This is a genomic window from Pseudomonas paraglycinae (assembly GCF_021601625.1).
Taxonomy (GTDB): domain Bacteria; phylum Pseudomonadota; class Gammaproteobacteria; order Pseudomonadales; family Pseudomonadaceae; genus Aquipseudomonas; species Aquipseudomonas paraglycinae.
In genome coordinates this window covers 1-57,671 of the sequence record NZ_BQHR01000024.1, presented here as the reverse complement: position 1 = coordinate 57,671, position 57,671 = coordinate 1, and the positions used below count along the sequence as shown (strand labels likewise).

The 57,671-nt window shown below is 62.0% G+C and carries 34 protein-coding genes (1 of these 34 running past the window's edge); 20 read left to right on the top strand and 14 right to left on the bottom strand.

Features of this window, described 5'->3' with window-relative positions; translation table 11 throughout:
- From L6D82_RS26325 to L6D82_RS26310, 4 genes are all read right to left on the bottom strand, one after another.
- A protein-coding gene (locus tag L6D82_RS26325) for an amino acid adenylation domain-containing protein (protein ID WP_236191953.1) crosses the window boundary here: on the bottom strand, positions 1 to 1,979 show its 5' portion. The gene continues 1,411 nt to the left of window position 1, outside the view; the window shows 1,979 of its 3,390 coding nt (coding positions 1-1,979); the start codon lies at positions 1,977 to 1,979; its stop codon lies beyond the left edge, outside the window.
- Positions 1,980 to 1,992: 13 nt separating this feature from the next.
- The gene (locus tag L6D82_RS26320) at positions 1,993 to 2,922 is read right to left on the bottom strand and encodes a diiron oxygenase (protein WP_236191952.1); all 930 of its coding nucleotides are present in this window, start codon (positions 2,920 to 2,922) and stop codon (positions 1,993 to 1,995) included.
- Entirely contained in the window at positions 2,919 to 3,692 is a 774-nt protein-coding gene (locus tag L6D82_RS26315) for a DUF3050 domain-containing protein (protein ID WP_102688632.1), read from the bottom strand. Before L6D82_RS26315 ends, L6D82_RS26320 begins: the two co-directional genes overlap by 4 nt.
- Positions 3,693 to 4,446: 754 nt before the next feature.
- Positions 4,447 to 5,157, bottom strand: a complete 711-nt coding sequence (locus tag L6D82_RS26310) for a GntR family transcriptional regulator (protein ID WP_085748538.1) — start codon at positions 5,155 to 5,157, stop codon at positions 4,447 to 4,449.
- 193 nt (positions 5,158 to 5,350) lie between these two features.
- Between L6D82_RS26310 and lapG the strand changes: the two genes are divergently transcribed.
- Both lapG and lapD read left to right on the top strand, forming a co-directional pair.
- Complete coding sequence (lapG, locus tag L6D82_RS26305; RefSeq protein WP_085748537.1) at positions 5,351 to 6,043, top strand: cysteine protease LapG; 693 nt, start codon at positions 5,351 to 5,353, stop codon at positions 6,041 to 6,043.
- Between the two features lie 14 nt (positions 6,044 to 6,057).
- Entirely contained in the window at positions 6,058 to 8,004 is a 1,947-nt protein-coding gene (lapD, locus tag L6D82_RS26300; protein ID WP_236191951.1) for a cyclic di-GMP receptor LapD, read from the top strand.
- A gap of 135 nt (positions 8,005 to 8,139) precedes the next feature.
- Here lapD and L6D82_RS26295 read toward each other — a convergent pair whose 3' ends face one another.
- Positions 8,140 to 8,478, bottom strand: a complete 339-nt coding sequence (locus L6D82_RS26295) for a tryptophan synthase subunit beta (RefSeq protein ID WP_085613332.1) — start codon at positions 8,476 to 8,478, stop codon at positions 8,140 to 8,142.
- A 147-nt stretch (positions 8,479 to 8,625) separates the two neighbouring features.
- Positions 8,626 to 25,758 (bottom strand): LapA family giant adhesin, encoded by a 17,133-nt coding sequence (locus tag L6D82_RS26290; protein ID WP_236191950.1) that lies wholly within the window; start codon positions 25,756 to 25,758, stop codon positions 8,626 to 8,628.
- A gap of 359 nt (positions 25,759 to 26,117) precedes the next feature.
- Here L6D82_RS26290 and L6D82_RS26285 point away from each other — a divergent pair, with 359 nt between their 5' ends.
- The 15 genes from L6D82_RS26285 to L6D82_RS26215 all read left to right on the top strand — a co-directional run bounded on the left by L6D82_RS26285 (position 26,118) and on the right by L6D82_RS26215 (position 44,929).
- The gene (locus tag L6D82_RS26285; protein WP_102688570.1) at positions 26,118 to 27,470 is read left to right on the top strand and encodes a TolC family outer membrane protein; all 1,353 of its coding nucleotides are present in this window, start codon (positions 26,118 to 26,120) and stop codon (positions 27,468 to 27,470) included.
- A 34-nt stretch (positions 27,471 to 27,504) separates the two neighbouring features.
- Complete coding sequence (locus L6D82_RS26280; protein ID WP_085748533.1) at positions 27,505 to 29,661, top strand: type I secretion system permease/ATPase; 2,157 nt, start codon at positions 27,505 to 27,507, stop codon at positions 29,659 to 29,661.
- Entirely contained in the window at positions 29,651 to 31,018 is a 1,368-nt protein-coding gene (locus L6D82_RS26275; protein WP_011331851.1) for an HlyD family type I secretion periplasmic adaptor subunit, read from the top strand. Before L6D82_RS26280 ends, L6D82_RS26275 begins: the two co-directional genes overlap by 11 nt.
- 287 nt (positions 31,019 to 31,305) lie before the next feature.
- A complete protein-coding gene (locus tag L6D82_RS26270; RefSeq protein WP_102688558.1) occupies positions 31,306 to 32,202 on the top strand; it encodes a TauD/TfdA dioxygenase family protein in 897 nt (298 codons plus the stop codon).
- A gap of 18 nt (positions 32,203 to 32,220) precedes the next feature.
- Complete coding sequence (locus L6D82_RS26265; protein ID WP_102688559.1) at positions 32,221 to 33,246, top strand: ABC transporter substrate-binding protein; 1,026 nt, start codon at positions 32,221 to 32,223, stop codon at positions 33,244 to 33,246.
- A 5-nt stretch (positions 33,247 to 33,251) separates the two neighbouring features.
- The gene (locus tag L6D82_RS26260) at positions 33,252 to 34,112 is read left to right on the top strand and encodes an ABC transporter ATP-binding protein (RefSeq protein ID WP_085748531.1); all 861 of its coding nucleotides are present in this window, start codon (positions 33,252 to 33,254) and stop codon (positions 34,110 to 34,112) included.
- Between the two features lie 20 nt (positions 34,113 to 34,132).
- Complete coding sequence (locus L6D82_RS26255) at positions 34,133 to 34,999, top strand: ABC transporter permease (RefSeq protein ID WP_011331855.1); 867 nt, start codon at positions 34,133 to 34,135, stop codon at positions 34,997 to 34,999.
- 58 nt (positions 35,000 to 35,057) lie between these two features.
- On the top strand, positions 35,058 to 35,975 hold the full coding sequence (locus L6D82_RS26250) for a LysR family transcriptional regulator (protein WP_039773030.1): 918 nt from the start codon (positions 35,058 to 35,060) through the stop codon (positions 35,973 to 35,975).
- 102 nt (positions 35,976 to 36,077) lie between these two features.
- Entirely contained in the window at positions 36,078 to 37,613 is a 1,536-nt protein-coding gene (locus tag L6D82_RS26245; protein ID WP_102717887.1) for an MFS transporter, read from the top strand.
- Positions 37,614 to 37,631: 18 nt separating this feature from the next.
- Positions 37,632 to 38,702, top strand: coding sequence for an HlyD family secretion protein (locus L6D82_RS26240; RefSeq protein WP_236191949.1), 1,071 nt, complete (start codon positions 37,632 to 37,634; stop codon positions 38,700 to 38,702).
- On the top strand, positions 38,699 to 40,150 hold the full coding sequence (locus tag L6D82_RS26235; protein WP_236191948.1) for an efflux transporter outer membrane subunit: 1,452 nt from the start codon (positions 38,699 to 38,701) through the stop codon (positions 40,148 to 40,150). Before L6D82_RS26240 ends, L6D82_RS26235 begins: the two co-directional genes overlap by 4 nt.
- An 83-nt stretch (positions 40,151 to 40,233) precedes the next feature.
- On the top strand, positions 40,234 to 41,013 hold the full coding sequence (locus tag L6D82_RS26230) for an efflux RND transporter periplasmic adaptor subunit (RefSeq protein ID WP_085748527.1): 780 nt from the start codon (positions 40,234 to 40,236) through the stop codon (positions 41,011 to 41,013).
- Positions 41,010 to 42,329, top strand: a complete 1,320-nt coding sequence (locus tag L6D82_RS26225) for an efflux RND transporter periplasmic adaptor subunit (RefSeq protein WP_236191947.1) — start codon at positions 41,010 to 41,012, stop codon at positions 42,327 to 42,329. The genes L6D82_RS26230 and L6D82_RS26225 overlap by 4 nt, the downstream gene beginning before the upstream one ends.
- On the top strand, positions 42,330 to 44,426 hold the full coding sequence (locus L6D82_RS26220) for a site-2 protease family protein (RefSeq protein ID WP_236191946.1): 2,097 nt from the start codon (positions 42,330 to 42,332) through the stop codon (positions 44,424 to 44,426).
- Positions 44,427 to 44,437: 11 nt separating this feature from the next.
- Positions 44,438 to 44,929 (top strand): GNAT family N-acetyltransferase, encoded by a 492-nt coding sequence (locus tag L6D82_RS26215; RefSeq protein ID WP_371921046.1) that lies wholly within the window; start codon positions 44,438 to 44,440, stop codon positions 44,927 to 44,929.
- A gap of 1 nt (position 44,930) precedes the next feature.
- On the opposite strand, the gene L6D82_RS26210 is transcribed toward L6D82_RS26215, so the two are convergent.
- From L6D82_RS26210 to L6D82_RS26175, 8 genes are all read right to left on the bottom strand, one after another.
- A complete protein-coding gene (locus L6D82_RS26210; RefSeq protein WP_102688566.1) occupies positions 44,931 to 47,117 on the bottom strand; it encodes a lipase family protein in 2,187 nt (728 codons plus the stop codon).
- Between the two features lie 12 nt (positions 47,118 to 47,129).
- Positions 47,130 to 47,957, bottom strand: a complete 828-nt coding sequence (locus L6D82_RS26205; protein WP_219733687.1) for a hypothetical protein — start codon at positions 47,955 to 47,957, stop codon at positions 47,130 to 47,132.
- A 12-nt stretch (positions 47,958 to 47,969) separates the two neighbouring features.
- Entirely contained in the window at positions 47,970 to 48,794 is an 825-nt protein-coding gene (locus tag L6D82_RS26200) for a hypothetical protein (RefSeq protein WP_236191945.1), read from the bottom strand.
- A gap of 12 nt (positions 48,795 to 48,806) precedes the next feature.
- Positions 48,807 to 49,580: a hypothetical protein gene (locus tag L6D82_RS26195; RefSeq protein WP_236191944.1), complete on the bottom strand. Its 774-nt coding sequence runs from the start codon at positions 49,578 to 49,580 to the stop codon at positions 48,807 to 48,809.
- Positions 49,577 to 50,425, bottom strand: coding sequence for a DUF4123 domain-containing protein (locus L6D82_RS26190; protein WP_236191943.1), 849 nt, complete (start codon positions 50,423 to 50,425; stop codon positions 49,577 to 49,579). Before L6D82_RS26190 ends, L6D82_RS26195 begins: the two co-directional genes overlap by 4 nt.
- Positions 50,422 to 52,491 carry a type VI secretion system Vgr family protein gene (locus L6D82_RS26185; RefSeq protein WP_236191942.1) on the bottom strand — a complete coding sequence of 690 codons (2,070 nt, stop codon included), beginning with the start codon at positions 52,489 to 52,491 and terminating at the stop codon, positions 50,422 to 50,424. Before L6D82_RS26185 ends, L6D82_RS26190 begins: the two co-directional genes overlap by 4 nt.
- A gap of 160 nt (positions 52,492 to 52,651) precedes the next feature.
- On the bottom strand, positions 52,652 to 52,963 hold the full coding sequence (locus L6D82_RS26180; RefSeq protein WP_011331869.1) for a DUF6916 family protein: 312 nt from the start codon (positions 52,961 to 52,963) through the stop codon (positions 52,652 to 52,654).
- Between the two features lie 56 nt (positions 52,964 to 53,019).
- On the bottom strand, positions 53,020 to 53,607 hold the full coding sequence (locus L6D82_RS26175; protein WP_129973976.1) for a phage tail protein: 588 nt from the start codon (positions 53,605 to 53,607) through the stop codon (positions 53,020 to 53,022).
- A 240-nt stretch (positions 53,608 to 53,847) separates the two neighbouring features.
- On the opposite strand from L6D82_RS26175, the gene L6D82_RS26170 reads away from it, so the two are divergent.
- The 3 genes from L6D82_RS26170 to L6D82_RS26160 form a co-directional block, all read left to right on the top strand.
- On the top strand, positions 53,848 to 55,443 hold the full coding sequence (locus L6D82_RS26170; RefSeq protein WP_236191941.1) for a glycosyltransferase family 39 protein: 1,596 nt from the start codon (positions 53,848 to 53,850) through the stop codon (positions 55,441 to 55,443).
- A 137-nt stretch (positions 55,444 to 55,580) separates the two neighbouring features.
- Positions 55,581 to 56,426 carry a sulfotransferase family protein gene (locus L6D82_RS26165; protein ID WP_011331872.1) on the top strand — a complete coding sequence of 282 codons (846 nt, stop codon included), beginning with the start codon at positions 55,581 to 55,583 and terminating at the stop codon, positions 56,424 to 56,426.
- A gap of 54 nt (positions 56,427 to 56,480) precedes the next feature.
- The coding region (locus L6D82_RS26160; RefSeq protein WP_236191940.1) for a DUF4347 domain-containing protein at positions 56,481 to 57,671 on the top strand (1,191 nt) is incomplete at its 3' end.

The window sequence follows — 57,671 nt, the reverse complement described above, 5'->3', positions numbered from 1 at the left end:
CCGCTGTCCTGCACGCTGACCGGCAGCTCCAGCAAGGCCTTGCGGTCGACTTTGCCATTGGCGGCGAACGGCATGTTCGGCAATTCCGTCCATGCCACCGGTTGCATGTAGTCGGGCAAAAACTGCTGTGCGTGAGCTTTCAACGACTCGCGCGCGGCATCCGATTGCGGCTGGGCGAGGAACGCCAGAATCCGTCGCTGACTGTCGATCACCACGGCGATTTGCCGATACAACTGACTCTCGCGCAGGCAGCGTTCGATCTCCTCCGGCTCGACCCGGAAGCCGCGGATCTTCACCTGATTGTCGCGCCGTCCGCACAGCTCGATGCCATCCTCGCCCCACTTGGCCATGTCGCCGCTGCGGTAGGCGCGCAGACGCTGGCCGTCCGGCAACTCCAGATCCAGATAGCGTTCGGCGGTCTGCTGTGGATTGTTCAGGTAACCCAGGCATACGCCGGGGCCGACGATGAACAATTCGCCCACCGTTTGCTCAGGCACCGGTTGCAGATCGTCATCGAGGATCAGCACCTGACTGTTGGCAATCGGGCCGCCGAGGGTGCGATTGCTGTCGCCCGGTTGCAGTTGTCGCGCGGTGATCAGCACCGTGGCTTCGGTCGGGCCGTAGAGGTTATGCAGCTTGCCTTGGCGCGTCAGCTGCTCGATCACGAACGGCTCACAGACGTCGCCGCCGGTCATGATTTGCGCGACGCTTTGCAGTTGCTCCAGCGGCAGGATGCTCAACAGCGCCGGCGGCAGGAACGCGTGGGTCAGTTGCCGACGTCGAATCAGCGCCACCAGTTGCAGCGGATCACGCCGCTGGTTGTCGTCGGGCACCACCAGTTCCGCGCCTTCGAGCAGGGTCGGGAAGATGTCGATCAGCGACGAGTCGAAGCTCAGCGATGAGAACTGCAACACCCGGCTCTCGGCGCGCAACTGCACATAGTCGGCGTACCACGCGGTGAAGTGCGCGAGGTTCGCCTGACTCAGCAGCACACCTTTCGGATGCCCGGTAGTACCCGAGGTGTAGAGCGCCATGCACGGTGCATCGAGCTCTGGCCGACGACGCATCAACGGTTGCGACAGATCGGCGTCGGTGCGGTCGATGCGACAGACATCCAGCCCCGGCATCGAACCGCTAAGCGGATGTTCGCCGTCGTGTAGCAACAGCACCGCCCCGGCGTTTTCCAGAATGTACTGCTGGCGCTGAAGCGGATGGCTCGGTTCCAGCGGCAGGTACACCGCGCCGCTGCCGAGAATCGCCAGGATCGAAGCAAACAGCGCATCGCATTTCGGCAGGCAAATCCCCACCACCCAGGGTTGCGGCTGTGTCTCGAGCATTGCCTGCAAGCGTTGCTGGATTGCACGGCTGTGATCATGCAACTGGCGATAGCTGATCGACTGCTCGGCAAGGTGCAACGCGGGGCGCTCCGCGTGTTCGATCAGACTCTCTTGCAGCCGCTCGATCACCGGGATCTGCGCTTGTTGCAGCAACTGCGAATTGGCCGTGGCATTGAAGCGATGGACGTAAGCCAGGCTGTCGAGAAATAGCAGATTTTCCACCTGCTCGAAGTCCGGCGCACGGGCCGCTGTCGCGTGCTGGAAATACTCGGCATCGCGGGAAAAACGGCTGACCAGCAGCGCCACTTCGTCCACCACCTGCGCCAGTGTTCGCTGGCGCAACGCCTGACCGTTGCCGGACGGTTCGTCGGCGATGGGCACGCGGCTCAGCAGCGTCGAGTTGCAGAGGCACAGCAGATCGAGCACCGGCAAACCGCCGGCGCCCGTTGCACCGATGCCCAGACGTAAAGTCAGGTGCGCTGTCGCGCCGTGATTTTGCGGCGCAAGACTGCCGTCATCGATCACCAGATCCACCGACGGAGCAGTCTCTGTCAGCAATGAATGACCGTGTTGTTCGAGCTCCTGCGCCAGGTCGGTCAAGACTTGGCTGCGGCCCCTCAGCAAAATATCGAGACGTCTCATGTCAGCCTCCTTGTCAAACCAGGTAGTCGCGCAGGGCGTGCTGCACGCACGGTGTGTCGAGCAGCGAGCTGTTGTGGAAAAACCGCACGATGTTGCCCACCAGCGGGTGGTGGCGATTGATCGGGAAGGCCAGCCCGGCCATCTCGTCTTTCAGGGCGCGGCGGGTGGCATCGTTGACCAGCAAAGCGTCGATCAGGCGCAGGTCGAAGGACTTCTGGATGTCGTTGGTCAGGTAATGGCCGATGAACACCGGCAGGATCTGCGCGATGCAGTCGCGATCCGCATCGCTCGCGGTGTGCCAGTAGATGCGCACCATCCGCGCCCAGAAACTCGAGTGCCGGCCCTCGTCGAGCAAGTGGTCGGCCATCAGGCCCTTGATTGACGGCTTGACCGTGTCGTCCCGGGCGAACGCCGCGACATCGCCAGTCACGGTGTTTTCGGCGATGGCCACGCAGATCAGCTCCACGGCGCTGCGCAGGTGTTCGGGAGCCAGTTCGACGGCGGCCGGAATCGCCCGGCTCAGCTCGATTTCATTCGGCAACTCGATGGGCTCGATGCCGGTCATGGCTACCGTTTGTTGCATGAAATCCATCGCCACCAGCGCGTGGTAATCCTCGTCCACGACCACGGTCATGGCGTCGTAGCGACAGGCGAACGGGAAGGCCACGGCGAAGCGGTTCTTGGCGATGCTTCGCGCGGTCTTGTCGACGATCTCGGTTTCGAAAATCACCACGTCGTTGATGAATTTGTACAGCGTCTGCACCAGGGCGAAATCCCGCTGTTCCGGGCATTCGCGCAGGAAGGTTTCGCTGAGCACCAACGGCTGGCGGCTGAGCGGATAGATCAGCCGCGCGTCATCCTCCAGCACGCGGCGCGGCCGGGTGCGGATGGTCGCGCGGCTTTCCCAGGCGTCGGCGAAAGACTGGTAGTCGGCGGCATTCATTGGGCCACCTCCGCCAGCGGTTCGCGCATGCTCAGGCGCAGGCCGTCCCACAGGGCGATGCGGCTTTCCACGGCGGCGATGGCGCTGGCGTAGACCTCGGCTTCGCGCTGCGGATCGCCATCGACCAAGCGATCCAGCAGTTGCTCGGCGGCCGGGCCGTGGTCTTCGGAGTCGACCTCGATGTGTCGCTCGAGGTAGTAACGGAAGGTCGGCGCCTGTTCGACGCCGATGCCCCAGGCATCGAGCATGCGCTGAAACATGGTCGGGATCACGCTCTCGCGACCGTGCAGGAAGGCGGCGGCAACGCTGTGACCGGGTGCATGCAGCGCGGTGTGCAAAGTGTCGCGGACGAACCGCGCAGCGGCCGGATCGACCTCGACGCTTTGCAGGGCGACGTCGTAACTCACGCCTTCCTGTTGCAGCGTCACGAAGCGCTCCACCGCTGTCGTGTCCGCACCGACTTCGCGCATCGCATCGAGGTACAGTTCGAAGTGACTGTAATGCCCGTGTGGCAGCCGGTCGTCAGATTCTTCCCCGAGTACGATTTCATTGATCAGTCTTGCTGCGTGCGGATCCCGTGGCGGCAACCACGGCAGACGCGTGCAAGTCAGTTCCTGCTGCAGGCGCTTGGTCAGCGACATGAAGTCCCAGACCGCAAATACATGGGACTCCATGAATCGGCGCAATGTCGTCAAAGAATCGATTTCGGAGAAGATCGGATGAACGCTGAGTTCGGCTTTCTTTAGTGTAAGTTGCTCTTTAGTTGGCATGGTTGCGAGACTCTGGCTAATAGGGAAGTAAGGACTGCTCAATCAATCGCTAATAACGTTGAACAAGTTTCTCCAGGCGAACGACAGCCTCATTCGGTTTCGATGAAAGCAGGCAATGTCTGAAGGGCCCAAAACTACAGCGGACGGTCAAGCCGTCGCAATCAAGGCCGTACTGCAAGGTTGTGCCGGGCTTGTCATTTCGGATCCAAACTCGGCGAAGAAAAACTAATACATCGCAAAACAACTTAACAAGTTTATTTTTAATTATTTTTAGTTGGCTGTTTTTGAAGTATGAGTGGGTCTGATAAAACTTATAAGTTAAGTTTTATTTGGGCGTAGTTGCTCCTTTCGGCGTTTAATGGCCAAAATTGAACGACAAGAGTGAATGCCTCACTCGAAGCAACTTTCCAATTGAGTAATTGAATGAATATGAGGGGATGAAGTCGGGCTGTAACGGCGCCGTTTCTTCCTGTTCCCGTGACAAGGCTCCTTCCGTAGGTTCCTGGTGCGGGGACTGCTGCCGGGGCGGCGCGTCCCCGTTCTATATTGGGTTGGCGGTCCAAGGGTGCGCGTAAATCAGCGCCGCGGCTATCGTCGAAAATGACTTCCTTGCGGTGCAAATTCCGGGCTGTTCAAAGCAGGGGGAGGTTAGAGCGCAGGCGTCGATGTGCCACGGCAAATGACCGTAACCGGTGGGGGGATTTGTAAGCGGGTTATTCGCCGGGTGAGTGGAGGCTCACCCGGGAGGGAGAATTCAGCGTGCTGCTTTGCGGCTTTGGCCGGCTGAGCTGGCGAGGTAACGGGTGATCACCTCGACACCGCGATTGAGGTGTTGCTCCAGCAGTGTCACGGCGTGCGGGGTGTCACGCTCTTTCACGGCCTGTAACAACGCGCGGTGATCGTCCTGGGAGAGTTTGCCCAGGCCCATGGCCTCGAGGTTGAAGCGCAGGAAGCGTTCTTCTTCATTCAGGCCGTCTTCCACCAGTCGCAACAGCCGGCCATTGGGCGCCTTGCTGTAGAGCGCCATGTGAAACAGACGGTTGAGCCGGCCGATTTCGGTGTAGTCGTGTTCGTTTTCCAGTTCTTCGATGTAGCCGGCCGCGCGTTCGTGATCGGCCGGGGTCAGCAGCGGGATCGACTGGCGCAGCGCTTCTGACTCCAGCAGGATGCGCAGCTCATAGGTTTGCGTTGCATCGCCCTGAATCAGCGGCGCCACCACGGCGCCCTTGTGGGCAATCACGCTGAGCAGGCCCTGAGCCTCAAGTTGGCGCAAGGCTTCGCGCACCGGCATGCGGCTGACACCGAACAGGTCGGCCAGGTCCTGCTGGCGCACGGCGGTGCCGCAGGGCAGGCGCCCGTCGAGAATCGCGGCTCGCAGGGTTTCTTCGATGACCGAGCGCGCCAGATGCGCGGGAATCGGGCCGTCGACTTTGATGCTGTGGAGTGGCTTGGGCTTCTGGGTCACAACTGCACACCCTATGACTGCGGATTTGGATCCAAAGGACACTAGTGATTGCTCTACAGGTTGTCAAACCGTGTAGAAGAACCCTGTCACATCTGAAGTTTAGCGCGCCAGCGATGATCTCAGGGTGCCATTGTTTTTTGCTGGGCTAACCTTCACCATCAAGCGCTTTCCTCTCTGCCCTGGATGCCTTGCATTGGCGGTACGTTTCGCGTTCCCACGGATCGCGCGCTGGCTTGCCTGCGCGCTGCTGCTGGCCGGCATCATGCTGGGCGGCCTGCATGCCGATTGGGATTTTTCCGCGATCAGCCGCAAGGCCACGGCGCTGTACGGGCCGTTGGGTGCCGGGCAACAGCGGATCGATGCCTGGCAGAATCTGCTGGCCACGCAGAAGCAGGTCAGCGAGATGGAAAAGCTCAAAGTGGTGAACCTGTTTTTCAACAAACAGATGCGCTACGTCGAAGACATCGATCTGTGGCACGAGGTCGACTATTGGGAAACCCCTATCGAAGCCTTGTGGAAAGGCGCCGGCGACTGCGAAGACTATGCGATCGCCAAGTATTTCAGCCTGCGCCACCTCGGTGTGGCCAGTGACAAGTTGCGTATCACCTACGTAAAGGCGCTGCGCCAGAACCGCGCGCACATGGTCCTGACTTACTATTCCAGCCCTGACGCCATGCCGCTGGTGCTCGACAGCCTGATCGATCCGATCAAGCCGGCCGCCGAGCGAACCGATTTGCTGCCGGTCTACTCTTTCAATGCCGAAGGGTTGTACCTGCCGGGCGCCAAGGGCAACAAGAAGGTCGGTGACACCAAGCGCCTGTCACGCTGGCAGGATGTGTTGAAGAAAATGCAGGCCGAAGGATTTCCGGTCGAGACGACTAACTAGGAGCACGCGCTCAGATGTCTTTGTTCAAACAGCTGTTGATCGCTATCTGTCTGTTCCTGGTGGTCGCCTTCACCGGCAGCTTCATGGTCAGTCTGGAGAGCTCGCGCACCCAGTACGTCAACCAGTTGCGCTCCCACGCCCAGGATGCGGCCACGGCGCTGGCGCTGTCGTTGACGCCGAACATCGATGACCCGGCGATGGTCGAGTTGCTGGTCAGTTCGATCTTCGACAGCGGTTATTACTCGAGCATCCGCGTGGTCGACCTGAAGACCGACCAGACCATCGTCGAGCGCAACGGCATTCCGGCGGTCACCAACGTGCCGGACTGGTTCGTCAAACTGATCGGCCTGGAGCCGGCCGGTGGCGATGCGCTGGTCAGCCGTGGCTGGGAGCAGGCAGCGCGGGTCGAGGTGGTCAGCCACCCGATGTTCGCCCTGGCCAAGCTCTGGCAGAGCGCACTCGGCAGCCTGGGCTGGTTGCTGGTCTGCGGCGCGGTGAGTGCGGTGCTGGGCGCGTTGTTGCTGCGTCGGCAACTGAAGCCGCTGGATTACATGGTCAAGCAATCCCACGCCATCGCCCGTCGTGAGTTCCTCAGCCTGCCGGACCTGCCGCGCACGCCTGAATTGCGCCGCGTAGTGCTGGCGATGAACCAGATGGTCGAGAAGCTCAAGGCACTGTTCCAGGAGCAGGCCGAGCGCAGTGAAAAACTGCGCATCGAATCCTATCAGGACAACCTCACCGGGTTGGCCAACCGGCGTTATTTCGAGATGCAGCTGAATGCGCGGGTGAGCAACCCGGAGCAGGCCAGTTCCGGTTATCTGCTGCTGTTGCGGGTCAAGGATCTGGCCGGGCTGAACCAGCGCCTTGGCGGTCAGCGTACCGATGAATTGTTGAAAGCGGTTGGCGAGCAACTGTCCCGCGAGTGCGCCAAATACCCGGAAACCCAGAACCTCATCACCCGCATTCGCGGTGGTGAATTCGCCGTGCTGGCGCCGGGGCTGACCCGCGAAGAAGCGTTGCAGCTGGCGCAGAGCCTCGACAGTGCCCTGAGCAGCCTGCACGCGACGGGCGCCACCGACGTGGCCGCCGTGGCTTCTATCGGCCTGGCACCGTTCGCTCACGGCGACTCGCCGCAAGCGGTCCTCAGCCTCGGCGATCAGGCGCTGGCCCAGGCCGAAGGGCAGGGCGAGCAGAACTGGGCATGCCTCGATCAGAGCCTGGTGGCGGACGTCGGTGACGATCACCACGCTTGGCACCGTTTGCTCGATCAGGCGTTGAATCAGCGGCGTTTCGAGCTGTTCTTCCAGCCGGTAGTGGCGGCGCAGGACACGCAACTGGTGCTGCATTACAAGGTGCTGTCGCGCTTGCTCGACGAGCAGGGCCAGACCATTCCCGCCGGGCGCTTCCTGCCGTGGCTTGAGCGCTTCGGCTGGACCGCGCGGCTGGACCGGTTGATGCTCGAGCGGGTGCTGGAGCAGATGGCCGGTCATGAAGAATCCCTGGCGCTGAATCTGTCCTCGGCGACCCTGGCCGATCCGCAGGCGTTGAACAAAGTGTTCGAGATTCTGCGAGCGCATTCCAACCTCGGTGCGCGCCTGACCCTGGAAATCGGCGAGGAACAATTGCCGGAGCAAGCGGTGCTGGAACAGTTGACCCGGCGCCTGCGCGAGCTCGGTTTCTCCCTGAGCCTGCAGCGTTTTGGCGGACGCTTCAGCATGATCGGCAACCTGGCGCGGCTGGGGCTGGCGTATTTGAAGATCGATGGCAGTTACATCCGGGCGATCGATCAGGAAAGCGACAAGCGTCTGTTCATCGAAGCGATCCAGCGTGCGGCGCACAGCATCGATCTGCCGCTGATTGCCGAGCGGGTCGAGACGGAAGGGGAATTGTCGGTGATTCGCGAGATGGGGTTGTATGGGGTTCAGGGGCAGCTGTTCGGTGAGCCCAAGCCCTGGAAATAATGCAGCGCCAAACTGATCGTTCCCACGCTCCGCGTTCCAGTCACACCGTCGGTGTCGCGTCAGACACTGATGTGACGCGGAGCGTCACGGGCGGCATTCCCACGCAGAGCGTGGGAACGATCGACTGTAGGCAAATCAGATCAACCCACCCTCATCCTCATCAATCAACTGACTCAACCCGCCCAGCGCTTCCCGCGCCTGGGTCCGGTCCATCAACTTGGCCTGGGCCGCCGCTGGCAGGTCGGTGACGCGGATCACGCCTTTCTGGGTCAGCACCTGAATCAGGTCATCGAGTACCCGGATCATTTCCAGGTCGCTCTGCTTGAGCTGTTTGAGGCTGTTCTCCACGGCCTCGTTGGCGTACCAGGCCTGGATTTCGTGGTGGTCGGCCGGCAGCGTTTCCGTGGCCTCGGCGTAGGCCGCAGCTTCCACGCGAATCAACTGACCCTGCGCATCGCGTTGCACGTAAAACATTGAGCATCCCTCGGAAATGGACCAGCGTCATGCTGTCAGCAGCATAGCCAACTGCGCGCGAGTATGCGGTGCGCCGACGCAATCGTCACCGGTTCAAGCGCCGCAAACGTGACGGCCGCCCCAAGTGGGGCGGCCGTTTTTCACGCATCAGCTGTTGTTGTGGTCGACCTTGATGGTCGGATCACTGCCGGCAATCAGGTTGTGAATGTTGGCCGTGGACCAGTTGTTGCCTTCCAGTTTGATCGTCACGTCCGGTGTGGCGGCTGCGGCATCGCCCGAGTTGAACTTGCCGCCCGAGCTGACTTGCAGCGACGACACACCGTCGACCGTGGTGATCTTCAGGAAGTTGTCGATGGTGCTGCCACTCTCACCCTGCAACAGATCACGCAGGTCGATGCGGTCGCCTTCGCTGGCCTTGAAGTCCTTGATCACGTCGTTGCCGGTGTCGCCCGCCTTCCAGACGAAGGTGTCGGCACCCGAACCACCGATCAGGATGTCGTTGCCCTGACCACCGATCAGCGTGTCGTTGCCGGTGCCGCCGAGCAGGATGTCATTGCCCTTGCCGCCGTCGAGCAGGTCGTTGCCGCCCGAGCCGAACAGGATGTCATTGCCCGCGCCGCCCAGCAGCGTGTCGTTGCCGTCGTGGGCACCGGACACATCGAACGCCTGATAGTGCTCGGTGATGTACTGGTGCACGTTGCTGGTGGTGACTTTGCTGACGTCGACCCCGGTTTCCTTGGCCACGAACGCCTGCATCGCCTGGTAACCCTCGCCGGCAATGCCGTTGAAGCTCACCAGGTCGCCGAACAGGATGTCGTTGCCGTCGCCACCGCTGACGGTGTCGTTGCCCGGCATCGTCGCTTCGGTGTGGCCGATGATCGAGTTGGCCAGGTCCTTCGGATCGATGTTGGTTTGCGGCGTCTTGTCCGAATCGTACGGTTTCAGGTCGTTGAGGCTGACACCGCTGTTGATGCCGATGGCCTCCACGTTCGACAAACCGTTGAGCAAGGCGAAACCGCTGCTGGCGTTATCGGTGGTCGTGGTCGTGGTGCTGCTGCCGTTGCCCGCCAGACTCGAGATCTCGTAGGTACCGTCACCCTGAGCGTGGATGGTACCCAGGCTGTTCCAGCTCCAGCTGCCGTTCTTGTACGTCTGCAATACCACGGCGCCGGCAGTGTTGATACTCAGGTAGTGGGTGTTGTCGATGTAGGTGCTGAAGCTGTCGCCCAGTTTGTAGTTGCTGGTTTTCACCACGTCATCGAGCTTCACGTTGCCGTACAGCGTCGGGTTGGTCTGCTCGTTGCTCTGGTAGTAGGTCGGCTGGCCGTCGGTGATGAAGTACGTGAGGTTCTTCGCCCCGGTGTTGGCCAGCGCTTCGGCGCTCTGGAAGAAGTTCGCCGTGGCCTTGAACACGTCTTCGTAGTTGGTGCCGCCGCCGGACGACATCGAGTCCAGCACGGCCTTGAGCAAGGTCAGCGCGTTCGGGTCGTTGAGGTTCACCGACACCGACTTGTTGACCTGGGTATCGAAGTCCACCAGGAAGATGTTCACTGTGCCGGAGTTGCTGCCCAGGCTCTGCTTGAGGGTGTTGAACACCGACGTCAGTGAGTCCTTGGCGGCGTTGATCGACGAGGCGCTCATACTGCCCGAGCTGTCGACCATGAACGCGATGTTGTAGTTGGTGCCCGGCACCACGGTCAGGCCGCCGATGTCGGCGACGATGATGTCGTTGCCGTCGGTGCCGGTGACGGTGTCGTCCGCCGAAGTGGCGACCACCGCGTTGTACACCGCTGGCACCACGGTGACCGGGATGGTCGCAGTGGTGCTGGCCGAGCCGCCGACTTGTTCGGTGGAGGTCGAGGTCACGGTCAGGTTGAACTGGCCGTTGTAGTAGGTCGGCGGGGTCACGGTCAGGGTGCCGAGGTTCCAGTCGGTGACGTTGGCGTCGCCGCTGGTGGCGGTCACGGTGAAGCTGTGGCCTGCGCCGTCGCTGAGCACCGAACCGACCGGTGCGCCGCTGATCTTGATGCTCAGGGTTTCCGAGCCGTCGGTGTCGGTCAGCGCGGTGCTGATCGACGACAGTTTCACCGTGGTGCCTTCGGCGCCGGTGTTGAGTTTGTAGCCGTCGTAATAGCCTTCGCCGTTGTTGCCGTGCAGATCGGAGACGTTCACGCCGGCATTCACCAGATCCTGCACGCCGGTGTAGATCGGCACGCCGGCACTGCTCAGGTCGATCGGCGTGCTGCCGTTGACCGACAGGTTGACGTCGTAGCTGCCCGGGCCGCTCTGGTTGTGGTGGTAGATGTCCAGGGTGTAGTAACCGCTGGTGGTCGGGGTGAACGAACCGTTGAGGTTGCCGCCCGCGCCCCACGTGGTCGAGGCCACGTTCTTGCCGCCGATGGTCACCAGCAGGCTGTCATCACCGGTGCCGCTGAAGGTGTAGGTCTTGCCGGCTTCCAGATAAATCAGGCCCGAGGTTTTCGACGCAGTGCCGGCGGTCACGCTGCCATCGGACTGCACGTTGTTCACAGTGCCGCTGGTGTTCGGCTTGCCTGCGCCGTCGATCACGTTTTTCAGGGTGGTCGAGTTGGCGCCGCTGCCGTCGGTGCCCAGGCCCGACAGACCGGTCCAGACTTCCTTGATCAGGCCGGTGGACTTCACGCTGTTGTCGGCCACCGACAGGGTCGGTGCATCCGCCACCGGCGTGATGTCGATCTTGATGGTGCCAGTGTTGCCCAGCAACTGGCCGTCGGTTGGCTGGAATTTGATCTGCGCGTAGTCGGCCTGATTGTTACCAACGCCAGTGCCACCGTAACCGTTCACACCCGACTCGTTGGCATCCGGCAGGAAGCGCAGCTTGCCGGCGTCGATGTCGGCCTTGCTGAAGGTCTGGTTGGTGGCGACGTCTTTCCAGGTCGAACCGTCCAGATACTGCAGTTTGCCTTCGCCCGGCAGCTGGGTGATTTTCACGCCCAGGCTGCTGGCCGGGCTGTCGACGTCGCTGACGCCGAAGGTCGACCAGCCGAGAACCAGCGGGGTGTCTTCGGTGCCGGTGACGTTGACCGGTGCAGCGACCGGCGCATCGTTGACCGCCACCACGTTGACCGTGGTGGTCGCGGTGTTGGAGTAGTTGCCGCCATCGGTCACGGTCACGGTGATGATCCGTGGCACGGTGCTCGGATCTTCACTGCTGTTGGTGAAGCTGATGTTCTTGATCGCCTGCATGTAGTCGGCGAGCGTCGCGTTGCCCGACAGGGTCAGGGTGACGGTGCCGTTGGTGCTGTTGGCGTTGATGGTGATGCCGTTGACGCTGTTGCCCAGATTCAGCGCATCGCCGTCCTGACGGTTGGTCAGCACGACGGTGGCGCCGGTCAGCATGGTGCTGTCCGGGTCGGTGATCTTGATGTCGGTGTCGGCAATCGACACGCCTGCGCCCGGGGTGTTCTCGGTGAAGGTCACCTTGTAGTCGGCACCCGTTGCACCGCTGGAGTTGTTGGCGTCGAGGTCGATGACCGGCGGTGCATCGTTGTCGATGATCGAGGTGCTGACGCTGCCATTGGTGCTGCTGACCGCCAGGTTTTCGAAGTTGCCACCGGTGGCCGAGTCGATCTTGACCACGAAGTTCTCGGTGCCTTCGGTGATCTTGTCGTCGATGGTCGCAACGTTGAACTGCGCGCTGCTGGCACCGGCCGGGATCTTCACGGTGTACACGCCGGTGAAGTCCGAACCGTCGGCGGCGGTGCCGCTGTAGACGATTTTCAGGGTCACTTCGGTCTGCGCCGGGTGGGTCAGGCTGACGGTGTAGCTGGCGGTCTGGCCTTCGGTCACCGAGGTGCTGCCGGTGATGCTGACGGTGGTGGTGTCGATGGTATCGGTGACGCTGGTCACGGCTGGTGTGTTGCTGGTCACCAGGTTTTCGAAATTGCCGCCGGTAGCGTTGGTGATCGTGGCCTGCACATTGCCGGCGTCCTTGTAGACGTCATCGGCTGGGGCTGGAACCGTCACGGTGCCGGTGGTTTTACCCGCTTCGATGGTGATCACCGAACCGTTGCTCAGGGTCACGGTCACTGGCGAGCCAGCGGCATTGGTCAGGGTTGCGGTGTAGGTGATCGAACCACCTTCGGCCACGGTGCCGGTCGCGCTGAGCGACAGGTTGGTGGTGTCGATGGTGTCGGTGACGGTGGTGCTGACCGGTGTCTTGTCGGCCACGAGGTTTTCGTAGTTGCCGCCGCTGACGTTGGTGATCGCGTTGGTCAGCGGCGTGTGGCCGGTCAACGCGTCGTTCGGCGCGGTAGTGGTCACGGTGCCGGTGGTTTTGCCGACTTCGATGGTGATCGACTGACCGTTGGCCAGGGTCACGGTCACAGGCGAGCCTGTCACTGGCGCGCCGACGGTCGCGGTGTAGACCACGTTGCCACCTTCGGCCGCCGTCGTGGTCGCGGTCAGCTTCACGGTGGTGGTGTCGATAGTGTCGGTGACGCTGGTCACGGCTGGTGTGGTGCTGGTGACCAGGTTCTCGAAGTTGCCGCCGGTGGCGGACTTGATCGTCGCCTGCACGTTGCCGGCGTCTTTGTAGACGTCGTCAGCTGGCGCAGGAACGGTCACGGTGCCCGTGGTTTTACCGGCTTCGATGGTGATCACGGCGCCGTTCGACAGGGTCACGGTCACTGGTGAGCCAGCGGCGTTGGTCAGGGTCGCGGTGTAGGTGATCGAGCCACCCTCGGCCACGGTGCCGGTCGCGCTGAGCGACAGGTTGGTGGTGTCAACGGTGTCAGTCACGGTGGTGCTGACCGGCGTCTTGTCGGCCACGAGGTTTTCGTAGTTGCCGCCAGAAACGTTGGTGATCGAGTTGGTCAGCGGTGTGTGGCCGGTCAACGCGTCGTTCGGCGCGGCAGTGGTCACGGTCCCGGTGGTCTTGCCGACTTCGATGGTGATTGACTGACCGTTGGCCAGATTCACGGTTACCGGCGAGCCAGTCACCGGCGCACCCACGGTAGCGGTGTAGGTGACGGTGCCACCCTCGGCCGCTGTTGCGGTTGCGGTCAGCTTCACGGTGGTGGTGTCGATGGTGTCAGTAACGCTGGTCACTGCTGGCGTGGTGCTGGTCACCAGGTTTTCGAAGTTGCCGCCCGTGGCATTGGTGATCGTGGCTTGCACGTTACCGGCGTCTTTGTAGACGTCATCGGCTGGCGCAGGAACGGTCACGGTGCCCGTGGTTTTGCCCGCTTCGATGGTGATCACGGCGCCGTTGCTCAAGGTCACGGTTACCGGAGTGCCCGCAGCATTGGTCAGGGTTGCGGTGTAGGTGATCGAGCCACCCTCGGCGACCGAGTTGGTAGCGCTCAGGGACAGGTTGGTGGTGTCGACGGTGTCAGTGACGGTGGTCGAGACCGGGGTCTTGTCGGCAACTAGGTTCTCGTAGTTACCGCCGCTGACGTTGGTGATGGCGTTGGTCAGCGGTGCATGACCGTTCAGCACGTCGTTCGGCGCGGTGGTGGTCACGGTGCCGGTGGTTTTGCCGACTTCGATGGTGATCGACTGACCGTTGGACAGGTTTACGGTCACAGGCGAGCCGGTCACCGGCGCGCCCACGGTAGCGGTGTAAGTGACGGTGCCACCTTCAGCCGCGGTCGCGGTTGCAGTCAGCTTCACGGTGGTGGTGTCGATGGTGTCAGTAACGCTGGTCACCGCTGGTGTGGTGCTGGTGACCAGGTTCTCGAAGTTGCCACCGCTGGCGTTGGTGATCGTTGCCTGTACGTTGCCGGCGTCCTTGTAGACGTCGTCGGCTGGCGCAGGAACGGTCACGGTGCCGGCGGTTTTGCCCGCTTCGATAGTGATCACTGCACCGTTCGACAAGGTCACGGTCACTGGCGAGCCAGCGGCGTTGGTCAGGGTCGCGGTGTAGGTGATCGATCCGCCTTCGGCCACGGTGCCGGTCGCGCTGAGCGACAGATTGGTGGTATCGACGGTGTCGGTGACGGTGGTCGAAACCGGGGTTTTATCAGCCACCAGATTTTCGTAGTTGCCACCGCTCACGCCGGTGATTGCGTTGGTCAGCGGTGCATGACCGGTCAGCGCGTCGTTCGGCGCGGTAGTGGTCACGGTGCCGGTGGTCTTGCCGACTTCGATGGTAATGCTCTGGCCATTCGACAGGTTCACGGTCACAGGCGAGCCAGTCACTGGCGCACCTACGGTCGCGGTGTAGGTGACGGTGCCACCCTCGGCCGCTGTTGCGGTCGCGGTCAGCTTCACGGTGGTGGTGTCGATGGTGTCAGTAACGCTGGTCACTGCTGGCGTGGTGCTGGTCACCAGGTTTTCGAAGTTGCCGCCCGTGGCGTTGGTGATCGTGGCTTGCACGTTGCCGGCGTCTTTGTAGACGTCATCGGCTGGCGCGGCGACGGTCACGGTGCCCGTGGTTTTACCGGCCTCGATGGTGATCACGGCGCCATTGCTCAAGGTCACGGTCACCGGGGTGCCCGCAGCGTTGGTCAGTGTCGCGGTGTAGGTGATCGAACCACCTTCGGCCACGGTGCCGGTCGCGCTGAGCGACAGGTTGGTGGTGTCGACGGTGTCGGTCACGGTAGTGCTGACCGGCGTCTTGTCGGCCACCAGATTTTCGTAGTTGCCGCCCGTCACGTTGGTGATCGCGTTGGTCAGCGGCGCGTGGCCGTTGAGCGCATCGTTAGGTGCCGTGGTCGTCACGGTGCCGGTGGTTTTACCCACTTCGATGGTGATGCTCTGGCCATTCGACAGGTTCACGGTCACTGGCGAGCCAGTCACCGGCGCGCCAACGGTAGCGGTGTAGGTGACGGTGCCGCCTTCAGCCGCCGACGCGGTCGCGGTGAGTTTCACCGTGGTGGTGTCGATGGTATCGGTGACCTGGGTCACGGCCGGAACGGTGCTTGGCACCAGGTTCTCGAAGTTGCCACCGGTGGCGGTCGAAATGGTCGCTTCGACTTTGCCGGCGTCTTTGTAGACGTCGTCTTTCGGTGCGTCGACGGTCACGGTGCCGGTGGTTTTGCCAGCTTCGATGGTGATTACGGCGCCGTTGCTCAAGGTCACGGTCACCGGAGTGCTCGCAGCGTTGGTCAGTGTGGCGGTGTAAGTGATCGAACCGCCCTCGGCAACCGAATTGGTGGCGCTGAGGGTCAGGTTGGTGGTGTCGACCGTGTCAGTGACGGTGGTCGAAACCGGTGTTTTGTCGGCTACGAGGTTCTCGTAGTTGCCGCCCGTCACGCCGGTGATCGCGTTGGTCAACGGCGCGTGGCCGGTCAGCGCATCGTTCGGTGCGGTGGTGGTGACGGTGCCGGTGGTCTTGCCGACTTCGATGGTGATCGACTGACCGTTGGACAGTGTCACGGTGACTGGCGAACCGGTCACAGGCGCGCCAACAGTCGCGGTGTAGGTGACGGTGCCGCCTTCAGCCGCCGACTCGGTCGCGGTCAGTTTGACCGTGGTGGTGTCGATGGTGTCGGTGACTTCGGTAACCGCCGGAACAGTGCTCGGCACCAGATTCTCGAAGTTTCCGCCGGACGCATCCTTGATAGTGACTTCGACCTTGCCGGCATCTTTGTAGACGTCGTCTTTCGGTGCATCGACGGTCACGGTGCCGGTGGTTTTGCCAGCTTCGATGGTGATCACGGCGCCGTTGCTCAAGGTCACGGTCACCGGAGTGCCCGCAGCGTTGGTCAGTGTGGCGGTGTAAGTGATCGAACCGCCCTCGGCAACCGAATTGGTGGCGCTGAGGGTCAGATTGGTGGTGTCGACGGTGTCAGTGACGGTGGTCGACACCGGCGTTTTGTCGGCTACGAGGTTTTCGTAGTTGCCGCCAGTCACGCCGGTGATCGCGTTGGTCAGCGGCGTGTGGCCGTTGAGTGCATCGTTCGGCGCGGTGGTGGTGACAGTGCCAGTGGTTTTGCCCACCTCGATGGTGATCGACTGACCATTGGCCAGGGTCACGGTCACAGGCGAGCCGGTCACTGGCGCGCCAACAGTCGCGGTGTAAGTGACGGTGCCACCTTCAGCGGCCGTTTCGGAAGCGGTCAGCTTCACGGTCGTCGTATCGACGGTGTCGGTGACTTCCGTTACGGCTGGAACGGTGCTCGGAACCAGGTTCTCGAAGTTGCCACCGGTTGCGTCCTTGATCGTGACTTCGACTTTGCCGGCGTCTTTGTAGACGTCATCGGTTGGCGCGGCGACGGTCACGGTGCCGGTGGTTTTGCCGGCCTCGATGGTGATGACAGCGCCGTTCGACAGGGTCACGGTCAGCGGTGTGCCGGCCGGGTTGGTCAGGGTCGCGGTGTAAACGATCGAGCCACCTTCGGCCACGCTGTCGGTCGCGGTCAGCGACAGATTGGTGGTGTCGACGGTGTCGGTCACGGTGGTGCTGACCGGCGTCTTGTCGGCGACGAGGTTTTCGTAGTTGCCACCGCTCACGCCAGTGATCGCGTTGGTCAGCGGCGTGTGGCCGTTAAGCGCATCGTTTGGCGCAGTGGTGGTCACGGTGCCGGTGGTCTTGCCCACTTCGATGGTGATCGACTGACCGTTGGCCAGCGTCACGGTGACTGGCGAACCGGTCACAGGTGCGCCGACGGTAGCGGTGTAAGTGACGGTGCCACCTTCAGCTGCCGATTCAGTCGCGGTCAGTTTGACGGTGGTGGTGTCGATGGTGTCGGTGACTTCGGTCACGGCCGGAACGGTGCTCGGCACCAGGTTCTCGAAGTTGCCACCGGTGGCGGTCGAAATGGTTGCCTCGACTTTGCCAGCATCTTTGTAGACGTCGTCTTTCGGTGCATCGACGGTCACGGTGCCGGAGGTTTTGCCGGCCTCGATGGTGATGACAGCGCCGTTCGACAGGGTCACGGTCACCGGAGTGCCGGCCGGGTTGGTCAGGGTCGCGGTGTAGACGATCGAACCACCCTCGGCCACCGAGCCAGTTGCGCTCAGGGTCAGGTTGGTGGTGTCGACGGTGTCAGTCACGGTGGTGCTGACCGGGGTTTTGTCAGCCACGAGATTTTCGTAGTTGCCGCCAGTCACGCCAGTGATCGCGTTGGTCAGTGGCGCATGGCCGTTGAGCGCATCGTTCGGTGCGGTGGTGGTGACGGTGCCCGTGGTTTTGCCGACTTCGATAGTGATCGACTGTCCGTTGGACAGGGTCACGGTCACAGGCGAACCGGTCACAGGCGCGCCGACGATAGCGGTGTAAGTAACGTTTCCGCCTTCAGCCGCCGACTCGGTCGCGGTCAGTTTCACCGTGGTGGTGTCGATGGTGTCGGTGACGTTGGTCACGGCCGGAACGGTGCTTGGCACCAGGTTCTCGAAACCACCGCCAGTAGCGGTCGAAATGGTTGCCTCGACTTTGCCGGCGTCTTTGTAGACGTCGTCTTTCGGTGCATCGACGGTCACGGTGCCGGTGGTTTTACCGGCCTCGATGGTGATGACGGCGCCGTTCGACAGGGTCACGGTCACCGGCGTACCCGCCGGGTTGGTCAGGGTCGCGGTGTAAGTGATCGAACCACCCTCGGCAACCGAATCGGTGGCCGTCAGGTTCAGGTTGGTCGTGTCGACAGTGTCCGAAACCGAGGTATTTGCCGGTTTGCCGTCGACCGCCAGGTTTTCGTAATTGCCACCGGTGGCCTTGTCGATGGTCACGCTCAGCGAGCTGCCGCCCGCCAACGGGCTGTTCGGCGCGACGAAATTCACGGTGCCGGTGGTTTCGCCGACGGCGATGGTGATGGTCTGTCCGTTGGACAGGGTCACGACGAGCGGCGAACCGGTCACTGGCGCCGTCGCGGTCGCGGTGTAAACCACGGTTTCGCCTTCGGCGACGTTGGCGGTGGCGGTCAGCGACACGGTGGACGTGTCGATGGTGTCATTGACGGTGGTGACCGCCGGGGCGGTGCTGGTGACCAGGTTCTCGAAGTTGCCACCGGTGGTGGTCGAAATGGTCGTCTCGACTTTGCCGGCGTCCTTGTAGACGTCGTCCTTCGGTGCATCGACGGTCACGGTGCCGGAGGTTTTACCGGCCTCGATGGTGATCACTGCGCCGTTGCTCAAGGTCACGGTCACCGGGGTGCCGGCGGCGTTGGTCAGGGTCGCGGTGTAGGTGATCTGGCCACCTTCGTTGACTTCCGGCGTGGCGCTCAGGGTCAGGGTGGTGGTGTCGACGGTGTCGGTCACGGTGGTGCTGACCGGGGTTTTGTCGGCCACGAGGTTTTCGTAGTTGCCGCCGCTCACACCGGTGATCGAGTTGGTCAGCGGCGTATGGCCGTTGAGCGCATCGTTTGGCGCGGTGGTGGTAACGGTGCCGGTGGTCTTGCCAACTTCGATGGTGATCGACTGACCGTTGGCCAGGGTCACGGTCACAGGCGAGCCGGTCACTGGCGCGCCAACGGTGGCGGTGTAGGTAACAGTGCCGCCTTCAGCAGCCGACTCGGTCGCAGTCAGTTTGACGGTCGAGGTGTCGATGGTGTCGGTGACTTCGGTGACGGCTGGAGCGGTGCTTGGCACCAGGTTCTCGAAGTTGCCGCCAGTTGCATCCTTGATGGTGACTTCGACCTTGCCGGCATCTTTGTAGACGTCGTCTTTCGGCGCATCGACGGTCACGGTGCCGGTGGTTTTACCGGCCTCGATGGTGATGACGGCGCCGTTGCTCAACGTCACGGTCACCGGGGTGCCGGCCGGGTTGGTCAGGGTCGCGGTGTAAACGATCGAACCGCCCTCGGCCACCGAGTCAGTGGCGCTGAGGGTCAGGTTGGTGGTGTCGACGGTATCGGTGACGGTGGTCGAAACCGGGGTCTTGTCGGCTACGAGATTCTCGTAATTGCCGCCGGAAACGCCAGTGATCGCGTTGGTCAGCGGGGTGTGACCGTTCAACGCGTCGTTCGGTGCGGTGGTGCTGATGGTGCCGGTGGTCTTGCCGACTTCGATAGTGATCGACTGACCATTGGCCAGGGTTACGGTCACAGGCGAACCCGTCACCGGAGCGCCGACGGTCGCGGTGTAAGTAACGGTACCGCCTTCAGCCGCCGACTCGGTCGCGGTGAGTTTCACCGTGGTGGTGTCGATGGTATCGGTGACTTCGGTAACAGCCGGAACAGTGCTCGGCACCAGGTTCTCGAAGTTGCCGCCGGAGGCATCCTTGATCGTGACTTCGACTTTGCCGGCGTCCTTGTAGACGTCATCTTTCGGCGCATCGACGGTCACGGTGCCGGTGGTTTTACCGGCCTCGATGGTGATGACGGAGCCGTTGCTCAATGTCACGGTCACCGGAGTGCCGGCCGGGTTGGTCAGGGTCGCGGTGTAGGTGATCGAGCCGCCCTCGGCCACGGAATCGGTGGCGCTCAGGGTCAGGTTGGTGGTGTCGACGGTGTCAGTGACGGTCGTCGAAACCGGAGTCTTGTCGGCGACCAGATTCTCGTAGTTGCCGCCGCTCACGCCGGTGATCGCGTTGGTCAGCGGAGTGTGACCGTTCAACGCGTCATTCGGCGCAGTAGTAGTGATGGTGCCGGTGGTCTTGCCGACTTCGATGGTGATCGACTGACCGTTGGCCAGGGTTACGGTCACTGGAGAACCGGTCACCGGAGCGCCAACGGTCGCGGTGTAAGTGACAGTGCCACCTTCCGCCGCCGACTCGGTCGCAGTCAGTTTGACTGTGGTGGTGTCGATGGTGTCAGTGACTTCGGTAACGGCAGGAACAGTGCTCGGTACCAGATTCTCGAAGTTGCCACCGGTTGCATCCTTGATGGTCACTTCGACCTTGCCGGCGTCCTTGTAGACGTCGTCTTTCGGTGCATCGACGGTCACGGTGCCGGAGGTTTTGCCGGCCTCGATGGTGATGACGGAGCCGTTGCTCAACGTCACGGTCACCGGCGTGCCGGCCGGGTTGGTCAGAGTGGCGGTGTAGGTTATCGAACCACCTTCGGCCACCGTGCCGGTCGCGGTCAGCGTCAGGTCGGTGGTGTCGACGGTGTCAGTCACAGTGGTGCTGACCGGCGTCTTGTCGGCCACCAGATTTTCGTAGTTACCGCCGCTCACGCCAGTGATCGAGTTGCTCAGCGGTGTGTGACCGTTGAGCGCATCGTTCGGCGCGGTGGTGGTGATGGTGCCGGTGGTCTTGCCGACTTCGATGGTGATGGTCTGACCGTTGGCCAGGGTCACGGTGACCGGCGAGCCGGTCACCGGAGCGCCAACAGTGGCGGTGTAGGTGACGGTGCCGCCCTCGGCCACCGACGTATCGGCGCTCAGCTTCACGGTCGACGTATCGATGGTGTCAGTCACTTCAGTGACGGCCGGAACGGTGCTCGGAACCAGATTCTCGAAGTTGCCGCCGGACGCATCCTTGATGGTCACTTCGACTTTGCCGGCGTCTTTGTAAACGTCATCGGCAGGGGCCGGAACGGTCACGGTGCCAGTGGTTTTACCCGCTTCGATGGTGATCACCGAGCCGTTGCTCAGGGTCACGGTCACTGGCGTGCCAGCTGGATTGGTCAGGGTGGCGGTGTAAACGATCGAACCACCTTCAGCCACGGAACCTGTAGCGCTCAAGGTCAGGTTGGTGGTGTCGACGGTGTCGGTGACTGACGTCACGGCCGGAGTCTTGTCGGCGACCAGGTTTTCGTAATTGCCGCCGCTGGTGCCGTCGATCTTCACGCTCAGCGTGTTGCCGCCGGCCAGTGCATCGTTCGGTGCGGTGTAGTTGACGCTGGCGCTGCTGGCGCCGACCGGGATGGTGATGGTTTGCCCGTTGGACAGGGTCACGACCACTGGCGAACCGGTCACCGGTGCGGTGACGGAGGCGGTGTAAACCACCACGCCGCCTTCAACGGTGCTGGCGGTGGCGCTCAGGGAAACGGTGCTGGTATCGATGGTGTCGGTGATGTCGGTCACCGCCGGGGTCTTGTCGACCACCAGGTTTTCAAAGTTGCCGCCCGTGGTCTTGGTGATGCTGGCGTCGACTTTGCCGGCGTCCTTGTACACGTCGTCGCCCGGTGCGGCGACGGTGATGGTGCCGGTGCTCGCGCCTTTGGCGATGTTGATCACCGCGCCGTTGCTCAGGGTCACGGTCATGGCCGTGCCGGCCGGGTTGGTCAGGGTCGCGGTGTAGACGATCGAACCGCCTTCGGCGACCGAGCCGGTGGCGCTCAGGCTGATGTTGGTGGTGTCGACGGTGTCGGTGACTTTGGTCACCACCGCCGAACGGTTGGCATCGACTTGTTCGAAGTTGCCGCCGCTGTGGCTGGCAATCGCGGTCTGCACCTTGCCGCCATCGATGTAAGGCGTGTTGGCCGGCGCAGGGAAGTTCACCGAACCGGTGGTGGCACCGGCGGCGATGTTGATGACCGCGCCGTTGGCCAGGGTCACGGTCATGGGGGTGCCGGCCGGGTTGCTCAGGGTCGCGGTGTAGGTGATCTGGCCACCTTCGCTGACAGTATCGCTGGCGCTCAGGGTCAGCGTGGTCTTGTCGATGGTGTCGTTGACCGTGGTGCTGACCGGCGTCTTGCTGACGTCGAGCTTCTCGAAGTTGCCGCCGCTGGCATCGGTCATGGTCACGGTGAGCTTGCTGACATCCTTGTAGACGTCATCGCTCGGCGCCGGGATGGTCACCGAACCGCTGGTCTTGCCGGCCTCGATAACGATGGTCTGGCCGTTGCTCAGGTTGACGGTCACCGGCGTCTGCGCGGCGTTAGTCAAGGTCGCGGTGTAAGTGATCGACGTGCCTTCGAGCACATAGCTTTCGGCGCTGAGGGTCAGGTGCGTGGTGTTGATGGTGTCGGCGACGTTGGTCACCGCTGGCGTCGGGTTGGCCACCAGGTTTTCGAAATTGCCGCCGGAAGTGTCCTTGATGGTCACTTCGACTTTGCCGGCATCTTTGTAGACGTCATCGGCAGGAGCCGGAACGGTCACGGTGCCAGTGGTTTTGCCGGCTTCGATGGTGATGACGGAGCCGTTGCTCAACGTCACGGTCACCGAGGTGCCGGCCGGGTTGGTCAGGGTGGCGGTGTAGATGATCTGCCCGCCCTCGTTGACGTTGCCGGTGGCGGTCAGCGATACGGTGGTGGTGTCGACGGTGTCGGTGATGGTGGTGCTGACCGGCGTTTTGTCGGCCACGAGGTTTTCGTAGTTGCCGCCGCTGACGTTGGTGATCGAGTTGGTCAGCGGTGCATGGCCGGCCAGCACGTCATTCGGCGCGGTGGTGGTCACGGTGCCGGTGGTTTTGCCGACTTCGATGGTGATCGCCTGACCATTGGCCAGGGTCACAACCACAGGCGAGCCGGTTACCGGGGCGCCAACCGTCGCGGTATAAGTGACGGTACCGCCTTCAGCGGCCGATTCGGTCGCGGTCAGTTTGACGGTCGACGTGTCGATGGTATCGGTGACCTGGGTCACGGCCGGCACAGTGCTTGGCACCAGGTTTTCGAAGTTGCCGCCGGTTGCGCCGGTGATGGTCGCTTCGACTTTGCCGGCATCCTTGTAGACGTCATCGGCAGGCGCAGGAACAGTCACGGTGCCGGTGGTTTTGCCGGCTTCGATGGTGATGACGGAGCCGTTGCTCAACGTCACGGTCACCGGAGTGCCGGCTGGATTGGTCAGCGTCGCGGTGTAGATGATCGAGCCGCCCTCGGCCACGGAATCGGTGGCGCTGAGGGTCAGGTTGGTGGTGTCGACGGTGTCGGTCACGGTGGTGCTGACCGGCGTCTTGTCGGCGACCAGATTTTCGTAGTTGCCGCCGCTCACGCCGGTGATCGCGTTGGTCAGCGGCGCATTGCCGGCCAATGCGTCGTTCGGTGCGGTGGTGGTGACGGTGCCGGTAGTTTTGCCGACTTCGATGGTGATCGACTGACCGTTAGCCAGGGTCACGGTGACAGGCGAGCCGGTTACCGGGGCGCCAACTGTCGCGGTATAAGTAACGGTACCACCTTCAGCCGCCGACTCGGTCGCGGTCAGTTTGACGGTGGTCGTGTCGACGGTGTCGGTCACGTCGGTGACGGCCGGAACGGTGCTCGGCACCAGGTTCTCGAAATTGCCGCCGGTGGCGTCCTTGATGGTCACTTCGACTTTGCCGGCGTCTTTATAGACGTCATCGGCTGGCGCCGGAACGGTCACGGTGCCGGTGGTTTTGCCAGCTTCGATGGTAATGACGGAGCCGTTGCTCAACGTCACGGTCACCGGGGTACCGGCCGGATTGGTCAGGGTCGCGGTGTAAACAATCGAACCACCCTCGGCGACAGTGCCGGTGGCGCTAAGGGTCAGATTGGTGGTGTCGGCCACGTCTGTCACCGTGGTCGAAACCGGGGTTTTGTCGGCCACCAGATTTTCGTAGTTACCGCCGGAAACGCCGGTGATCGAGTTGGTCAGCGGTGCATTGCCGGTCAACGCATCGTTCGGCGCAGTGGTGGTCACGGTACCGGTGGTTTTGCCCACTTCGATGGTGATCGACTGACCATTGGCCAGCGTCACAGTGACCGGCGAACCGGTCACTGGTGCGCCGACAGTAGCGGTATAAGTGACAGTGCCACCTTCAGCCGCTGATTCGGTCGCTGTGAGTTTTACCGTGGTGGTGTCGATAGTGTCGGTGACTTCGGTAACGGCCGGAACGGTGCTTGGCACCAGGTTCTCGAAGTTGCCGCCGGTTGCGTCCTTGATAGTGACTTCGACTTTGCCGGCGTCTTTATAGACGTCATCGGCTGGCGCCGGAACGGTCACGGTGCCGGTAGTTTTGCCAGCCTCGATGGTGATGACGGAGCCGTTGCTCAACGTCACGGTCACCGGGGTCCCGGCAGGATTGGTCAGGGTCGCGGTGTAGACGATCGAACCGCCTTCGGCCACGGAACCGGTGGCGCTCAGCGACAGGTTGGTGGTGTCGATGGAATCGGTGACGGTGGTGGTCGCTGGCGTCGTGTTTGGCACCAGATTCTCGAAATTGCCGCCGGTGGCACCGGTAATCGTGGTGCTGACGGTGCCGCCGTTGTTGTAAACGTCATTCGGCGCGGTCGGCACGTTGACGCTGCCGGTGGTCTGGCCGGCGCCGATGGTGATGGTCGAGCCGTTCGACAGGGTGACGGTCACCGGCGTCTGCGCCGGGTTGGTCAGGGTCGCGGTGTAGGTGATCTGGCCACCTTCGACCACGGTGCCGGTAGCGGTCAGGGTCAGGCCGGTGGTGTCTCGCGAATCGACGATCGTGGTAACGGCCGGTGTCGGGTTCGGCACCAGGTTTTCGAAGTTGCCGCCCGTGGCACCGGTGATGGTGGTGGTGACGGTGCTGCCGTTGTTATAGACGTCATTCGGTGCGGTCGGCACGTTGACGGTGCCGGTGGTCTGGCCGGCGCCGATAGTGATGGTCGAGCCGTTGGACAGGGTCACGGTCACCGGCGTCTGCGCCGGGTTGGTCAGGGTCGCGGTGTAGGTGATCTGACCGCCTTCGGTCACGCTCGGGCCCGCCGTCAGGGTGACGGTGGTGGTGTCGATGGTGTCGGTGACCTGGGTCGTGGCCGGGGTGGTCGGCGGGGTCACGGTGATGCCGTTGCCGCCGGTGGTGCCGGTGACGGTCACGTCGATCTGGGTCGGGTCGTTATAAACAGTGTCGTTCGGTGCCAGCGGCACGTTGACGGTGCCGGTGGTGGAACCGGCCGGAATCACGATCACCGCGCCGTTAGACAGGGTGATGGTCAGGTCGGTCAGCGGCGCCTGGGTCAGGGTCGCGGTGTACACCAGAACGCCGCCGGCTTCGGTAATGCTCGGCGTGGCGCTGAGGCTCAGGGTCGATTCGCGCAGGGCATTGGCGTTGGTGTCGGTGGTCTGGCCGCCGGTGATGTTCTGGGCGGCCTGGCCGGCAGCGTTGATGCCTGCGGTCGGGAAACCAATGGTCGGGTCGACACGGCCAGCGGTCGCATCGAGCATCACGAAGCTGTGACCGCCACCGGCGGCACCGCCAGTTCCTGCGGCGCTAGGGCCGGCGGCGGTGGATTCAAGGGCGGTAGTCGGGTCGACACCGGCGGCGATGGCTTGTTGCAGCTCTTCTACCGACGGCGCGGCTTCGGCGGTGGCTTCGGCCAGGTCGGTGCTGGAATCCGGGGCATCGGCGCTCCACTGAGTGTCGCGGCCCAGATCGATCGTGCGGCCATCGGCCAGTTCCAGGGACACGGCGCCGGAAACGCCGGTGTCGACCTGATCGCCGGCAAACAGCCGGTCGCCTTCAACGAGTACGCGACGGACGCCCTCTGGGGACACCACGAAAACCTGACCAACAATGCTTTTGACGATGGCAACAACACTGCTCATTGAAGACTCTCCGGGTGTCACGTTCAGTTGACTTCCATAGACCTGATGGCTGTCTGCGCCGATTCAGTCTGGACGTACTTTTAAAAAAAGATGAAACAAAGTTGACGCTGTTGTTCGTCAATATTTTGGCTAGATTCTTTCGCTATTAACTTTATGCCAAACTATTGACCTTCTGGGTGCCATCCTAAACAATCGCCCCAGTAATGTCACATTGATATTTATGCGGCGACCTGCCCTTCAGCGTGTGATCCAGTTCCGGTTTTAAACTTTCCGACATACGGTCATTCCGGTTGCCATCTTCCGACGCAGCTCGTCATTTTGCTGTGATTCAAGACAAGAAGTTCTGGGAAATCTTTACCATGCGTTCGCACCTGTTCAAGGCTCTACCCTTCGCTCTCGCCGCGTCTTTCGTACAAGCACAATCCTTACCAGAAGCCATGCAGCAGGCGCTGGATGTCCATCCGGAAATCCAGGCAGGGGTCAACAGCCGACTGGCCGCGGATTATCAATTAAAGGCTGCAAAAGGTGGATACCTGCCCAAGGTCGATCTGCTGGGCGGTTATGGCCGTGAAGGCACCGACAGCGTGACCACCCGTGCCGCCGGTGGTGGCAATCACTGGGAAACCCTGAACCGCAGCGAGTCAAGTTTGCGTCTGTCGCAAATGGTTTTTGACGGTTTTGCGACGTCCAGCGAAGTCGGGCGTCAACAAGCCACCGTCAACTCCCGCGCGTATTCCTTGCTCGGCACTTCCGAGCGCACTGCGCTGACCGTGGCCCAGGTTTACCTGGACGTGCTGACCCGTCGTGAGTTTGTGCGTCTGGCCGAGGAAAACCTCAAGAGCCACCAGCGCATCTACGACCAGATCCAGCTGCGCACCCAGCGCGGCGTCGGCAGCGGTGCCGACCTCGATCAGGCCGAAGCGCGGATGGCCCAGGCCCGCAACAACCTGATCACCGAGCAGACCAACCTCGCCGACTCGGAAACCAATTTCCTCAGCGCCGTCGGCCAGATGCCCGATCAGCTGGAGCGTCCGGCGCCGTTCATGGCGATGATGCCGGCCAACCTGAATGAAGCGCGCCAGCAGATGCTGGAAAACAGCCCGATCCTGCGTTCGGCCGAGTCCGATATCGCCGCGGCCGAGAAGCAATACGAGACTGCCAAGTCGACCTTCTACCCGCGTTTCGACGCCGAGCTGGGCCGCACCGCCGACAACGACCTCGACGGCCAGAACGGTCACAACAACGAATGGCAGGCCATGCTGCGCATGCGCTTCAACCTGTATTCGGGCGGCAGCAACAAGGCGGATCTGGAATCCAAGTCGTACCTGTCAAACCAGGCGCTGGATATCCGCAACAACGCCTTGCGCCAATTGAATGAAGAACTGGGCCTGGCCTGGAACGCCCTGAACAACGCCAACGCTCAGGTGCCGATCGCTCAGCAGTACGTTGATCACAGCACCTCGGTGCGCACCGCATATCAGCGTCAGTTCAGCCTCGGCGAACGTACCCTGCTGGATTTGCTCGACAGTGAAAACGAGCTGTTCACCGCTTCGCGGCGTCTGGCTGAAATCAAAAACATTCAGTTATTTACTCAGTATCGAATCAAGGCGACCATGGGCGAATTGCTCAAGAGCCAGGGAGTGGTCGCACCCTTGGCATCCGTTGTGCAGAACGACGTTAAGCCCAAGGTTCAGCTGCCTGGGATGAATTGAGTTGTCCCTTTTCAACTGCTAAAGAGTGTCGAGCGTGGAATCAGAAGTCAGTCGAGTTCATCTCAGTCATGATCCACGCGCGTTGCATGACGATCCGTTACTGGACGGTCTGCTCGCTCTTTGCATGCTCCACCAGAAACCCGCCAGCGCGGCGATGCTGACCACCGGCCTGCCGCTGCCCAAACAACGCCTGAGTGTCGAGCTGCTGCCCCGTGCGGCGGCGCGCGCCGGGCTGCAAGGACGGGTGCTGCAGCGCAAGCTGGAAGAGATTCCGGCGATTGCCATGCCGGCGCTGTTGCTGCTCAAGGATGGCCGCAGTGCCGTCCTGCTCGGCTGGCAGGGTGAGAACGACGCGCGGGTGCTGCTCAGCGAAAGCGACGGCGGTGAATCCCTGGTCAGCCGCGAGCTGCTGGCCGACGACTACACCGGCAAAGTGTTCTTCGCCCAGCCCCAGCACAAATTCGACGTCAACCACGGCACGCTGATCCCGCGTGCGCGCTCTTGGTTTCGCGACACCCTCAAGCGTTCGCGCTGGCTGTATGCCGACGCCATCGCCGCCAGTTTTCTGATCAACATCATCGCCATGGCCGCGCCGCTGTTCGTGATGAACGTCTACGACCGCGTGGTGCCGAACCAGGCCGAAGCGACCCTGTGGGTCCTCGCGCTGGGTATCACCGGCGCCTATCTGTTCGACCTGATCCTCAAGAGCCTGCGCAGCCTGTGCCTGGATCTGGCCGGCAAGAAAACCGACCTGATCATCTCTGCCACGCTGTTCGAGCGCATCGTCGGCATGGCCATGAAATACCGCCCCGCGCGGGTCGGCAGCTTTGCCCAGAACATCCATGAGTTCCAGAGCCTGCGTGACTTCCTCGCCTCGCTGACCCTGACCAGCCTGATCGACCTGCCGTTCACCCTCCTGATCTTCATCGTCATCGCGATTCTCGGCGGGCATCTGGTGTGGATTCCGGTGCTGGCCTTTCCGATTGCGCTGCTGATCGGCTACGCATTGCAGAAGCCGCTGGTGGCAACCATGGAACGCACCATGGCCCTCGGCGCCGAGCGTCAGTCGAGCCTGATCGAAACCCTAGCCGGCCTCGACGCGGTGAAGGTCAACAACGCCGAAAGCGAACGCCAATATCAGTGGGAGCAAACCATCGGCACCCTCAGCCGCCTCGAGCTGCGGGTGAAAATGCTCTCCGGTCTGGCGATGAACATCACCCTGCTGATCCAGCAATTGGCCGGGGTGATCATGATCGTCTTCGGCGTGTACCAGATCATCGCCGGCAACCTGAGCATGGGCGGCCTGATCGCCTGCTACATGCTCAGTGGCCGCGCCCTCAGCCCGCTGGCGTCGTTGTCCGGTCTGCTGACCCGCTACCAGCAGGCGCGGGTGACCATGACCTCGGTCGACCAGATGATGGAGTTGCCGCAGGAGCGCAATTTCGAAGAACGCCCACTGAGCCGCAAGGTGCTGCAAGGCGCGATCGAATGCCGCCAGCTCAGCTTCACTTACCCGGAGCAACAGAACCCGGCGCTGAAGAACATCAACCTGGTGATCCGTCCCGGCGAGAAGATCGGCATCATCGGCCGCAGCGGTTCCGGCAAAAGCTCACTGGCGAAACTGCTGGTCGGCCTCTATCAGCCGGACGATGGTGCGTTGCTGGTGGACGGCGTCGACATCCGCCAGATCGACGTCAGCGAGCTGCGTTACAACATCGGCTACGTGCCGCAGGACATCCAGCTGCTGGCCGGCACCCTGCGCGACAACCTGATTTCCGGCGCCCGTTACGTCGAGGATGAGTTGGTGCTGCAAGCCGCCGAACTGGCCGGCGTCCACGAATTCGCCCGTCTGCACCCGCAGGGTTATGAACTGCAAGTCGGCGAGCGCGGGCAGAACCTGTCCGGCGGTCAGCGCCAGAACGTCGCCCTGGCCCGGGCGCTGTTGCTCAATCCGCCGATTCTCTTGCTCGACGAACCGACCAGCGCCATGGACAACACCGGCGAAGAACGCCTCAAGCAACGCCTCGCGGCGGTGGTGGAAAACAAGACCGTGGTGTTGGTGACGCACCGGGCATCGCTGCTGTCGCTGGTCGATCGCCTACTGGTGGTCGACCGTGGACAGATCCTCGCCGACGGCCCGAAAGCGGCCGTCATGGAAGCGTTGAAGAAGGGGCAAATCAGTGTTGCTTAAGTCGGGTTTCAAGGATTCGATCCGCCGCTACTTCAAGGGCTCGGCATCGCTGCAGGGCCAGCCGCTGCCAGAGGTCAACAAGGCCTTGATCGAGGACGCGCCGCGCGTGGTGCGTTTGACGATCTGGGCAATCATCGGTTTCTTCGTGTTCCTGATGCTGTGGGCCAACTTCGCCGTCATCGACGAAGTGACCAAGGGCGACGGCAAGGCGATTCCCTCGTCGAAGATCCAGAAAATCCAGAACCTCGAGGGCGGGATTGTCTCTGAGTTGTTCGTCAAGGAAGGCCAGATCGTCGAGGCCGGCGCGCCGCTGGTGCGGCTGGATGACACGCGTTTTGCCTCCAACGTCGGCGAAACCGAGGCTGATCGGCTGTCGATGTTGCTGCGGGTCGAGCGCCTGAGTGCCGAGGTCGATGACCGGCCGCTGAATTTCCCCGAGGACGTGCTCAAAGCCGTGCCGGGTCAGGCGAAAAGTGAAGAATCGTTGTACATCAGCCGTCGTCAGCAACTGCACGATGAAGTCGGTGGTTTGCAGGAGCAGTTGATCCAGCGTCAGCAAGAGCTGCGCGAGTTCACCTCGAAGCAGGCGCAGTACCGCCAGCAACTCGGCCTGCAACGTCAGGAAATCAACATGTCTGAGCCGCTGGTGGCCCAGGGCGCGGTGTCGCCGGTGGAAGTGCTGCGACTCAAGCGTGCCGAAGTGGAAACCCGTGGTCAGCTCGATGCCACCACCCTGGCGATCCCGCGCGCCGAATCGGCGATCAAGGAAGTGCAGCGCAAGATTGACGAGACGCGCGGCAAGTTCCGCAGTGAAGCCCTGACCCAGCTCAACGAGGCGCGCACCGACCTGAACAAGGCCCAGGCCACCGGCAAGGCGCTGGAAGACCGGGTCAGCCGGACGCTCGTCACCTCGCCGGTGCGGGGCATCGTCAACAAGATGCTGGTCAACACCATCGGCGGCGTGATCCAGCCGGGCAGCGACCTGTTGGAAATCGTGCCGTTGGACGACACGCTGCTGGTCGAAGCGAAGATCCGTCCGCAGGACATTGCATTCCTGCATCCGGGTCAGGAAGCCACGGTGAAGTTCACCGCGTATGACTACACCATCTACGGTGGGCTCAAGGCCAAGCTGGAACAGATCGGCGCCGACACCATCACCGACGAAGACAAGAAAACCACCTACTACGTCATCAAGCTGCGCACCGAGCGCAGCCATCTCGGCACTGACGAGAAGCCGTTGCTGATCATCCCGGGGATGGTCGCGTCGGTGGACATCATCACCGGCAAGAAGACCGTGCTGAGCTATCTGCTCAAACCGATCATCCGGGCGCGGGCCGAGGCGTTGCACGAGCGGTAAATCCTCACGGACGCCTCCGCGGGACTCGCGGAGGTGTTCGTAGCACCAACGCATTCCGTCCAGAAGTGACACAAATGGTCACTCACCATCCAGTCCATTCCTATGCAATCGCCATATCGTTATTCGTTAACAGTATTTAAATTCCGCTTCTTATAGCTATAAAGTCAGCCTCCTGCGTACCTGCCGACCAATCGGCGCGCCGCACGACACGAACCAACACGCAATCCAGCGTGAGTTTCTGATCGACGCGCGCGCCCTTGAGCGCGCCGTGCGTGGGAGATTGATTGATGTCCGCAGCTACTGCTACCCCAAGCGCCGCGACTGCCGCGCCGCAAACCTTCGAGATCCGCCCGTTCAGCGGTGCCGTCGGCGCCGAGATCATCGGCCTCGATCTGACCCGTCCGGTCAACGATGAAGACTTCGCCCGCATCCACCGCGCGCACCTTGATCACCACGTCGTGGTGTTCCGCGACCAGCGCATCACCCCGCAACAGCAGATCGACTTCAGCCGCCGCTTCGGCGTGTTGCAGATCCACGTGCTCAAGCAGTTCCTGCTGGCCAATCACCCGGAAATCCTCATCGTTTCCAACATCGTCGAGAACGGCCAGAACATCGGCCTCGGTGATGCCGGCAAGTTCTGGCACTCGGACCTTTCCTATAAAGAGCTGCCGAGCCTCGGCTCGATGCTGCACGCCCAAGAGCTGCCGTCCGAAGGCGGCGACACCCTGTTCGCCGACATGCACAAAGCCTGGGACAGCCTGCCCGACGCACTGCGCAAAGCGGTCGAAGGCCGCTCGGCTGCGCATTCCTACACCGCGCGTTACAGCGAAACCAAATTCGAAGGCAACTGGCGCCCGACCCTGACCCCGGAGCAATTGGCCCAGGTCGCCGAGGTTGTGCACCCGGTGGTCCGCACCCATCCGGAAAACGGCCGCAAGGCCTTGTTCGTCAGCGAAGGCTTCACCACCCGCATCGTCGGCCTGCCGGAAGACGAGAGCAAACAACTGCTCGACGAGCTCTACGCCCACAGCGTGCTGCCGCAGAACATCTATCGCCATCAATGGCAGCCCCACGACATGGTGTTCTGGGACAACCGCTCGCTGATCCACCTTGCCGCCGGTTGCCCTGCGCACCTGCGCCGCAAGCTGTATCGCACCACCATTCAGGGCGACGCGCCTTTCTGATTTGCCGGAGATCCGATCATGTCCAAACGTCTTCCATTCGCGCCGCTGGCAGCGGCAATCGGCCTCGGTTTCAGCCTGATCGCCGGCAGCCTGCTGGCGCCGACCGCGGCCCACGCCGAAGGTGAAATCCGCATCGCCGAGCAGTTCGGTATTGTCTATTTATTGCTCAATGTGGTGCGCGATCAGGGACTGATCGAGAAGTACGGCAAGCAGGAAGGGCTCGACATCAAGGTCGACTGGACCCAGTTGTCCGGCGGCGCGGCGGTCAACGATGCGTTGCTCTCCGGCTCCATCGACATTGCCGGCGCCGGTGTCGGGCCGTTGCTGACGATCTGGGATCGCACCCACGGCAAGCAGAACGTCAAAGCCGTGGCCTCGCTGGGCAACTTCCCGTACTACCTGGTCAGCAACAATCCCAAGGTCAAAACCATCGCCGACTTCACCGAGAAGGACCGCATTGCGGTGCCGGCAGTGGGCGTTTCCGTGCAGTCGCGCTTCCTGCAATACGCGGCGGCGAAGCAGTGGGGCGACAAGGAATTCAATCGCCTCGACAAGTACACCATCGCCGTTCCGCACCCGGACGCCACCGCTGCGCTGATTGCCGGCGGCACCGAGCTGACCGGGCACTTCTCCAACCCGCCGTTCCAGGATCAGGCGTTGGAAAATCCGAATGTGCACGTGGTGTTCAACTCCTATGACGTGCTCGGCCCGAACTCGCCGACCGTGCTGTTCGCCACCGAGAAATTCCGCAACGAGAACCCGAAAACCTACAAGGCGTTTGTCGAAGCGCTGACCGAAGCCGCGCAATTTGCGCAGAACGATAAAGGCGCGGCGGCGGACACCTACATCCGCGTGACCAAGGCCAAGATCGACCGCGCCGCGTTGCTGAAAATCATCGACAACCCGCAGTTCGAATTCAGCGTCACGCCGAAAAACACCTACCCGCTCGCCGAATTCCTCTACCGCGTCGGCGCGATCAAGAACAAACCCGAATCGTGGAAGGACTACTTCTTCCAGGACGCCAAACCGTTGCAGGGGAGCTGATCGACATGAACGCCCCTTTGCAAGGCCACGCGGCCAGCAACCCGATCGCCACCGCGCAAGCGCTGCTGGCGGTCGACCAGGTCAGCCTCGAATACCGCACGCCGCAGCGCGTCGTGCGGGCCACCCATCAGGTCAGTTTCGAAGTCGATCAACAGGATCGCTTCGTGCTGCTCGGTCCTTCCGGCTGCGGTAAATCCACCTTGCTCAAAGCCGTCGCCGGGTTCATAGCGCCGTGCGAGGGCGAGATCCGTCTGCAAGGCCAGCGCGTCGATGCGCCGGGGCCGGACCGGATCGTGGTGTTTCAGGAGTTCGATCAACTGCCACCGTGGAAAACCGTCAAACAGAACGTGATGTTTCCGCTGCTGGCTTCGCGCACGCTGAAGAAAAAGGAAGCCGAAGAGCGCGCGCTGCATTATCTGGAAAAAGTCGGTCTGGCGGCGTTCGCCGATGCCTATCCGCACACCTTGTCCGGGGGCATGAAAGCGCGGGTGGCGATTGCCCGGGCGCTGGCGATGCAGCCGAAAATCCTGCTGATGGACGAGCCGTTCGCCGCGCTGGATGCCCTGACCCGCCGCAAGATGCAGGAGGAATTGCTGCTGCTCTGGGAGGAGGTGCGGTTCACCTTGCTGTTCGTCACCCACTCGATTGAAGAAGCGCTGGTGGTCGGCAATCGCATCCTGCTGTTATCGCCGCACCCGGGCCGGGTGAGGGCGGAAGTGCACAGTCATCAATACGATTTGCACAGCCTTGGCGGCGTGGCGTTTCAAGAGTCGGCACGGCGCATTCACCGTTTGCTGTTCGATGAAGGGCAGTCGCCGGAAGCCGAGCGCGAACTGGATTTCACCGATATCCGCATCGCTTATTGAGCCGCCTGGAGGATTGCCCGATGAGCCATTCATCATCCGTACGTCAAGAATTCGAAAACGATCTGCAACCGCTGACCAGCGTCCCGGTGGAGCGCGAGCTGCCGCTGGGCCAGCGCCTGTGGCAACAGGGCTGGCTGCGCAAAAGCGTGATCCTGATTTTGCTCGCCGTGCTCTGGGAGGTGGTCGCCCGGGTGCAAAACAACGACCTGTTGCTGCCGAGCTTTTTGCAGACCAGTCATGCGCTGTACGACGGCCTGCTCAGCGGCGAGCTGCTGGGCAAGGTGTGGATCTCGCTGGTGGTGCTGATCAAGGGTTACCTGATCGGCATCGTCCTGGCCTTCGCTCTGACCACGCTGGCGGTTTCGACCCAGGTGGGTCGGGACTTGCTCAGCACCCTGACTTCGATGTTCAACCCGCTGCCGGCGATTGCGCTGTTGCCGCTGGCGTTGCTGTGGTTCGGCCTGGGGCAGAACAGCCTGATTTTCGTGCTGGTGCATTCGGTGCTGTGGGCGCTGGCGTTGAACACTTACGCCGGGTTTCTCGGCGTCTCGGAAACCCTGCGCATGGCCGGGCGCAACTACGGCTTGAAGGGCATGCGCTTCGTGCTGTTCATCCTGATTCCGGCGGCGCTGCCATCGATCCTCGCCGGGCTGAAAATCGGTTGGGCCTTCGCCTGGCGTACCCTGATCGCCGCCGAACTGGTGTTCGGCGCCACCAGCGGCAAGGGCGGCCTGGGCTGGTACATCTTCCAGAACCGCAACGAGCTGTACACCGACAAGGTGTTTGCCGGTCTGGCGGTGGTTATCCTCATCGGTCTGCTGGTGGAGAACCTGGTATTCGACACGCTGGAGCGGGTGACGGTGAAACGCTGGGGGATGCAGCGCTGATTTTCTGATCTGCTAGCATTGCGTGCGAATCAATCCTGATCGGTCACGAGTGCTCAGCATGCAACTCCCGGACATGAACCTGTTGGTCGCCCTCGACGCCTTGCTCGACGAGGGCAGCGTGGTCGGCGCCGCGCGGCGGATGAACCTCAGCCCGGCGGCCATGAGCCGCACGCTGACGCGGATCCGCGAAGCCATTGGCGATCCGATTCTGGTGCGCGCCGGTCGCGGCCTGGTGCCGACGCCCAAGGCCCTGGAGCTGCGCGAGCAGGTGCGCGATGTGGTCGAGCAGGCGGCGCTGCTGTTTCGCTCGGCCGATGCGGTGGAACTGGGGACGTTGCGCCGGCGCTTCAGCATTCGCGCCAACGACTTCTTCGTCGGTGTGTACGGCGGCAAGCTGTTCGACACCCTCGATCAACTGGCGCCGCACTGTGAGTTGCGTTTCGTTCCCGAAGGTGATGGCGACGATGAAGCCCTGCGCGAAGGGCGGATCGACCTGAGTGTCAGCAACACCCGCCCGGTGACGCCGGAAGTCAAAGTGCAGAACCTGTTTTCCACCCACTTCGTCGGCTTGGTGCGCGAGGATCATCCGCTGCTGGATGGCGAGATCACGGCCGAACGTTACGCCGGTTTTTCCCACATCAGCATGTCCCGCCGGGGCATCGCCCGTGGGCCCATCGACACCGCTTTGAATGCCCTGGGGCTGGAGCGACGGGTGGCAGTGATTGCGCCGAGTTTCCACGCGGCGATGTTCGCCCTGCCGGACTCCGACCTGATTTTGCCGGTGCCCAAGGAAGCGCTGCTCAGCGTGCGGCGGCTGGGCTTGAAGCTGCGCTCGTTCAATCTGCCGGTCCCGTTGCCGACCCTGATGCTGACCCAGGCCTGGCACCCGCGTTTCGACAAGGATCCGGCCCACCGCTGGCTGCGTGAAACCCTCAAGACCTGCTGCGACGAAACCTGGCTGGCGGCACAGCCCTGACGATTGCGTCTGGCGCACTTATAAGCTGCCAATAAGTCAATTTTCGTCAGCACTAAGCCCTACTAACATGCTCCGGTATTTTTCCCTCCGGAGTTTGCTTGCATGACATCCCTGACGGTCACGGCACCGATTGCCGCTACCGCTCCGATGGCAGCCGCGCCACCGGTGTTCGGGGCGCGGATCATCATCGGTCTGGTCGGTGTGCTGCTGGCGGTGCTGGTGTCGGGTCTCAACGAGATGGTGACCAAGGTCGCCCTGGCCGACATTCGCGGCGCCCTGAGCATCGGTTACGACGAAGGCACCTGGCTGGTCGCCAGTTACACCGCGACCTCGGTGGCGGCCATGGCGTTCGCGCCGTGGTGCTCGGTGACCTTTTCCCTTCGTCGCTTCACCCTGTGCGCCATCGGCGTGTTCACCCTGCTCGGGGTGCTTTGCCCGTTCGCCCCGAACTACGAAAGCCTGCTGCTGATGCGCATCCTGCAAGGCTTGGCCGGCGGTGCGCTGCCGCCGATGCTGATGACCGTTGCCCTGCGTTTCCTACCGGCCAATATCAAACTGTATGGCCTCGCCGGTTATGCCCTGACCGCTACCTTCGGCCCTGGTCTCGGTACGCCGCTGGCCGGGCTGTGGACTGAGTACGTCGGCTGGCAGTGGACGTTCTGGCAAATCATCGTGCCGTGCCTGATCGCCATGGCCGCTGTTGCGTACGGCTTGCCGCAGGATCCGCTGCGTCTGGAACGCCTCAAGTCATTCAACTGGAAAGGCCTGCTGCTGGGCTTTCCGGCGATCTGCATGCTGGTGATCGGCCTGCTGCAGGGCAATCGCCTGGACTGGTTCGAGTCGAACCTGATCTGCGCTTTGCTCGGCGCCGGTTCGCTGTTGCTGGTGGCGTTTCTGATCAATGAATGGTCGCAGCCGATTCCATTCTTCAAGTTGCAGATGCTCGGCATTCGTAACCTGTCGTTCGCGCTGATGACGTTGGCCGGCGTGCTGGTGGTGCTGCTGGCGGTGGTGCTGATTCCATCGAGTTATCTGGCTCAGGTGCAGGGTTACCGGCCGGTACAGACCGCGCCGATCATGCTGATCGCGGCGTTACCTCAGTTGATCGCGCTGCCGCTGGTGGCGGCGTTGTGCAACCTGCGTTGGGTCGATTGCCGCTGGGTGCTCGGCATCGGTTTGAGCATGCTGACGCTGTCGTGCCTGGGCGGCTCGCAGCTGACCTCGGAATGGATTCGCGACGATTTCTATGTCCTGCAATGGCTGCAGATTTTCGGCCAGCCGATGGCGGTGCTGCCGTTGCTGATGCTGTCGACCGGCAGCATCCAGCCGCAGGACGGGCCGTTTGCCTCGGCCTGGTTCAACACCGTGAAAGGCCTGGCGGCGGTGGTCGCCACTGGCGTGATCGAAGCGCTGACCACTTCGCGCCTGCATTTTCACTCGACGATGCTGGTCGATCGTCTCGGCAACTCGCCGTTGGTCGCGAGCAATGACCCCGGCCTCGCCCATCGCCTGCACGAACAGGCGGTGGTGCTGACTTCTTCGGATCTTTATCTGTGCATGGCCGGCGTCGCGGTGGCGCTGATCCTGCTGATTTTCTGGCTGCCGACGCGGATCTTCCCGCCGCGCGCGCCGACCTGACTGAAATAGAAGGTTCTTATGACGACTCAAGCAAAGCAGAAACTCGCGGTGGCTGTGGCCGCTGCGCTGGCGGTCGGTGTGCTGGTGTATCTGGCGATGCCCGGCCTGTTCGGCAAGCGCACTCAGCAGAACACCAACGATGCGTTCGTTTCTGCCGATTTCACCCTGGTGGTGCCGCGTGTGGCGGGGTTCATCAAAGAGGTGCTGGTGGAAGACAACCAGCAGGTCAAGGCCGGGCAGTTGCTGGCGCTGATCGATGACCGCGACCTGCGCGCCGCCGCCGAGGCCGCCGATGCGCAAACCCTGGTCGCCCGCGCTCAATTGCAGAACGCCAGGGCCACGCTGGAGCGCCAGACCTCGGTGATCGCTCAGGCGCAGGCGTCGGTGGTTTCGGCCAAGGCTGAAATGGCCTTCGCCCAGCAGGAATTGAACCGCTATAACCACTTGGCCGGCGTCGGTGCCGGCACCGTGCAGAACGCGCAACAGGCGCGCACCCGGATCGATCAGGCCTCTGCGCGGCTGGACACGGCCACCGCGAAACTGGCGGCGGAACGTAAACAGGTCGAGATTCTGACGGCGCAGCGCGATGCCGCCGAAGGCAGTTTGAAACACGCTCAGGCCGCGCTGGAAATCGCTAGTTTCGAGCTGTCTTACACGCGCATCACCGCGCCCCAGGACGGCATGATCGGCGAGCGCGCCGTGCGGGTCGGCGCCTATGTGACACCGGGCAGCAAACTGCTGGCGGTGGTGCCGCTGAAGCAGGCCTATGTGGTCGCCAACTTCCAGGAAACCCAGCTCACCGATGTGCAGCCGGGGCAGGACGTTGTGGTGCGGGTCGACAGCCTCGGCGGCGAAGCCCTCACCGGCCGCGTCGAGAGCATTGCCCCGGCGACCGGCGTGACTTTCGCGGCGGTCAAACCGGACAACGCCACCGGCAACTTCACCAAAGTCGTGCAGCGGATTCCGGTGAAGGTCCTGCTGGATCCGGGCCAGCCGCTGGCCGAACGCTTGCGGGTGGGGATGTCGGTGGAGGCGAGCATCGACACCGAAAGCTCGGCGACGTCGGTGCGTGAGGTGACACAGCGATGAAGCGCTTTCATTCCCTGACAGTGGTCCTGAGTCTGTCGGCGCTGGCGGCGTGCACCGTCGGCCCGGACTTCCAGAAACCCGAAGCCACGCAGATTGCCGAGTGGGCAAAACCGTCAAAAACTGCCGTCAGCCAGGCTGTCAGCGAACCTTTGAACGAGCGCTGGTGGGAAGTCTTTCACGACGCGCAACTCTCGGCCCTGACCCAGCGCGCCCTGCGCAGCAACCTCGATCTGCAACTGGCCAGCAGCCGTCTGCAACAAAGCCGCGCTGCCCGTCAGGTGATCAGCGCCGACCGCTATCCTACGACTGCCGCCACCGGTAGCTACGCACGCAAACGCAACAGCGGCGAGGGCCTGAACGACCCGTCCGGGCACAACGGCGATTCTGCCTTCAACCTGTGGGATGCCGGTTTCTCCGCCTCCTGGGAGCTGGACTTCTGGGGGCGCGTACGCAGGGAGACCGAAGCCGCCGACGCCAATCTCGAAGTCGCGGAAAACGACCGTCGCGGCGTGCTGTTGGCGGTACTCGCGGACACCGCGCAGAACTACATTCAACTGCGCGGCGTGCAGAACACCCGCGCCGTCACCGAGCAGAACCTCGATGTCGCACGGCACAGTCTGAAGCTCTCGCAACTGCGCCTCAACGACGGCGTGGCCACCGATCTCGACGTCGCCGAAGCGGCCGCGCAAGTGGCGGCCATCGAATCGCGACTGCCGGCACTGGAACAACGTCAGGCGCAACTGATCAACGCCATCAGCCTGTTGATGGGCGAACCGCCGCAGGCGCTGGCGAAAGAGTTATCCACAGATGCGCCGGTGCCGCAGTCGCCGCTGACCGTCGCCATCGGCCTGCCGTCGCAACTGGCCGAACGCCGCCCGGACATCCGCCAGGCCGAAGCCCGATTGCATGCCGCCACCGCCAACATTGGCGTGGCGAAGGGCGATTTCTATCCGCGCATCACCCTGTCCGGCAACCTCGGCTCGCAAGCCATGCAGCTCAGTGATTTCGGCTCCTGGGGCTCACGCGCCTTCGGCATCGGCCCGCAATTCAGCCTGCCGCTGTTCGACGGCGGCCGCTTGCGCGGCATGCTGCAACTGCGCGAAGCCCAGCAGCAGGAAGCGGCGATCGGTTATCAACAGACCGTCCTGCGCGCCTGGCACGAAATCGACGACCAGTTGACCGCCTACAACGCCAGCCAGCGCCGCCGCGACAGCCTCGCCGAAGCCGTGCGCCAGAACCAGATCGCCCTGCGCACCGCACAACAGCAATACGTCGAAGGCGTGGTCGACTTCGTCAACGTCCTCACCGTGCAAGGCGCGCTGCTCGCCACCCAGGAACAATGGGTGGAAAGCTCCACCGGCGTTTCACTGGCGATGGTCGGGTTGTACCGGGCGTTGGGTGGGGGATGGGAGTCGGTGTATCCGGTGGGGGAGATGGCGCAGCGTTGATTCTCCCACCCGAATGATGGCCTTTCGCTTGACGCTAATCCCCGCTGTCGTAGACTCCGAGCATCCGTCAGGGAGTAACGGTTATGCGGCGTTTTCGTGGTTGGGTTGTCGGATTGACCTTTGTAACGTGTGCAGTTCAGGCTCAAACGCCCGCGCCAGACGATCCGCTGCTGGATAACGGCGGGGCGGCGAATGCGTCGGCCAGCAGTGAAGCGCGCGGGGTGTTGCGGGCGCGGGATCAGGCGACGCTGGCCAGTGAGTTGTCGGGGCGGATTATCGAGTTGCCGTTCAGCGAGGGCGAGTCGTTCAAGAAGGGCGATACCCTGGCGCGGTTCGACTGTTCGGCTTATCAGGCCCAGTTGAACGCCGCGCAAGCCGCCAGCCGTGGCGCCGGTGAAGAGCTGGCGCACAACCGGCAACTGGCGGCGCTCAATTCCGTCGGGCGTTTCGAAGTGGCCCGGGCCGAAGCCAAGGTCAGCGAGACCCAGGCGCAATCTCAGGTTTATCAAGTCCAGGTCAAACGCTGCAGCGTGGTTGCGCCATTCGACGGGCAAGTGGTCGAGCGCAAGGTGCAACGCTACGAAAGCGTGCCGGCCGGTGCACCGCTGCTCGATGTGGTCGACAACCGCACCCTGGAAATCCATCTGCTGGTGCCGTCGCGCTGGATGGCCAGGCTCAAGCCCGGTCAGTCGTTCAGCTTTGTGCCCGATGAAACCGGTCAGGCTATCGACGCCACGGTCAAACGCCTCGGTGCGCGGATCGATGAGGGCAGTCAGACCCTGTTGCTGGTCGCAACACTCCCCGAAGCCAAAGGCTTGCTCGCCGGTATGAGCGGCACCGCGCGTTTTCCGGAGCTTAAGTGAACGCCCCGGTGAGCGGCGCCGCCGAGCAAGTGTTCGCGCGGTTTCTCGATCTCGAACGGCAGACCCGCGCGGCCCAAGACATTTCGCAACTGGCCTACAGCCTGGTCAATGACGGCCAGTCGCTGTTCGGTTTTCGCCATGCGGCGCTGTTGATTGCCGGCAAGGTGCAGGCGGTGACCGGGGTCAGCGCGGTGGAGCCGAATGCGCCGTTCGTGGCGTTCGTCGAGCAGGCTGTGGCGCAGTTGTTCAAGCAGGATGTGCTGAAACAGGCGCGGGTGATCACGCCGGAAATGGTCGGCGAATCGATTCAGGCCGATTGGCGCAGCCTGTCGGCCATGCAAGTGTTCTGGTTGCCGCTGATCGACCGTCAGGGTCAGGTGTTCGGCGGTTTGTGGCTGGCCCGTGATCTGCCGTGGAACCCTTCCGAGCAAGTGCTGCTGTCGCAACTGGGCGACACCTACAGTCATGCCTGGCTGGCGTTGCAACCGCGAAAACCTTGGCGGCTGCGCTGGACCCGTAAACGCCAGGTGGCGCTGGTCGCCGTGTTGTTGCTCGGGCTGTTGATCCCGGTGCGCCAGTCGGTGCTGGCGCCCGCCGAAGTGGTGCCTCAGGGCGGGCGGGTTGTCGCCGCACCGCTGGACGGGGTGATCGCCGAGTTTCTGGTCAAACCCAACCAGAGCGTGAAAGCCGGTGACCTGTTGCTGCGTTTTGAAAGCACGACGCTGAAGGCTCAGGCCGATGTCGCCGAGCGTGCGCTCGGGGTTGCCGAAGCGGAACTCAAAGCCAATTCCCAGCGCTCGTTCGTTGATGCCGAATCCAGCTCCCGGGTCGACCTGCTGGCCGCCCGCGCCGAACAGAAACGCGCCGAACGCGACTACGCCCGCGAACTGCTCAACCGCAGCGAAGTGCGTGCCGAGCGCGACGGCATTGCGGTGTTCGCCGATGCCGAGCGCTGGACCGGCAAACCGGTGCAGACCGGCGAACGGCTGATGGAAATCGCCGACCCGAGCCAGGCCGAACTGCGTATCGAACTGGCCGTGGGCGATGCGATTTCGCTGGAGCCGGGCGCCGAAGTCGCGCTGTTTCTCGACAGCGATCCGCTGCAACGCCACCTCGCCACCCTCGAACGCTCGGCCTATGAGGCGCAGCCCACCGCCGGCGGGCAATTGGCCTATCGGCTGGACGCCAATTTCGCCGACGCTCCGCCGCGTATCGGCCTGCGTGGCACTGCGAAAATATTCGGCGACCGCGCACCACTGGCCTTGTACCTGCTGCGGCGTCCGCTCGCCGGACTGCGCCAGAGCGTAGGTCTGTAAATGACCCTGCCGAGCCTGCGTGCCGACCTGCAATTGTCGCCCGCGGCGCCGGCATTGGACGGTTCGCCGCGCTGGACGTTGGCCGACCCGGTGCGCGGGCGCTACTTCAAACTCGGCACGGCGGCCATGCGCCTGTTGCGCCACTGGTCGCTGGGCGATCCCGAACAAGTGCTGCGCGCCGCCAATCGTGAACCGGGTTTGCCCCTCGACGGCAACGAGTTGGCGCAACTGCTGGAGTTCCTGCGCGGTCACGATCTGATCAGTGCCCTCGACGAGCAACAGCGCGCCAGTTATCGGCTCAAGGCCCTCGTACAACGCCAGAGCCTGTGGAAAATCCTGCTGCATCAATACCTGTTCTTCCGCATTCCACTGTGGCGCCCGGACGCTTTTCTCAACCGTGCCTGGCCGTGGCTGGAGCGCTTCGGGCCAAGGGTTTTGCGCTACGGCCTGCCGGCGACGCTGGCGCTCGGGGTGTTTCTGGTGTCGCGGGACTGGCAGCGCTTCGTCGGCACCTTCCCGCACCTGTTCAGCCTCGGCGGGGCGATTTCATTTGGTGTGGCGCTGTTCTTCGCCAAGCTCTGTCACGAGTTCGGTCATGCGTTCATGGCCAAGCGCGCCGGGTGTCGGGTGCAAAGCATGGGCGTGGCGTTCATGGTCTTGCTGCCGATGTTCTACACCGATGTCAGCGATGCCTGGCGGGTCAATGATCGAAGCGCGCGACTGCTGATCGGTGCCGGTGGGGTGCTGGCGGAATTACTGCTGGCGAGCATCGCGCTGCTGGTCTGGTCGTTCCTGCCGGACGGGCCCGGTCGCACGGCGGCGTTCATGCTCGCCAGCGCGACCTGGATCACCACGCTGGTGGTCAATCTCAACCCGTTCATGCGATTTGATGGCTACTTTCTGCTCAGCGATTTGTGGGAGGTCGACAACCTTCAGGGCCGGGCCTTTGCCTTTTGCCGCTGGCGCCTGCGTGAGTTCTTGTTCGGCTATGGCGCGCCGGCGCCGGAGCCTTGGTCGCCGACGATGCAGCGGCGTTTGCTGATCTGGGGGTATGGCTCGTGGTTATGGCGTGCGGCGTTGTTTTTCGGGATCGCGCTGGCGGTCTATCACCTGTTCTTCAAGGTATTGGGGATCTTCCTGATGCTGGTGGAACTGGTGTGGTTTATCTTCCTGCCGATCATGAGTGAGTGGCGCCAGTGGTGGAGCCGCCGCGAACAGGCTCACGGCCCTCGGGTGTTGCTCAGCAGCCTGGCGGTACTCGGCTTGTTGCTGGTGCTGATCGTGCCGTGGCGCAGTTCGGTGGAATTGCCGACGATGCTCGAGGGCGGTCGCGCCAGTGCCTTGCACGCACCGACGGCGGCGCGGGTCAAAGCCGTGAAGGTCGAGGATGGTCAGACCGTGGCTCAGGGCGACGTGCTGATCGAGCTGGAATCACCCGATCTCGATTCGCGGCAGGCCATCGTTCGCCGGGAAATCCGCATCCAGCAATTGCTGATGCGCCGTCAGGCCGGCCGCAGTGAAACCGCTGCCGACGCGGGTATCGTCGAGCAGCGTCTCGCCGAAGCGGTGGCGGAATACCGTGGCCTGACCGCCCAACGCGAACGCCTGCAGTTACGCGCACCCCATGCCGGCACCGTGCGTGACCTGCTGCCGAACCTGACGCCGGGCCGCTGGCTGTCGAGCAAGGATGCGCTGGCGCGGGTGGTCGAGGACGGCACGCGACTGCGTGGTTACCTGGCCGAAGCCGAACTGTGGCGGGTCAAGCCCGGTGCCACCGGGCGGTTTATCGCCGACGACCCGATGCATGCCGCCATCGCGGTGCAACTCAATGAAATCGACACCAACGGTGTGGCCTATGTCGATCAGGAAGCGCTGACTTCCGATCACCACGGGCCGATTGCCGTGCGCCGCGATCAGCAGCAACGGGCGGAACCGGTGCAGGCGCAATACGGCGTGCGTTTGACTACGCTGGATCAGGCACCGACCCCGGTGCAGCCGCTGCGCGGCGTGGTGGTGTTGCAGGGCAGCGGCGAATCGGTGCTCGGCGTGGCCTGGCGCCGGATGGCGGCGCTGGGGGTCAGGGAAAGCGGTTTCTAGGGAGCATGAAGATGACGGACAACCTGGCGGCGGACGGATTGGTGGTGCGGCCTTCGCGGGCGTCGGACGGGCCATTTCTGCACAGCCTCTATCAATCGGCGCGGCCGGATCTGCAATGGATCGACGGCGAGCAGGAGCAAGTGCAGCAAATCGTCGCCCAGCAGTTTCAGGTGCAGGAGCAGGGCATGGGGGAAAACCATCCCAACGCCATGCACTACATCGTAGAAAAACTCGGCACGGCCATCGGCGCACTCAGCACCGATTTCGGCGTCAATGAAATCCGCGTGTTGTACCTCGCGTTCATTCCACAGGCCCGGGGCAAAGGTTACGGACGAACCGTGCTGCAAGGCGTGCAAAAAGCCGCGCAGCAAGTGCGCTGCCCGGTGGCGACGGTGGTCTGGGCCAACAACCCCCATGCGCGCCAGCACTACCTGGCGCTGGGTTTTGCGGTGGAGGAGCGCAACCCGGCGGCGGAGCGGCTGGTGTGGTATCCACAGGCTTGAGTCAGATGATCGAGTCAATGTCGAAAGTGTGGGGCGCGCCAATTCTGTGACCGTAGAGCGTTACCAGCAGCGGGTCATCCTCGGCGGCGTCAGGTGCCATGGCGAGCTGTTCTTCTGCCTGGTTTTCCCGGTGCAGCTGCCAGCGCGGCAGGCTTTCGGCCAGACGTTCCGGTTGTTCTGCCAGCGATCCATAAACATCCGTGGTCGTCAGGCGCCGGTGCCGCAGACTGGCCAGCCGTTCGCGGGTCGTGCGGATGTTCTCGATTTCATGATTGAGCGCTTCGACGATGTTTTTCCGGCTGCGCACATAGCTGTCCGGCCGTCCCGGCAAATTGCTGCGCTGGCGGCGCAACTGATCGGTGATGCGCTGCAGCGCTGTCTCAACCAGCGCGAATTCTCGCTCGGTAACCAGCGTGCGGTTTGACTCCTGTGCCTCCTGCCAACGCCGCAACACCGCCCAGCACGCCGGGATGTAGGCCCCGGTCATCGAATGGTGCCCGGCGTCGAAGATCTGCTTGAGCAACGTCGGCCGATCCGGCAGGCCGTGCCGCTGCCGGATCGCCACGTCGCAGGCTGCGTGCTGGGTGATGGTGTCGCAGCCCGGCTCCCAGAGGATTGACGACACCTGCTGGCGGCCGAACTCCACCGGCATGGCGTGTCGCAAACGGCCGTGGTGGTCGTAGGCTTCCCCGGTCCAGTTGGTGATGCCCGCGACGAACACCGACAGACCGAGCGGGACATTCACGAAGGTCAGCGCTGCCCCGGTGCCGTAGATATCGGCCTTGGTGTTCATCCAGCTGCCGGGCACGCTGGGCACCGGGTCGTTGTGGTTGACCATGCGGTGATGCACGAGATCGGCTGCACCCTTAACGAAATCCGCGTCGCCGGCGCGGGGGGCGCCGTAGGTGTAGAGCTGGATTTTGTAGCCCTCAGGCCTACGGCGGAGCATTTCGGCCAGCAGCAGCGTGATTGCGCCACCGAGGCTGTGGCCGCAGATCAGGAGTGTTTGGCCGGTGTAGAACTTTTCGAGGTAATTGACGGCGAATGCGCCAGCTTTTTTGGCCGCTTCATAGAAACCTCGATGTACCTGGCCTTCGCCTTCCGCAAACGGCACCTGCAAGGCATCGGCATCGCGTAACCCATCGGCGACGATCTCGGCGGTGCCGCGAACGGCGATCAGGATCAGTTCGTCGTTGTGGGTGATGAAGGCTTGGGTGTCGGTAGCCTCATTTCCTTCGCTTCTGTCATCAAGGAAGTGAACCTTGGCTGGATGTTCTTGCGACTCGATCCTCTTCGGGTCATTCACTTCGTACAGATCCGAGTCGAATGGAACGATTTCCAGGCGTTTGGAATACGGCACGTCTTCGTACAGAGGGTAATAGGCTTTGATTTGATTCGAGTCGACTTTCCATAGTTCGTCGGACTTGGCCAAGGCGTCGCCAAACCAATTGCCTACGCTGGGTTGCAAAGGAAAGGTCACTCGATTTTCTTTGATGGGAGCACTTTCTGGCTTCTGACCGAAGGGGCAGTAGCTCAAGGTTGCCATCAATGAGAGCTGGTACAGATTGAGTGCACAGAATTGCGGAGCTGTGGATAACATCGGTCGCAACGCGCGTAACGGGCGCACTTCAAGAACAGTGTGACGTTGTGGCATCAGAGCGACACCCAGTTTGCCGTGTTCGCGCATGATGGCTGCACAGCCGGAGTCGAGAGGGTAATCGCGATACACCTCGGGTGGCAGATGCGAGGCATATCTGACCAGGTGACGGACTTCGACTTGAAAGTAGTCTGCACCGTCAGCAATCTCGGGTCGTTCCCGTGTGCGGGTGGCATTCCGGTTCAGATAACGAGTTTTTTCGGCGCGTACCTGAAGTTCGGTTATTTTTAGGGGGTAATGTCGCCTGCTTTGCAAACTTGAGTAGAGCTGTTCCTTTCCTTCATACGATTGATCAAATAGCAACGATATAGGCCCCGCAAAGTGATAGTCCACTCTGCCCTTGCCCGCTGCATCCAGACGTCCTATGTATTTATGGCCTTCCGAATCAGTGGCGACATAGGCCAATCCAGCATAGGGCTCACCCGAGTAAAACTCATCGATGAGTTGAAAACTTGTCCATTTGCCACCGGCAGGACATGTCAGCATGCGGCCGCCTAACGGCGACGGCAGATCCTTTTCAATTGATTCCATCGTGAAACCTCCTTACTCAGTGCAACTTGGATAAATGGTGCAGACTCGGCCATCCGGCATTGTGAAAGTGCTGAAGTCGGTGTAGTTGCCATAACAAAAGGCGTACTGATCCTCAAAGTTGTCGCCTAAGCATCGCTTCCAGCCATTTGGAAAATTTACCCAGGTGTCCCTGAAGTAAGGTTGTTCTTCCCTTGCTACTTTGATTTTCATCCTCACGGTTGTGCCTGGAAGTTGATCGTGGGTGTATGCCGCAAACGGGCGCCCCGGCTGTGGAGTGCCCTGAGCATCGGTTTCCTTGCAGTCGAGTATTTTTCGCAGGATCCTCGGCTTACCTGAGGTGCGAAAAAGCCACTGACATTGGCCGTAGAAAATGCTTAGACCTTTATGGTTAAAAGTGCCTTTGTAGCGATCGTCCAATTCCGACCGTATAACAACAGCTGCACTATCAGCGCTAATGTCGCTCCAGTCCTTCCCGTAGGCGGCTCTGATGTCCAGATCAATTCGACGTATTACCATCGGGCAACCATTGATGGTCTTGCGGATGGCGATTTCGGAAACCGGCTCGTACGTTTCTCGCCAATTCCTGTTGTATCTGTTGGCTGTTTTGCGGAGGTCTATGGCTCTGCAGTTTTCACTACTATTGATCGGCTCATACTCTGCGAGGGCTTCATAGGCGAACCCTGGCGGTAGCTCTGCCGTGAAAGTGAATGTATTTGCCGGTTGGGTTTTGCACCCAGCGATGAGGGCAAGGCAAACAACCAAAGTCGCACTGCGCAGCGCGAGTCCAATCGTCGGGGAGGTCAGTGTTGGAGATTGCAGCTCCTTTTGAATTGATGTCATGGCGAAACCTCCTTATTCCGTACAGCCCGGATAAATGGTGCAGACTCGGCCATCAGGCATTTTGAATGTGCTGAAGTCGGTGTAATTGCCGTTGCAATAGGCATGCGGATCGTCATATCCATCACCCAGGCATCGCTTCCAGCCATTCGGAACTTTCACCCACGTATCCCCCCATCCGGGTTTCTCTTCCTCTGCCAAAGTAATCTTCATCCTCACCGTTTTGCCCGGCAGTTGATCAGGGTTAAAAGCCCCGAAGGTCTTCCCGTAGGCACGTGCTCCTTGGGCATCGACCGTTCTGCAATCCAGGATTTTTCTTAGAATTCGCGGTTTGCCCGAGGTGCGAAACCACCACTCGCACTGACCGTGGAAGGTGCTTTCACCGGCCTCGTTGAATACGCCTTTGAACTGCTCCTCCAGATCATCACGGATGAAAACCATGGCTTCGTCACGGCTGAAGTCGCTCCAATCCTTGCCGTACGCCGAGTTGATCTCCAATTCGATTCGCCTCACGACCAACGGACACCCCTTAACAATCTTGCGAATCGTGATTTCGGCATCAGGCTTGTACTCCGTGCGCCACTTGCTGTTGAACACCGGCGCAAGGTTGTCGCGTCTGTCGAGGGTGCAGGTCTGACCTTTCTCGGGTACGTAATAAACCGCTGCGACGTAGGCAAACCCCGGTGGTAGATCGGCTGTGAATTTGAAGGTGTTGGGCGGTTCGGTCTTACAGCTTGCGATCAAGACAAGGCAGCAGCCCAAAGTTGCACCACGCCACGTGAGTCTGGTTTTCAGGGCAGTCAGCGCTGGTGATTGCAGATACTTTTCCAATGACGTCATGGCGAAATCTCCTTATTCCGTGCAACCCGGATAAATGGTGCAGACTTGGCCATCCGGCATGGTGAAAGTGCTGAAATCGGTGTAATTACCGCGGCAGAAGGCATCTTGGTCTTCAAACCTTTCGCCCATGCACCGTTTCCAGCCATTTGGAAACTTGACCCATGTGTCTCTGAAGTAGGGCTGTTCTTCCCTCGCCAGCTTGATCTTCATCCTCACCGTTTTGCCCGGCAGTTGATCAGGGTTAAAAGCCCCGAAGGTCTTCCCGTAGGCGCGTGCTCCTTGGGCATCGACCGTTCTGCAATCCAGGATTTTTCTTAGAATTCGCGGTTTGCCCGAGGTGCGAAACCACCACTCGCACTGACCTTGGAAGGTGCTTTCACCGGCCTCGTTGAATACGCCTTTGAACTGCTCCTCCAGATCATCGCGGATGAAAACCATGGCTTCGTCACCACTGAAGTCGCCCCGTGTTTTGCCATAGCTCGAGTTGATCTCCAGCTCGATTCGCCTCACGACCAACGGACACCCCTTAACAATCTTGCGAATCGTGATCTCGGCATCAGGCTTGTAGTCCGTGCGCCACTTGCTGTTGAACACCGGCGCAAGGTTGTCGCGCCTGTCGAGGGTGCAGGTCTGGCCTTTCTCGGGTACGTAATGAACCACTGCGACGTAGGCAAACCCCGGTGGTAGATCGGCTGTGAATTTGAAGGTATTCGGCTGTTTGCCTTGGCAGCCCCCCAGTGCCGCGAAAACGCCGATAAGGGCGATGGTCCTGAGCTGAATCTTCATGAAGGCATCTCCCCGCTCCAGCTCTTCGAAAGCAGGTAAACCCGATCAAAGTGCTCATCCGGCGTTTCGTCCGGTCGGGGTTGCCAATGAGGCGCGAGGGTCGGGGTTTGCAGGCTCTGGATCAGCAGAAATTCCAGCCGCTCCGGCGCCAGCCAGCCCCAGGCTTCGGCCTGTGCCAGTCGCTCGCGTAGCCAGATGTGCGGGTCCTGCGAGCCCGCCAGCCCGGCGTAGGCCTCCACATGCTCGGCCAGCAGAAAACGGTGGGCATTGGCCAGACGAATCTCCATGGCGGGCTGATCGGGCATCGGCAGGTGCAGCCATGGCGGCGAGTCCGGCAGCGGATTGGTGCCGGGCGCTGGGTTGTCGGTGCTTTGCCAATGCGAGCCCTGCCAGTAACACACGCTGATCGCCGGCCCGAGATACGCCGGTAGCGCCTCGACCGGCAGATGTTCCAGCGCCCGGGCCAGCACCCGGTTGTCGTGGAAGCGGTACAGCGCCTGATGCGGACGGGTGCCGACGAGCAGCCGCTCCTGCCAGTGCCTGACCCATGCCTTCAGTTCGCCCTGACCCAGGCTGGCGAGCCAGCCCCAATGGCTGTCGGGCCTGTCGAGCAGGGCGTCGAGGCGACGGTCGTCGGGCTGGTCGAAGGTGAACAGGAACGGGCCGGTGTCCGCCAGTTCGGCGACCACGGTTTCACCGTAGACGCTGGCGTACTGCTCGTAACGGCTGCTCTTCAGCCAGCGCTGGCGCATGTCGCGTTCGTTCTGCGAGTCGAGTACCAGGCACAGGAGGCGATCCGCCCGGTGTTGCTCGATCAGCCAGTGCGGCACAAAGGATTGGCTCATGCGGCGGCTCCCTCGATCAGGCACGCTCCTCCTCGACAGGCCTCGCAGATCGGGCAGAAATCTGCACCCAGCGTTTTGCTGTCAGCCATCAAGGCGGTTTGCGAGGGAGCTACTAGTGGCGGCAGAGGCGTCGATGGCGCCAGGTCTTCAACGCTGTCGGGCAGCAGAATCGGCGCGCGTAGAAAGGCCGCCGGTGCGCCGCCGATCAGCAGGTCGCTGCTACCGAAAAGACCACCGTGATCAAGCACAAAATGCTCGCCACCGACCTTCAGGCTGATGCTTTTTCCGGCCTCCAGTACCAGATGCTCGCCAGCGCTCAAACACACCTGCCCGGCAGCTTCGACCGTCAGCGACTGACCGATCCGGGTGTGGCTGTTCTGGCTGACGTGCAGGTAGTCGCTGGCCTTGAGATGGGTCTTGCGATCACCGGTAATGGTGCGTTGCTCTTCTGCGTGGAGCACGCTGACGCTGTTGCCCTTGATGGTTTCCCGGCGCTGGTTGCCGATATCCAGGTGACTGTCGTGCTCGATCTTCTGCTGCAGATCGCGCTGGGCGCGCAGATAGATCAGTTCCTGACCGGCGCGGTCTTCGATCATCAGCTCATTGAAACCATTGCTGTCGGGCGTGCTGCGGGACCGGAACACGCTGCGGGTCTTGTGCGCCGGCAATTCATAGGGCACCGGGTTGGCGCTGTTGGCCAGGCAACCGCTGATCACCGGATGGTCGGGATCACCGTTGAGAAACGTCACCAGCACCTCCATGCCCACGCGCGGAATGATCACGCTGCCATGGGCGTTGCCGGCCCAGTTCGTGGTGGTCCGCAACCAGCAACTGCTCTTGTCGTCGTGCCGGCCTTCGCGGTCCCAGAAAAACTGCACCTTGACCCGGCCGTAACTGTCGCAATGGATGTCTTCGCCTTCCGGCCCGGTGACCACGGCGGTCTGGGTACAGCCGATGGAAGGTTTGTCGTAGCGCAACGGCGGGCGATAGATCGCATCCCACGGTGTGGCTTCGAAATGGTTGCGGTAGCCCTGGACGAAGTCGCTTTTATCGCTCACGGCGATGTCGCTGCCGCTTTCTTCGAGCACCTGAGGCTGTTGGCCTTCGTGTTCGATTTCGGTGAGCAGCCAAAGGTCGTTCAATGCGGGGTCGGGGTGTTCTGACAACGACAGGAAATGCCCCGACACCAGCGCCGGTTCGTCGCTGTCACCCTGAGCCACGCGCTCATCGCTGCGATGACGTTCCAGGATTCGTCGGGCGAGCAGTTTGCCGTGCTCCCGGTCGAGGACTCGCCCCGGATAGGCGTAATCCTCCAGATCAGGCTGACAGTTCTCGTTCGGTATCCGCGCGTCGGACTCCAGCACGATGCGCGCCCTTTCGAAATCGTAGGCGCGCCGACTGGCGCGACTGGTGCGGGTATTGAGCCCGCAGTCTAAACGGTGGATCACCGGCCGGTCGGCCACCATCGCGTTGCGCGGTTTGAACGGGGTCGGTCGGGCGAGCCTGGGAAACACGGTCTGGTCGTCGCCGAACACCAGCAGGTGCCTGTCGAGGCTGTGGCGGAAGTGGTAGTGCAGGCCGTCTTCCTGGCACAGGCGCTGGATGAAGTGCAGGTCGGATTCGTTGTACTGCACGCAATATTCACGATCCGGCAGGGCCTGGCCGATCTGGAACAGGTAGCCATCCGCGTGAATGCCATGTTCCTGAAGAATCTGCCCGATGATTTGCGCAACGCTCAGGTGCTGAAAAACCCGCTGATTGAAACGATGGCCCAGATTCGTCAGACATGGCGCGAGGGTCAGGTGGTATTGCGTCAGCCGGTACCCGATATCGTCCCTTCCGATGTGCTGGATCTGTCCATGAACGCCATGGCCGTGGTCATCGAAGGCCAGAAAAGCCTGCCGGTGCATGAGGCCGGGAAGATCGATGTCCGGTCTCGGGCTGACCAGTTTGACGTCGAAGGAGTAAGGCTGGCTGATGGATTCGGTGCCGGTGAAGGACAGCACCTGCAGGTCGTGTTTAAAGGCGTCGGTGATGAGGCGCAAACGAGCATTGGCATTGAACATCCGTTGTTCCTTGTCCTGTGACAGATTCGGAACAACGCTAACAAGATGAACCGCGAATTTATGTCGGACGTTTCCCAATTCATTCGGTTTAAAAGCCCGGATTACAAGGGCTTTAGCCGCATCCTACGGAATCGCCCTACAAGATTTTCAGAGTGGCGAATCAGTTGAACGAAATGCAGAAATACCCCAACTGCGGATCCCGTCCCAGCGCCGGCACCCGCGACACGAAGATGTCCTCTACCCGACCGAGTTCCGGCAAGTCCAGCGCGCATAAACCGTCGACAAACTCGGTCGGCACCAGGCTGTTGAATTCCAAGCAGAAGGGCATGCGTTCGCTGTAGCGGGTTTTCGCCGCGGGAACCTCATCAAGGTATTCGATCCGAATCGGCAAGGCCGTGCCATCGGGCAGGTAAAGCGTGCGTTGCTGCCCCAGCAACGGCTGGACATGTTGGATCTGCACCGCTTGCAGCATGGTTTGACTCCATTGAAAAAAGAACGGCCGGGGGCCATCAAGCCCCCGGCGTTTACTCAGTTGCGCGACGGGAACAGACCGTTCAGGGCAATGCTGAAGTTAAGGACCAGGGCCGGGTTCAAGACCTGCATTGGCTGACTGCCGCCAGTGGAGGAAATGTCTCCGGTAACGGTGGTGGTCACACCCTTGAGCGGTACCGGTGTGGCACCTTGGGCGTCGGAATAGATATTCGCCGAACCAGGGCCGCCGCCGGACGCGCCGATGTACGAATTGGTGGCGGTGGGCACAGTCGCCGGATTGCTGGCGGGTACTGCCAGCGAAAGGGCGGTGTTGGCCGTCAGGCCGGTCATGGCGTGGGTGTGATTGGGCATGTTGGCGATGGTGGCGGTGACGCTTTCTGTGCCGTACACCTCACCGATGACGCGCGGCGTCAGGCCCAGTCCGGTGCCTTGTGCGACGGGCACGCGACCTTGCAGGTTGGGCAGTTGAAAGTTGGTCGTGCCATTGCCGCCGTAGTAAGTGCCCAGCAAGGCGAACAGCGCCTGGTATTGCGAGATGCCCAGGATTTGCCCGTTGCACAAGGCCCAGCCACTCGGGGCGAAGTTGAAGGCGAACGGTTGAATCGTACCCATAAAGACTTCCATGGTTCCTCATCCTTCTGTTGTGTGGTCGGCGCGCCGCGCGGTCGCCCTTGTTGTCGGGCCGGTCGAAACGTTGTGCTGACTCCTTCCTTTTGCGCGGGCAGGTCACGCCACGCCGTAGCGTAGACCCGGATCGACGGACTTGCCGGACGTCGTCGTGGCCGCGCGTCGACTTCGGTGCTGGCCTACAGTGTTGGCAGTTGATGACGCAATTGTGTTCGCAAAAACGCTGAGGGGAGGTTGATGGAGGTCCTTCGCGAGACACCGCTGGGAGATACTCAAGATCCGTTCGCCGCACCGAATGCCGGTGTCCGGCGCCTGTTGCGCTGGGCGCGCGAGCACTGGTTGATACCGATCCTGCTGCTGGCCACCGTGGTGCGTTTTTATGACCTGACGGCTGCCGCGATCTGGGGCGATGAAGGTTCGAGCCTGCTGCTGGCGCGCTATTCGCCGGGCGGGATCTGGACGCATGCCGCGTTCGATGTGCATCCGCCGCTGTATTTCATGCTGCTGCACGGCTGGATCGGCGTGTTCGGCGACGGCCTCCTGGCCATTCGCAGCTTCAGCGCACTGGCCGGCATCGCCACGGTCGGACTCGGCGTGAGCCTGGTCGACCGGCTGGCCACTCGCCGCGCGGCGATCATCGCAGGGGTGTTGCTGGCGCTGCTGCCGACGGCGGTGCGCTACAGCCAGGAAGTGCGTATGTATGCGTTGCTGGGTTTGCTGCTGATCGGTGCGACGCTGGTGCTGGTCAAGTGGATCAGGCGACCGCATCGTCACCGCTATCTGCTGATCTATGCGCTGCTGATGACGGCGGCGTTGTACACCCACTATTTCGCCGTGCTGGCGGCGCTGAGCCATTGGCTGTATCTGGGGTTGATCCGCCTGTTGCCGGGTTATCGCCTGAAGCATCTCCAGCGCAAGGATTGGTGGCTGGCCAATCTCGCCATCGTCGTGCTCTACCTGCCGTGGCTACCGAACCTGATCGACCTGCTGCAACACATGGACGCGCTCAAGGCCGGCGGCGATGTGGGCTGGGAAGATCCGGTGACCCTGTCTTCGCTGCCGTCGATGATCTGGCTCTGGTTGATTCAGGACGAGGGCGAACATCTCCCGTTGCTGCTGTTCGGCGGTGTGCCCCTGGCTTTGCTGGTGCTGGCGGCTGTCGCCGTTGCCCGTGATCGCAGCGTGAACCATGGCAGCGTGCTGCTGGCGGTCTACACCGGCGTGCCGTTGTTGCTGGTGTTCGCGGTGTCTTTCATTACGCCGATGTTCATCGAGCGTTACCTGACTGCCTACGCGCTGGGGCTGCCGATGCTGGCGGCGCTGGCCATCGACCGGCTCTACAGCAGCGTGCGCGTGCTGGCGATGGCGGTGCTGCTGTCGCTGGTCGGGGTCGAGATGATCGGGGTGAACAACAACGCCACGGTCGACCGCAACGACCAGTTCAACGTCATGGTCGATTACGTCAACCGCCACTTCGCCAGCGGCGACCGGATCGTCACCAGCGACATGCTCTGGTACCTCAGTTACGTCTATTACAACCGCACTGAGGCTCAAGTCCGGCTGTTTACGCCGCCCACTGCCGAAGGGCGCTCGACTCGCCCGAACCATTACGGTTTCGGCACGCTGGTGTCCGATGAGGTTTACCTTGATCGGTTGGGAGACCTGCCGAAGGACAGTGCCCGGGTCTGGTTGATCGGTGATCTGGACATGGAAGTATCCGATCCATTTCTGCCCTTGCCTGCGACCTGGCAACTGCGGGATCAGGTGCACGCGGGCGGGGCGAAAGCGCGACTTTTCTCGGTGCAGACGCCCGATGGATCGGGAGAGAACTGACTTAAACGCTTCACCATTTTATTCGCGATAAATACGAAGTTTTTAAGTCCGTTTTGCTCTTTTCTGATATCAAAACACTACTAGTCGAATGGGTATTGTTGGATTACGCTCATCAGACAAAAGGACTTACAAATACGGTGAAGGGATTGCAGCAGTTCCACTTTATCTCCGGCTTGCCGCGCTCAGGTTCTACCCTCCTTTCTGCAATCCTCCTGCAGAACCCGCGTTTTCATGCCGGCATGACCAGTCCGGTCGGCGCGCTGTTCTCCGGTGTCCTTGAACAATGCAGTGCCGGCAGCGAATTCGGCGCGGTGATCGACACCGACATGCGCCGCCGCCTTTTGCGCGGTCTGTTCGATTCCTACTACGCCGACAAGGCCGACAAACCGGTGGTGTTCGACACCAACCGCCAGTGGTCTGCGCGACTGCCGGCCATCAACGACCTGTTCCCTCAAGCCAAGGTCATCGCCTGTGTGCGCAACGTCGCCTGGGTGATGGACAGCCTGGAGCGGCTGTACCGCGCCAATCCTTTCGAAAACACCAAGCTGTTCGGCGATGCGGTCGAGCGCAACACGGTCTACAGCCGCTGCGAAACCCTGGCCCAGCGCAATCGCCTGGTGGGTTTTGCCTGGGCGGCGCTCAAGGAAGCCTATTACGGCGAGCACGCCGATTCGCTGCTGATCGTCGATTACGACCTGCTGACCCAAGCCCCGGAGCGGGTGCTGCGGCTGGTCTACGACTTCATCGGCGAACCCTGGTTCGAGCACGATTTCGAGCACCTGGCCTATGACGCGCCAGAGTTCGACCAGGCCCTCGGTGTGGCTGGCCTGCACAAGGTCAAACCCAAGGTCGCCCTGCAGTCGCGGCGCACGATCCTGCCGCCGGATCTGTTCAAGCAATACGCCGATCTGTCCTTCTGGCTCGATGGCTCAGCCAGCGCTGCCAATGTCATTCGTATGAAGTCCGACGCCGCGATCAGTTGATCGCGGCGTTTTCATTGATGCGTCAACAACTGTGTTCGAGTCCGGGTGAGCAACATGTGGTGGAGCAAGCAGAAGTCGCGGGTTACCGAAGGCCAACGGACGCTGGCGGCGCCCATGATCATGTCGCTGGAACCGCGCATGCTGTTCGACGGCGCCGTCGCGGCCACTGTGGCCGACACTGCCGCCCAGGCTGACAGCCATGCCACCGCCGATGCCGCGAAAGCGCCGGTCGCCGACCACCCGAGCGCCAGCAAGGACACCCATGGCCAGGCCGATGCCACGCCCGCCGCCAGCCCGGTAGCCGTGCCGGGGCAGAGCGTGGTGTTCGTCGATTCCCGGGTCAAGGATGCCGACAGCCTGCTCAAGGGCGTGGCCCCCGGCACGCAAGTGGTCAAGCTCGATGCCGGCAAGGACGGTTTGCAGCAGATCGCCGATTATCTCGACCAGCATCAGGGCGTGAGCTCGGTGCAGATCATTGCCCACGGCAATGCCGGTGACCTGTGGCTGGGCAACAGTTATCTGTCGGCCGACAACGTTGCCCAGCGCAGCGCGATCCTGGCGGAAATCGGCAAGGACATGAACGCTGGCGGCGACATCCTGATCTACGGCTGCTACACCGCCGAAGGGGATCGTGGCCTGAGCTTCGTCGACTCGCTGGCGCAGCTGACCGGCCGCGACGTGGCCGCCTCCAGCAACCGCACGGGCTTGGGCGGCGACTGGGATCTGGAGATCGCCACCGGCACCATCGAAAGTGCCAACGTGCTGTCGACCCAGGCGATGAGCGAATACCAGTGGGGCCTGGCCACCTGGACCGCCACCAACAATGCCAACACCGGGGTCGGCTCGCTGCGCGCAGCGCTGGCGTCGGCGCAGAACGGCGACATCGTGACCTTCAGCTCCGGGATGACGGTGCAGCTCACCTCGGAATTGCTGATCAACAAGAACATCACCGTCGATGGTGACCTGAACAATGACGGGGTTGCCGACGTCACGCTCGATGGCCAATACCGGACCCGAGTGGTGGAAATCACCTCCGGCAGCACGGTGACCCTGGATGGTCTGGTCATTACCCGTGGCCTGGTTTCGGGCAACGGCGGTAATGGCGGCTACGGCGCAACCGGTGCCATGGGCGGGGGGATTTTCAACGCCGGTATCCTCACGTTGAACAACGTTACGGTGACCAGCAACGCGGCAGCCGGTGGTGGTGGTGGCGGAGGGGTCACCAGTGCGTACTACGGCGGCGGT

Bases quoted from the DNA above. Each gene is read 5' to 3' on its own strand.
- L6D82_RS26285 (WP_102688570.1), top strand. From the start codon at position 26,118: ATGCGTTCGCACCTGTTCAAGGCTCTACCCTTCGCTCTCGCCGCGTCT.
- L6D82_RS26205 (WP_219733687.1), bottom strand. From the start codon at position 47,957: ATGACATCAATTCAAAAGGAGCTGCAATCTCCAACACTGACCTCCCCG.
- L6D82_RS26235 (WP_236191948.1), top strand. From the start codon at position 38,699: ATGAAGCGCTTTCATTCCCTGACAGTGGTCCTGAGTCTGTCGGCGCTG.
- L6D82_RS26185 (WP_236191942.1), bottom strand. From the start codon at position 52,491: ATGTTCAATGCCAATGCTCGTTTGCGCCTCATCACCGACGCCTTTAAA.
- L6D82_RS26295 (WP_085613332.1), bottom strand. From the start codon at position 8,478: ATGTTTTACGTGCAACGCGATGCGCAGGGTCAGTTGATTCGCGTGGAA.
- L6D82_RS26200 (WP_236191945.1), bottom strand. From the start codon at position 48,794: ATGACGTCATTGGAAAAGTATCTGCAATCACCAGCGCTGACTGCCCTG.
- L6D82_RS26175 (WP_129973976.1), bottom strand. From the start codon at position 53,607: ATGGAAGTCTTTATGGGTACGATTCAACCGTTCGCCTTCAACTTCGCC.
- L6D82_RS26255 (WP_011331855.1), top strand. From the start codon at position 34,133: ATGAGCCATTCATCATCCGTACGTCAAGAATTCGAAAACGATCTGCAA.
- L6D82_RS26260 (WP_085748531.1), top strand. From the start codon at position 33,252: ATGAACGCCCCTTTGCAAGGCCACGCGGCCAGCAACCCGATCGCCACC.
- L6D82_RS26210 (WP_102688566.1), bottom strand. From the start codon at position 47,117: ATGGAATCAATTGAAAAGGATCTGCCGTCGCCGTTAGGCGGCCGCATG.
- L6D82_RS26220 (WP_236191946.1), top strand. From the start codon at position 42,330: ATGACCCTGCCGAGCCTGCGTGCCGACCTGCAATTGTCGCCCGCGGCG.
- L6D82_RS26230 (WP_085748527.1), top strand. From the start codon at position 40,234: ATGCGGCGTTTTCGTGGTTGGGTTGTCGGATTGACCTTTGTAACGTGT.
- L6D82_RS26265 (WP_102688559.1), top strand. From the start codon at position 32,221: ATGTCCAAACGTCTTCCATTCGCGCCGCTGGCAGCGGCAATCGGCCTC.
- L6D82_RS26250 (WP_039773030.1), top strand. From the start codon at position 35,058: ATGCAACTCCCGGACATGAACCTGTTGGTCGCCCTCGACGCCTTGCTC.
- L6D82_RS26180 (WP_011331869.1), bottom strand. From the start codon at position 52,963: ATGCTGCAAGCGGTGCAGATCCAACATGTCCAGCCGTTGCTGGGGCAG.
- L6D82_RS26290 (WP_236191950.1), bottom strand. From the start codon at position 25,758: ATGAGCAGTGTTGTTGCCATCGTCAAAAGCATTGTTGGTCAGGTTTTC.
- L6D82_RS26195 (WP_236191944.1), bottom strand. From the start codon at position 49,580: ATGAAGATTCAGCTCAGGACCATCGCCCTTATCGGCGTTTTCGCGGCA.
- L6D82_RS26270 (WP_102688558.1), top strand. From the start codon at position 31,306: ATGTCCGCAGCTACTGCTACCCCAAGCGCCGCGACTGCCGCGCCGCAA.
- L6D82_RS26215 (WP_371921046.1), top strand. From the start codon at position 44,438: ATGACGGACAACCTGGCGGCGGACGGATTGGTGGTGCGGCCTTCGCGG.
- L6D82_RS26245 (WP_102717887.1), top strand. From the start codon at position 36,078: ATGACATCCCTGACGGTCACGGCACCGATTGCCGCTACCGCTCCGATG.
- L6D82_RS26190 (WP_236191943.1), bottom strand. From the start codon at position 50,425: ATGAGCCAATCCTTTGTGCCGCACTGGCTGATCGAGCAACACCGGGCG.
- L6D82_RS26240 (WP_236191949.1), top strand. From the start codon at position 37,632: ATGACGACTCAAGCAAAGCAGAAACTCGCGGTGGCTGTGGCCGCTGCG.
- L6D82_RS26170 (WP_236191941.1), top strand. From the start codon at position 53,848: ATGGAGGTCCTTCGCGAGACACCGCTGGGAGATACTCAAGATCCGTTC.
- L6D82_RS26320 (WP_236191952.1), bottom strand. From the start codon at position 2,922: ATGAATGCCGCCGACTACCAGTCTTTCGCCGACGCCTGGGAAAGCCGC.
- lapD (WP_236191951.1), top strand. From the start codon at position 6,058: ATGTCTTTGTTCAAACAGCTGTTGATCGCTATCTGTCTGTTCCTGGTG.
- L6D82_RS26315 (WP_102688632.1), bottom strand. From the start codon at position 3,692: ATGCCAACTAAAGAGCAACTTACACTAAAGAAAGCCGAACTCAGCGTT.